Below are 43,846 nucleotides of genomic sequence, written 5' to 3'. Positions count from 1 at the left end.
GAAGGTGGCGCGGTTGCATCTGGATGCGTTGGGGGTGAAGTTGACCCGGTTGACCAAGGAGCAGGCGGCCTACATCGGGGTGGATGTGGACGGCCCGTACAAGCCCGACCACTACCGCTACTGACCGATCGCCGCCCGAGGCGGGACCTGCGGTCCAGGAGCCATCGACGTGGCCTCTTGGACCGCAGCGTGTCATGCGCCTCCGGGTGTGTGTTGCCTTCGCGTCGCCCGCGGCCAGGCTGAGGTCAGCCCTGCGGCAGCACCTGGTCTCCCGCGCCTCCGTCCACAGTTGACACATTGGGCGCGTCCCGCGCACCCGGCTCGCCTCCCGCGGGAACTTCCGGGTGGTTCTGGACGACTTCCTCGGTGACGTGTCCAGAACGAAAGGGACCGAGGGTGACGGCAACGGCCGAGACGACGCGCCGCGTCGAGCTGGTGGTGGAGGGCATGACCTGCGCCGCGTGCGCAGCGCGGGTGGAGCGCAAGCTCAACAAGCTCGACGGGGTGCGGGCGGGCGTCAACTTCGCCACCGGGCGGGCCAGCGTGCTCGTCCCGGCAGGCAGCGACGACTCGCTGCTGGTGCAGACCGTGCGGGACGCCGGCTACGAGGCGCAGGTCGTGGACCAGCGCACGCAGGTGGTGCGGGGCGACCGCGCGCGCGGGCTGTGGCGGCGGCTCGTCGTGGCACTGGTGCTCACGGTGCCGCTGTGCGATCTGTCGATCCTGTGCACCGCGATGCCGCAGGTGCGGTTCCCCGGTTGGCAGTGGCTGCTGCTCGCGCTGGCCGCGCCGGTGGTCGGGTGGGCGGCGTGGCCGTTGCACCGAGCCGCCTGGCGCGGCGCCCGGCGCGGATCGTCCTCCATGGACACCCTGGTGTCGCTGGGCATCACCGCATCCTCGGTGTGGTCGGTGCACGCGATGTTCTTCCAGGAACCGCCCGCCGGGGGTTCCCCGCTGGAGCTGCTGCTGCGGCCGGAAGGCGCGCTGTACCTGGAAGTCGCCGCCGGGGTGACCGCGTTCGTGCTGGCCGGGCGCTACTTCGAGGCCAAGGCGGAGCACCGGGCCGGGGACGCCCTGCGCGCGCTCGCCAAGCTGCGCGCGAAGACCGTGGTGGTGGTGTCCGACGACGGCTCGCGCACCGAGATCCCGGCCGAGGACCTGCGCGTCGGGCAGCGGTTCCTGGTGCGACCGGGCGGTGCGGTCGCCACCGACGGCCGCGTGGTCAGCGGGGCCAGCGCGCTCGACTGCAGCGCGATGACCGGGGAATCCGCCCCGGTCGAGGTTGCCGAGGGTGACGAGGTCATCGGCGGGACCACGGCGTTGAACGGCCGCCTCGTGGTCGAGGCGACCCGCGTCGGCGCGGACACCAGGCTCGCCGCGATGGTGCGGCTGGTCGAGGAGGCGCAGTCCGGCAAGGCCGCCGTGCAGCGGCTCGCCGACCGAATCTCGGGCTACTTCGTCCCCGCGGTGCTCGTGCTGGCCGCGCTGACGGCGTCGGTGTGGTGGCTCCTGGACGACGCTGACCGTGCGTTCACCGCGGGACTCGCGGTGCTGGTCATCGCCTGCCCCTGTGCGCTCGGCCTGGCCACCCCGACCGCATTGATGGTCGCCTCCGGCTGCGGTGCGCGGCTTGGCATCTTCATCAAGGGCTACCAGGCGCTGGAGACGACCCGCGCGATCGACACCGTGGTGCTGGACAAGACCGGCACGGTCACCGAGGGGCGGATGTCCGTTGTGGACATCCACTGCGGGCCCGGGGTGGCGCGCGCCGAGGTGCTGCGGTGGGCGGGTGCGGTCGAGAACGCCTCCGAACATGCCGTCGCCAAGGCGATCAGCGCCTTGGCGCAGAAAGAAACCGGGTCGTTGCCCGAGGCCGAGCGGTTCACCGCCGAACCGGGCAGGGGAGCGCGGGGCCGCGTGGACGGCCGCGAGATCGTGCTCGGTCGCCCGGCGCTGTTCCAGGCGGTTCCGCCCTGGCTGGACGAGCGGCGCCGGGAGTGGGAGCAGGCGGGCCGCACCACGGTGCTCGTCGGGTGCGACGGCGAGACCGTCGCGGTGCTGGCGCTCGCGGACCAGGTCAAACCCAGCGCTCGGGACGCGGTCGCCCGGCTGCACCGGCTCGGGCTGCGAACGCTGCTGGTCACCGGCGACAACGCCGCCACCGCCCGCGCCGTGGCCGACGAGGTCGGGATCGACGAGGTGGCCGCCGAGAGGCTGCCCGATGAGAAGGTCGACGTGGTGCGTGACCTGCAGGCCCGCGGCCGCGTCGTCGCCGTGGTCGGCGACGGCGTGAACGACGCTCCCGCGCTGGCCACCGCGGACCTCGGCATGGCCATCGGCAGCGGGACCGACGTGGCGATCAACGCGGCCGGTCTCATCCTCGTGCGCGACGACCTCGGCGCCGTGCCGGACGCCGTCCGGCTCGCCCGCGCCACGCTGCGCACCATCCGCGGCAACCTCGGGTGGGCCTTCGGCTACAACGTCGCCGCGATCCCGCTGGCGGCCGCGGGCTTGCTCACCCCACTGGTCGCGGCCGCGGCGATGGCCCTGTCGTCCTGCCTGGTGGTGTCGAACAGCCTGCGACTGCGCCGGTTCGCGCCCCAGGTGTATCGCCCAGGGAGGTCGTGAACGGGCCCGCGGTTTCCGTAGCGTCGTGTGAGCCGGGTGACACTGGCGGAACCGCGGTGGCGGGCCACCCGACTCCTGTACCGACGGCAACGACCAGGACGGGGGCTCATGACGATCAAGCAGACCGGCGCGGAAACCGCGTCACCGCAACGCGAATCCGAGCAGTGGTGGCCCGCGCTGCGGCCGCTGGTGCTGCGGCTGCACTTCTACGCCGGGATCTTCGTCGGGCCCTTCCTGGCGCTCGCGGCGCTGACCGGCCTGCTGTACGCGTTCACGCCGCAGCTGGAACAAGCTCTCTACGACCGCGAACTGCACGTGCCCGCCGGTCCGGTGTCGCACCCGCTTTCGGTCCAGGTGGATGCCGCCCGCGCTGCTCTTCCCGGCGCGGAAGTGAAATCCGTGCGCCCGGCCCCGAGCCCGACCGACACCACCCAGGTCGTCTTCACCGCTGCGGACCTGCCGGACAGCTACTACCGCACCGCGTTCGTCGACCCGCACACCGCGGAGGTCCGCGGCGTGCTGGAGACCTACGGCAGCAGCCAGGCGCTGCCGCTGCGCACCTGGATCGACCAGCTCCACAGAGGACTGCACCTCGGCGAGCCGGGCCGGATCTACAGCGAGCTCGCGGCCAGCTGGCTGTGGGTGGTCGTGCTCGGTGGGATCCTGCTGTGGATCCGGCGGCGACGTCCGAGCCGGCGCGCGCTGCTCGTCCCGCTCCTGCGCGGCAGCGGACGTCGCCGGGTCCTGTCCTGGCACGGAGCGGTGGGCCTGTGGGCGGCGCTGGGGTTCCTCTTCCTGTCCGCGACCGGTCTGACGTGGTCCGCCTACGCCGGTGAGCGGGTCGCCTCGCTGCGTTCGGCGCTGTCCTGGGAGACGCCGAGCGTGGCCACCGGGTTGCCGCACCCCGCCGCGGGCGACATCGGCATCGACCGGGTGCTCCGGATCGCGACCGCCCACGGCCTGACCGGGCCGGTCGAGATCACCCCGCCGGACGGCGGTGCGACGGCCTACCAGGTGCAGCAGATCCAGCGGCGGTGGCCGACGCAGCAGGACTCGATCGCCGTGGATCCCGGCACCGGGCAGGTCACCGACGTGGTGCGGTTCGCCGACTACCCGCTGGCGGCGAAGCTGACGCGGTGGGGGATCGACGCGCACATGGGCCTGCTCTTCGGCTGGGTCAACCAGCTCGTGCTGGCGGGTCTGGCGGTCGCGCTGCTCGCCCTCGTGCTGTGGGGCTACCGGATGTGGTGGCTGCGGCGGCCGACCCGGCGGTTCGGTGCGCCGCCCGAACGCGGTGCGTGGCGGCGGGTCCCGGGGAGGGTCCTCGCGCCGATCATCCTCGCGGCCGGGTTCGTCGGGGGCGCGCTGCCGCTGCTCGGCGCCTCGCTAGTGTTGTTCCTGCTCGTCGACGTCGCACTCGGCGCCCACGCCCGGCGCCGGACCTCCGGAGCCTGACATGGTCCAAGACACCCTGCTGCGCGCGGTCCTCACCATCCTGTTCCTCGGTACCGGGCTCGTCTCGCTGCACCGCGCGATGCTGCTGCGCGACCTGCCGGGCCGGGTCAGCGCCGCGAGCCACGTGGTCATGAGCGCGGCGATGGTCGCGATGGCGTGGCCGTGGGGGATGGTGCTTCCCGCCGCCCCGCAGATCGCGGTGTTCGCCCTGTCCGCGCTGTGGTTCCTGCTGCGTGCCGCGAACGGGCGGCTCTGCGGCGGCCACCGGCGCCGCGAACAGGCGCACCACGCCCTCATGGCGGTGGCGATGGCCTGGATGGTCGCCGTGATGCCGACGCTGATGACGTCCGGTGGGCCAGAGCCCGGGCACGGCCACCACGCGCTGGTCTCGGGAACGCCGGTGGCTGCGCCGTCCGCGTCAGGACCGCCGATCGCCGTCGTCGCGACCACCGCGGTGCTGGGCGTCTACTTCGTCCTGGCCTCACTGCCCTGGCTGTCGGCGGCGGTCGACCTCGGCCGCACCGCGGTGCTGAAACAACACCGCACAGCGGCCAGGGAAGCGGCGTGCCACGCCGCCATGAGTGCCGGCATGGGCGCGATGCTGCTGGCCGCCCTCTGACAATGGGGCACCCAAGTTCAGGCAAGGATGCCTGCCCAGGGGAGCGCACCTGGCGAGAAGACCCAGCGAAGGTGCCTGAGCACCTCGCCGCCTGCTACCGGTCGGTGTCCCTCGGCGGTTCTTCGGTCGTCCGCCCCGGTTCCGGCGGCGCGGTGCGGGCGGCGACCACGTGGCCGATGAACAGGTCGTAGACCACCGCGCCGATCACCCCGCCGACGAGCGGCCCGACGATCGGAATCCAGAAGTAGTTGCTGAACCACTGGTACGTGCCGGGCAACGCGATGTCGCCCCAACCCGCGACGAATGTCCACAAGCGTGGGCCGAAGTCCCGGGCCGGGTTGATCGCGTATCCCGCGTTCGGGCCGAACGTCACCCCGATCGTCAACACGACCATGCCGATCAGGAACGGTCCGAGGTTGGCCGCCGGGGCCGTGTTGCGGGTGTCGATCAGCGCGAAGATGAGCAGCACCAGCACGGCGGTGCCCACGATCTGGTCCAGCAGCGGACCCCACCACGACCCGTCGAAGTACTTGGCGGGAAACGTCGCGAAGATCGCGAACGTGTCCAGTGACTGGTCGCGGGCGAGCCCCGCCTTGACGTTGAACGCGTTGATCGCCCAGTTGTAGACGGCGTTCACCAGCGCCGCGGCCACGAACGCCCCCACCAGCTGCGCGAGCATGTACGGTCCGACCTTCGCCCACGGGAACGCGCGCCGCACCGCGAAGGCGAGCGTGACAGCGGGGTTGATGTGCGCACCGCTGATCCCGCCGGCCACGTACACGCCGAACACCACGGCGAAACCCCAGCCGAACGCGATGATGAGCCAGTTCGCCGGCCCGAAGGCGTCGGCCTGCCGCCCCGAGCCCGACAGGCCGACGATGGCCACCGCCACTGAGGCGCAGCCCAGCAGGATCAGCACGAATGTTCCGAGGAACTCGGCCAGCATCTCGCCGCCGAGCCCCTCCCGGTAGCCGCGGCGGCGTTGAAGTCGCTCAGCCATCGTTGCTCCACGAGAAAGTCGATGTCCCCCAGCGCGACCCGGTCGGCTCCGAGTCGCGGGTACCCGGAGTGTATGGCCGCAGGCGCCCCGGTGCAGCGTGCGAGACAAGCGGGTTCAACCCCGCGTTCCGCGGGTACCCGCAAGGGCGTTTTCCCCGGAACCGCAAGGGAAGTCGAGGTATTCACAACGAGGTCGGGACAACCAGGAGCAGCCACGCGAGCGGCGGACCGGTGGCGACGACGACGCCGCTGTAGGCACCGCCAGGGGGATGGTGATGCCGAGGATCGCCACCGAGGACGCCAGCGCGGACGTCAGGCCGGTCAGCCAGCACAGCAGCAGGGCCACCAGCACCGGCACGCGGAGGCGCCGGTGCTGGCGCCGCCAAGGTAGCGGGTGGTGCCCGCCTCCTCCAGGACGTGCACGTAGGTCAGCACCCCGCAGATGAGCAGGACCGTCGACCAGCTGACCCGGCCCACGGCATCGGTGTGACGCCCGGGCGCCAGCAGCACCAGCACCGCGCGCAGGCTCGGCGGGTGCCACCGTGGTGCTCCCGGACCGCCCGTGCGCGACGTGGGCGGCCCGGTCCACCCGGGCACCGACGAGGCGACGCCCGCCCGGCACAGTGAACACGACCGCGGCGACCACCGTGTTGAACAGCAGCGGCGCGAGGAACAGCACCATCGGGCTGCTCGGCAGGCCGGAACCGGCCAGAACCTGCTGGACGAAGCTGCCGTGGACGCTGATCGGCGAGAACGCACCGGCCAGTGCACCGTGGACGACCATCATCCCGGTCATCAGCAGGCTGACGCCGAAGCGCCGCGCGAACGGCATGGCGACGGGCGCGACGATCGCGACGGCGAACAGCGCCCCGACGGACACCAGCAGCCCGGACAGCAGAAAGAAGATCCACGGCATCGCGGCCACCCGGCCGCGCACCGCGCCCGCGCACCAGCGCACGACCAGCTCGACGGTCCCGTTCTGCTCGGCGATGCCGAACAGGTAGGTGAGCCCGACCAGGGTCAGGACCTGCCGCGCGCTGATCGTAGCCGGGGCAGCAGGCGGCCCGGCTTTGCCTGGAACGCCGGGAACATCCGCGGGACTGGCCGGAAACGTCTGCTGGCTGTCGGGCGGCTCCCAGGCATAATGGGTGCAGCTGATGATCTTGAACGGGCTGGGGGAGCGGACATGCCGGACATGGTGCGGGTCGATCCCGGTCGCTGGGATGTCGCTGAGGGCACACCGTGCCTGATCGAGCTGGTGACCACCGACGTCGGCGCGGCGTGCGAGTTCTACGCGGGACTGTTCGGCTGGGAGTACGAGGCACACGACGACCCGCGGGCCGGGACGCACCTGCTCGCGCACCAGGACGGCTTTCCGGTGGCCAGCATCCGCGAGTGCGACGACGGGAGGTCGCGGTGGCGGCTGTACCTCGCCACCATGGACAGCTCGGCCACCGCGGCCCGGGCGGGCGGGCTGGGCGGGCGGATCGTCGTCCCGCGCAGCCGCATCCCGGGCCTCGGCGTGAAGCTGGTGCTGACCAGTCCCGCCGACGACGAGTTCGGGCTGCTGGAACCGGACGATCGGTGGCGGTTCGACGTCGGCCTGCCAGGCACGCTGGTCTGGGCGGAGTTGGTGACGATCAAGGCGCAGACCGCGGACCACTTCTACGGCGAGCTGTTCGGCTACGCCGCCGAGCAGTTCGGCACCGAGCACCGCACCGGGTACGCGGTGTGGTACCTCGGCGAGGAGTCCGTGCTCGCCCGCGTCAGCATGATCCGCGAGCACCTCACCACCGGCACCCGGCCGCACTGGCTGGTGTATCTCGGCGTGGACGAGGAGGTGGGCACGGACGAACTGGTGCGCCAGGCGATCGCCCGCGGCGGGCGGGTGCGTGTCGACCCCTACGACTCCGGCCTCGGGCGCATCGCGGTGCTGCGCGACCCCACCGGAGCGCGGTTCGCCGTCGTCGACCCCACCCAGGCCGCCGAGTACGGCACGACCAACAACGACGACCCCTACGACGACTAGCGCGACCCCTCCGACGTGGCGGCCGGCGTGGCGGGCTTCGGCGCCGCCGGCCGACGGGTCGTGGCGGTCAGGAGTCGTCGAACAGCGGCACCGTTTCGCCTCGCGCAACGCAGGTCACGCGGTCGCGCAGGCCCCGGCGGTCGACCTCGGCCAGGAAGTCCTCCAGCGACGAGCGGAGAATCCGGTAGTCGTCGGTGTGCACCGGGATCGTCCGGGTCGCGGGGACCAGTTCCAGCAGGTCGGCGCCCTGCGCCGCGTCCATGGTGACCACCAGGCCACCGGGCAGCGTGGTGCCGCCCAGGTGCGCCACGACCACGTCGATCTCCGGAAACCGGCGGGCCACCTCGGCAACGCCGTCGAACAGCAGGGTGTCGCCGGTGACGTAGACCCGACGAGCCGGTCCGCTGCCGACCGTGGCGAATTCCAGGACGCTGCCCATCACCGGCGGCAGCAGGTGGCGGGCCAGACCTGGCGCGTGCCGACCGGGCACCGCGGTCACCACCACCACGTCGGTGCCGCTGAGGAGGGTGTGGGATTCCCAGGTGGCCAGTCCCGTCGCCCGGCGGAAGCGGTGCCAGCCCTGCAACCGCCGGGCCGCGTGCGGCGTCGTCACGATCGGCAGCCCGCGGTCCAGGCCCCGGCGCGACACCCGGTCCCAGTGGTCCCCGTGCAGGTGGGACAGCACCACGGCGTCGAGGTCGTCCGGCAGGTCGTCGAGCTGCAGGGCCGGCTCCAGCACCCGGCGCGAGCTCAGCCCGTGGCCGAGGTAGGCGCGCTGTCCGGCGTGCAGGAAGTTCGGGTCCGTCAGCAGTGAGAGAGAACGCCAGCGGAGCAACGTCGTCGCGTTCCCGATGAACGTCAGCGAACCCGCGTCGGTATGCGGCATGGCGACCTCCTCGTCGGCGGACGGCCCTCCGGGTACCCGTCGACGGGGTGCGCGCCCGATGTGCTGACCCGCGCGGGCGGGATCGCGCGGACCGACCGGTCGTTTCCGGCTGCGGAGGATGTTTTCGTGATACGAGTGCGTTACGGGGAATTCACACCACGATCGAGTGAATTCGGGGCTGCTCGGCATTTTCGGGCCGCCGGGCGAACGCGACACCGTTCCTCCTGACTCGCGGCGCCGCCGAAATGCGCGAGCTTTCCAGATTCTGCACCGGAATCGTCCGCCCCGTTCGTGGTGGCTGGGCGGGCTGCCGTGACCGTTGTGGTGCATGGGGTTTTACGGTGACGCGCGGTGTTCGGCGTCCTTGTCCAGTACGTCACCCGAGTCAGTCACGAGCGAATCTTTGACGCCTTGCCGCATTCGTTGTGTGACCGGTAGCGTCGGCTCCGTGAGCCGTTCGATTCGACAGCTGGAGGCTGGCACACCTGGCCGCAGTCCATTCCTGCTGGGCCGAGCGCGGACAGCTCTCCGACTGGGACGCAACCGCTGCTCCGGCAAAGGTTTGCTGCGCACCGGGCGGCGCGCTGGCGGAACGGAGGGACGGTGACCGCACGACATGAACGGCAGTCAAGGCCGACCACCGGCGATATCACGCAGGTCGACTTCGCACCCGGGGACATGCGCGAGTACGCGGTCTTCGCGTTGGACGCGCAGGGACACGTGACGACCTGGAGCACCCGCGCGGAGCACATCAAGGGCTACCGCAGCGACGAGATCATCGGTCGGCACCTGTCCGTGTTCTACCCCGAGGACCGAGCCAGCTCCGGATATCCGAACTGGGAACTGGAACAGGCGGCGGAGAACGGTGTGTTCGTCGACCGCGGCTGGCGCGTCCGCAAGGACGGGAGTCGCTTCTGGGCGCACGTCGTCATCACCGCGCAGCGGGACACCGATGGCACGCTCGACGGCTTCATCAAGATCACCCGCGACGAGAGCGAGGCGCAGCAGCAGCGCCAGCGGTCCAACCGCCGGTTCACCGACCTGTTCGAACTCGCCCCGGTCGGCCTCGCGCTGCTGGACAGCTCCGACCGCGTCCTCGACGCCAACAGCGCCCTGTGCGCGCTGGTCGGCAGGCGGCTGCACGGCGTGGTGGCCACGGAACTGTTGCACCCCTCCGACCCGGGTGGCGGTCTGGTCCCGCGCCACGGCCGGAAGGCTGATGCGGCGGAACGGCACCGCCGGGTGCTGACCGGCGCCGCCGGAGAACCGGTGCACTGCGACGTGCACTGCGCGGCTTCGGTGCATGACGACGGCGAGCCGTTCTGGCTGGCGATGTTCCAGGACGTCACCGAGCAGGTCCAGCGCGCGGAGGCCCTGCACCACCGGGCGACCCACGACGAGACGACCGGGCTGCTCAACCGGCAGGGCGCCACCGAGCTGTTGGAGCGTGAACTCCGCGACGGCGGGCGCGAGCTCGCCGTGCTGTTCTGCGACCTTGACAACTTCAAGCGCATCAACGACTCGCTCGGCCACGACGCGGGCGACGAGCTGCTTGCCGTACTGGCGCAGCGTCTCATCGCCGCGCTGCCGGCCAGTTGCGCGGCGGCCCGGCTGTACGGTGACGAGTTCCTGGTCGTCTGCCCGGACGTGCGGGCCTGCGGCGGGGTGGGGCAGCTGACCGCGAAGGTTGCGGAGGTGCTGCGCGCGGTCATTCCGCTGTACGGGCGGCTGGTCAGCGTCAACGCCTCGATCGGGGCGGCGACCGCGGAGGGACGCGCCACCGCGCGGGAGCTGATTCAGGCGGCGGACGCGGCGATGTTCGTGGCGAAGAAGGGCCACGGGCGCACCTCGCGGAACGGGCCACCGGTCCCGGCGGCCCAGCTGTCGCTGGAGGAGGAGCTGCGTGACGCGCTGGCGTGCGGCGGGCTGGAACTGCGCTACCAGCCGATCCTGGCCGAGGACCGGTCGATCACCATGGCCGAGGCGCTGGTGCGCTGGCCGCATCCGATCCGGGGGCTGTTGTCCCCGGCCACGATCCTGCCGGTGGCCGAGCGCGGCGGGCTGCTGCCCGAACTCGACCGCTGGGTGCTGCGCACCGCGCTGCGTGAGGCGACCGGTTGGCACGCCGCGGGCTGGCAGGTGGCCGTCACGGTGAACGTCGCCGGGCTGCGCCCGGACGACCCATGCTTCGCCGAGGAGATCAGCGCCGCCATCGCCGACAGCGGCATCGATCCCAGGCGCGTGGTGCTGGAGATGGTCGAGACCATGCTGGTGGACCTGCCGTCGAAGCCACGCGCCGTGATGCGCGACCTCGCGCGCACCGGCGTGCGGTTCGCCATGGACGACTTCGGCACCGGCTACTCCTCGCTGGCCCGGCTCCGGGACCTGCCCACCCAGATCGTCAAGCTCGACCGCCGGTTCGTCTCCGGGGTGGGGACCGACCCGGCCGACCTGGGCATCACCCGGGCCGTGGCGGAACTGGCCCGGTCGATGGGCCGCATCTGCGTGGCCGAGGGCGTCGAGAACACCACGCAGTTCAGCCTGCTGCACCACCTCGGCATCGACGCCTACCAAGGGTTTTTGTTCTCGAAACCGCTGCCCGCGGCGGAGTTCCGCGCGCTGCTTGGCGAATCCCCGCTGCCGGTGCCCGCGGCCTGATTACCCGAGCGCTGGGTGCGGCCATGGGCGGGAGGTGCGGGTGATGTCGCTGTTACCGGTGCCGGAGCCGCTGGCCGGCGGTGTGGCTGCCGGGGTGCGCGGTGCCGCTGACCTGGTGGGCATGCTGCTCGGGGTGCGGCGGCGGGGCGTGTGGTCCCGGCCCGGCCGCGCCTACATCGAGGTGCGTGGGGTGGAGGGCCCTCGTGGGGCGGTCGTGGCGCGCCTTGTCGAGCGCACCCTCGCGTCGCACCCGGGGGTGGTGTGGGCTCGGGTGAACGCGCCGTCCGAGCGGGTCGTCGTGCAGCTCGCCTCCCCGCCGCCTCCGCTTAGCTGATCCGGCTCATCGCCCGCGCCGAATCGCGGGCCGCAGCGGCAGAGCCCGAGTACGGCGAGTGGTGCCCCGAACCGCACCACCCCTGCGAGGAGCGGCGCCAGCGGCAGTCGCTCCCGGCGCTGGCCGCGGACGCGGTGGGGCTGCTGATCTCGGCGGTGACCCGCCTGGCGCCGTGGACGCCGCTGCCCGCCGAGGTCGGCGCGCTGGCCACGGCGGTCCAGCTCCACCCGAAGCTGCGGCGGCTCGTCGAGCAGGGCCTGCGCGGTCGGGAGCAGGCCGAGTCGGTGCTGCCGGTCGTCAGCGCCCTGGCGCAGGGCGTGGCCACGCGCGGCGGCGGTCTGGTCCTGGACGTCGCCGAGCGCTGGTCGCAGTGGCGCGAGGCCGACGCGGACCGCGCGGCGTGGGCGGCGGCCGAACCGCGGCTCGTGCGCGGCCCGGACGACGCGGCCGCCGACCCGATCGCGGTGCCGCGTCCCGGTCCGCCGCACCGGGACGTCCTCGCCCGATACACCGAGCGGGCCATGGCGGTGGCGGTGGCCTGTGGCGCCGCCGCGACCCCGTACGCCGGGCCGCGGCGCGGGCTGGCCGTGGCCCTGGCCGGTGAACCGAAGGCGCCGGACGCCGGGCGGGAGGGCTTCGCGACCACCCTCGGGCGGTACCTGGCCCGGCGCGGCGCGATCGCCATGGACCGAGGCGCGTTGCGGCGGCTCGGCCAGGTCGACACCGTGGTGCTGGACGAGGACGCGCTGCGCGGCGACCGGTACGAACCGGCGGACCTGGTGCTGGTCAACGGCACCGAGCTGGAGGCGGTCGCCGAGCGGCTCTACGAGCTCTTCCACCCGACCGAACCCGACCGGCCGCACCGCGACGCCGACGGTTGGGTCCTCGGGCCGCTGGAGGACCTGGACCTGACCGGCCGCACCGGGCGGCAGGCCGCCGCGCGGCTGCGGCGGAGCAGTGACCACGTGCTCGGGTTGGCCCGGGGCCGCCGGCTGCAGGCCGTGGCGGGCGTGGTCGCGCAGACGATGCCGGGCACGCAGGCCCTGACGGCGGCGGTCCGGCGGTCCGGCGCCCGCCTGGTGCTGGCCAGCGACCACACCGGGTCCGCGTTCGGCTTCGTGGACGCGGTGGTGCACACCGGTCGGCGCCTGCTGACCTCGGTCTGCGACCTGCAGGCCGACGGCGCGGTGGTGCTGCTGGTGTCCGGGAACCGCGCAGCCCTGGGCGCCTCCGACTGCGGCATCGGGGTGCACCGCGACGGCGACCGACCCGCCTGGGGCGCGGACGTCCTGGTCGGAACGGACCTGGAGGCGGTTACGGTGATCGTGGACGGTGTCGGGGTGGCGCGGTGCGTCGCGACCAGGACAGCGCCGTGCTCGCCGCGAGCGGCAGCGGTGTCGGTGCGGTCGCCGCGTTGCAGGCACCGCCCACCCGGGCGTGCGCACGGGGGCAGGCCGCGGGCAACACCGCCGGGGGCATCGCGTTCTGCCTCGGCGTGTGGCGGGCCCGGCACCTGCTGTCCCGCCCGGTCACCCCGCCCGTCGTGACGGCCCTGTGGCATCTCATGCCCGCCCCGCGGGTGTTGCGGGAGTTGGGTGTGATCAGTGACGAGAAGCCACCGGTGCCCGCCGGGCGAAGGTCACCGCGCGGCGGGGCGCGCCAGGCTGGCGGCGTACCGGCGCGTTGCCGTTCAAGCACGCCCGCCCCTACCACGCCACGTCCGGCAGCACGGAGCGCGGGGCGCTGCTGAGCGTGAAGGGCGTACCGGAGCACGTGCTGCCCCGCTGCGGGCAGCGGCGGTCGAACGGCAGTTTGGTCGGCCTGGATGCCGCCGGGCGGCGGGAACTCGCTGCCACCGCCGGGGAACTCGCCGCCTCCGGGCACCGAGTGCTTGCGGTGGCCGAACGGGCCATGCGCGCCGGCGAGGCGCTGAGTGACGAGGCCGTCAACGACCTGGTTTTCGTCGGCTTCGTCGCGCTGGCCGACCTGCTGCGCTTCGAAGCGGCCCCGGCCACCGCCCGCCTGCACCAGGCCGGGGTGCACACGGTGATGCTCACCGGGGACCACCCCGCCACCGCCGGGGCCGTGGCGAGCTCTGTCAGCGGCGGTGCGCACCTGACCGTGCACACCGGTTCCGAGCTGGACGACCTCGACGACACCGAGCTCGAGGGGCTGCTGTCCAAAGTGGACGTCATCGCCCGGTGCAGCCCGCACCACAAGGTCCGTACCGTGCAGGCGTTCCAGCGCTCCGGCCGGGTGGTCGCCATGACCGGCGACGGCGCCAACGACGCCCCGGCGATCCGCCTGGCCGACGTCGGGATCGCGTTGGGGCGGCGCGGCACCCCGGCCGCCACGGCGGCCGCCGACCTGGTCCTCGGCGACGACCGGCTGGAGACGATCGTCGCGGCGCTGACCGAGGGCCGGGCGATGTGGGCCTCGGTCCGGACCGCGTTGGCCGTCCTCATCGGCGGGAACCTCGGTGAGGTCGCGTTCGGGGTGCTGGGGTCCGCGCTGACCGGCAGCACCCCGCTGACGGCCCGCCAGATCATGCTGGTGAACCTCCTGACCGACCTCGCCCCGGCGGTCGCCATCGCGGTCCGCGCACCGGCCGAGGGCACCGACGAGGACCTGCTGCGGGAAGGCCCCGGGAGTTCCCTGGGGGCGGCGCTCACTGACGAGATGGTGCTGCGCGGCCTCACCACCGCGCTGGGCGCCGGGTTCGCCTGGGGCGCCGCGCGTCTCACCGGCACGCGACGCCGCGCGGGCACGGTCGGTCTCGTGTCGCTCGTCGGCACGCAGCTGGCACAGACCCTCGTCGCCGGCGGCCTCGACCGCACCGCGCTGCTGGCCGCCTTCGGCTCCGCCGCGGCGCTCGTCGGCGTCGTCCAAACCCCTGGGGTGAGCCAGTTTTTCGGTAGCACCCCGCTGGGCCCGCTGGCCTGGAGCATCGCGCTCTGGTCGGTCACCGCCGCCATGCTGGTCAACGCGGTGCTGCGTCCGCTGGCCACAACCCCTGACGACGGGTGAAGCGCGACAGACCGCCACCACCTGCCATGCCTACGATGCGGATTTCCCTTGGTGCGACTGGTGATTCGATGCGCGGAGCAGCGCGGACGGGCCGTTCGTCCCGGTGCGGTGCCGAACGGCCCGTCCGCGGTCACCCGGCTTCGCCGGTTCCGGTTGGCGGACTAGAAGATGTTGCCCCCGCCGTTGCCGCCGATGCCGCCGCCGCCGACGCCGTTGCCACCGACGCCGCTGCCGCCGTGACCACCGTCGCCGCCGTGCCCGGCGCGGCTGCAGGCGCCGTTGGCGTCGCCGCCGTCGCCACCGTCACCGCCGTCACCGCCACCCTGGCCGCCGCCGGTGCCGCCCCCGTCACCGCCGTCACCACCGTTGATCACGATCGGACTCCAGCCGCCGTGGAACGGCCACGTCGTCAGGACGGTGCGCGCCGGCAGGAACTCCACATGGTGGTCGTTGAGCTCCGCGGAGCTCAACGATCGAATTGTGTCGAACACTCAATCCTCCTCGGCCTCATGGGCTCGGAATGCAGCGAAGATCGATGCCCGCACGAGATGCAAGCCCCCAGATTCGCCTTCCGACGCCCCCAGTTCGTCGGCACCTGACGGAGAATAGGGGCAAATCCGCCGCCGCGCAGCCCGGTCCGTGTGGAGAAATCGCTTGGTGGAGCGGAAACCACGGATCGTGCTGAGACGAAAGTCCCTTTTACTCCTGTCGTGTACCTCTACGGTGGACGGTGCGGGACACGGCAGAGCAGTCGGCGACAAACCGCCGATCGCTGCTCTGTGCCAGGGGGACCGCTCTGGCCACGCCGCCGCGGCGGCGTTCGGAGAACGCCAGGTGCTGTTGCTCGAACAGTGCGGTCGAACAAGAAAAATCGCTACACCTGTCGCCACTTGGAGAGGAATCCCATGAAGATCAGCACCATTTTCAGCAACGGACGTCGCTGGGACGACAACAACCACTGGGGTCGCTGGGGCGGCCGGGGCCACTGGGGTCGCTGGGGCTGGGGTCACTGGGGACGCTGGGGTCACGGGGGACGTTGGGGCGGCCGGTGCTGAGTCCGCCTCCGTGAACCGCGGCTCGCGCCGCGCGATCGTACGTGTGGTTCCCGCCGGTGCGCACCGGCGGGAACCACACGCGTCCGTGTCCCGTATCCTCGCAAGATTTCAGTCTGTGCAAGGGTAAAACGCCATCGCGGGGGACAGTGACCGGCTGGTCTGACCCGAACCGCCTTCTCGGCGGATGCCCCGGACCTGGCCCGGGCGATCCTGTGGGGGAGCGACCCGCGTGTCGTGGGCAGCCGACGGGGAGGTGGCCGGTCATGGGGTTGATCAAGGCAGTCGGTCTCGTCCTGCACCCGCGCCGGTACTGCCCCGGGGTCGTTGGCGCGATCGCGGACTGGGCCGCCACCCGCGGCATCGAGGTCGTCGGCCTGACCGAGGAGATCGCCGCCTACCGCAACCCGATCACCGGGCTCGGCACCGCCGAGGTGGCCCGGCGCGCCGACCTGCTGGTCAGCCTCGGCGGCGACGGCACCATGCTCCGCGCGCTGCGTCTGGCCCACGACCACCGCACCCCGGTGCTCGGCGTGAACCTCGGGCGCCTGGGCTTCCTGCCGGAGGTCGACACGCCGGAGCTGGACACGGCGTTGTGCGCGATCGACGAGGACCACTTCACCGTCGAGACGAGGTCCGGGCTGTGCATCACCAGCGCGGGGGAGTCGGTGGTCGCGTTCAACGACATCGCCCTCATCCGCGAGCCCGGCCGCGGGATGGCCGCGGTCGAGGTCCACATCGAGGGACACCCGTTCGTCCGCTACGCCGCGGACGCCGTCGTCGTCGCCACCCCGACCGGGTCCACCGCCTACAGCTTCTCCGCGGGCGGGCCGATCGTCTCGCCCGTCGTCGAGGGGCTGCTGGTCACGCCCGTGGCGCCGCACTCGGCGTTCAACCGCGCCCTGTTCCTGTCGCAGCAGGAGAAGCTCGCGCTGCGCATCCTGCCCACCAGCGGCCAGGTCGGGGTGGAGGTGGACGGCCGGCTCGTCGCGCACCCGGCACCCGGCACGCTCATCGACATCGCCGTCCAGGCCGCCGCCGCGCGGGTCGTGCGGCTCGGGCGCACCACGTTCTACCAACGCGCGCAGCGCAAGCTCCAGCTCACCGGATCACCCGGGATCAGCTGAAACTCCAGCGCCGCCGGGTGCCGAGCGGCCACCAGATCCGTTCGGCACCGACGTCGCGCTGGCCCGTGTGGACCCGAAGAATGGGGACCGGCACCGGCAGACCCACCAGGAGGTTCTCGTGACGTACGACGTTGCCGCCGTCCGCGCCCAGGTCCCGGCTCTGGCGGCCGGAATCGCGCACTTCGACGGGCCGGGCGGCACCCAGACGCCGCTTGCCGTCATCGAGGCGATCGCGGACGCGCTGGCCCGGCCGCTGTCCAACCGCGGCAGCGCGGTGGCCGGGGAGCGCAACGCCGACGAGATCGTCGTCGAGTCCCGCCGGGCGGTCGCGGACCTGCTGGGCGCGGACACGTCCGGGATCGTGTTCGGGCGCAGCGCCACGCAACTCGCCTACGACTTCGCCCGGACGCTGGCCAAGACGTGGCGGTCCGGCGACGAGGTCGTGGTGACCCGGCTGGACCACGACTCCAACATCCGCCCGTGGGTGCAGGCCGCGGAGCAGGTCGGCGCGGTGGTGCGGTGGGCGGACTTCGACCCCGAAACGGGCGAGCTCACCCCGGACGACGTCCGCGCGGTGCTGTCCGAGCGGACCCGCCTGGTCGCGGTCACGGCCGCGTCGAACCTGATCGGCACGCGGCCGGCGATCGCCGAGATCTCCGCTGCCGCGCACGAGGCAGGCGCGTTGTGCTACGTCGACGGGGTGCACCACGCCGCGCACACCGCGGTCGACGTCGAGGCGTTGGGCGCGGACTTCTTCGCGTGCTCGCCGTACAAGTTCCTCGGCCCGCACCACGGCGTCGTGGCCGGGCGACCGGAGGTGCTGGCGGATCTGCGCCCGGACAAGCTGCTGCCGTCGACGAACGCGATCCCGGAGCGGTTCGAGTTCGGCACGCTGCCCTACGAACTGCTGGCGGGCACCCGCGCCGCGGTCGACTTTCTCGCCGGCCTGGGGCAGGCTGCCGGCAGCCGCCGCGACCGGCTCGTCTCGGCGTTCGCGGCGATCGAGGAGCACGAGGACGGCCTGCGCACGCGGATCGAGAAGGGGCTGGCGGACCTGCCGGGCGTGACGATCCACTCCCGGGCGGCGGAACGCACGCCCACCCTGCTGCTGACCTTCGCCGACCGCAGCACCACCGACGCATACCACTACCTGGCGGAACGCGGGGTCCACGCGCCGTCGGGATCGTTCTACGCGCTGGAAGCGTCCCGTCGGCTCGGGCTCGGCGACACCGGCGGACTCCGCATCGGCCTCACCCCCTACAACGACGAGGACGACGTCGAAAGGCTCCTCGTGGCCCTGACCGACTTCCTACGGTGACCCGAGCCCCTGGTCCATTGTGGACATGTCGGCGGTACCGGTGCGGCCGGCGGGCCACGGCCGGGTCAGCCCGTCGCGGACCCGGGAGTCAGGCTGAGCAGCACCGGGCCGGCGGGGGCGGCGACCAGGTCCTCGATCGTGATCGGGTCCAGCGCGGCGTAGAAGGCTTGCTGGGCGGCGGCGAGCGCGGACCGCAGTCGGCACGCGGCGCGCAGCGGGCAGGGCTGGGCGCCATCGCACGCGACCACGTCCCCGACTCCTTCGAGCTCGCGGACCAGCCAACCGACCGAGGTGCCGCGGCTGGCCGGGTTCAGGGCCAGCCCGCCGTGGCGGCCGCGCCGCGCCTCGATCACGCCGAGGTGGCGTAGCCGCGTGACCGCCTTGGCGGCATGGCTGTGCGGAACGCCGACGGCGTCGGCGACCTCGCGGGTCGTCACGGCTGCGTCCTCGCCCAGCACGGCCAGCCGCATGGTGATCCGCAACGCCACGTCGGTGCCCTGGGTCAATCGCACGACCGCGACCATAGGCAACGCGAATAACGAACTCCACTTTTCGGTGCATGGTCTGTGTCACGACGGCCTGCGAGCCGGGCATCAGGCGCGGGCCGCCCGGCACCGGGGACCCCGCAGGCAACAGGGCCTGATCGACGCGGTCACGGGGATCGTGCTGACCCGGCAACCCCGGCACGGAGTGGCGTGCTTCAGACGCTGCGCAGCACCGACACGACGATGCCCAGAATCACGGCGTGGTCGCCGTCGATGACCTCGTAGGCCGGGTTGCGCGGCTCGAGCAGGACGTGGCCGTTGCGGCAGCGGTACACCTTGACGGTGGCCTCGTCGTCGATCATCGCGGCGACGATCTGCCCCGAGTGGGCCTCGGACTGCTGGCGCACCACCACGATGTCGCCGTCGCAGATCGCGGCGTCGATCATCGAGTCGCCGCGCACCCGCAGCCCGAACACCCGACCGCGACCGGTGAGTTCGCGGGGCAGGTTGAGGACGTCGTCGACGTGCTCCTCGGCGGTGATGGGCGTTCCGGCGGCGATGTCGCCGATCACGGGCACGGTCACCGAGTACTCGGCGGGCTCCGGCCTGGTGGGCCGCAGGAACGGGCGCACGTCGATTGGCCGGGACACCGCGGTGCCGCGCCGCAGAAAGCCCTTCTCCTCCAGGCTCGCCAGGTGCTTCGACACCGACGACGACGATGTCAGACCGACCGCCTCGCCGATCTCGCGGGTGCTGGGCGAGTACCCGTACCGGTTCACCCAGTCCCGGATCGCGGCCAGGATGCGCTGCTGGCGCAGCGGCAGGGACGAGGGGTCCAGGTGCTCGAACCGGTCGAGCTCGTCGTAGGCGGTCACCCGCGGAATGGTAGCCGGACGTGAGTCCGTCCCGACCGGGGTAATCCGGGTGGGGTGATGCGCAAGGCGAGAACTCGGGAGGGCGCGCCATGACCAGCAGCCAGCAGGACCAGTCCGTGACCTGGCCCGGCCTTGCGGTGGAGGAATGGGCCGACACCCGCGACACGCTGCACATGTGGATGCAGCTCGTCGGCAAGATCCGGCTGGCGCAGGCTCCGATGGTCAACCACTGGTGGCAGGTGCCGCTGTACGTCACCCCGCGAGGGCTGTCCACCTCGGCGATCCCGCACGGCGCACGCCTGTTCGACATGGAATTCGACTTCCTCGACCACCGGCTCCACCTGCGCTCCAGCAACGGTGACCGGCGGCACGTGGACCTGGAACCGAAGTCGGTGGCCGCGTTCTACGGCGAAACCATGGCCGCGCTCGCCGAACTCGATCTCGACGTCTCCATCCACGCGCGCCCGGTGGAGGTCGAACGCGCGATCCCCTTCGCCGACGACACCGAGCACGCCTCCTACGACCCGGACAGCGTCCACCGGTTCTGGCGGCAGCTGGTGGCCGCGCACCGGGTGATAAGCCGGTTCCGGGGCCGGTTCATCGGCAAGGCCAGCCCCGTGCACTTCTTCTGGGGAGCGATGGACCTGGCCTGCACCAGGTTCTCCGGTCGCACCGCGCCACGGCACCCCGGGGGCGCGCCGAACTGCGGTGACTGGGTCATGGTCGAGGCGTATTCGCACGCGCTGTCCAGCTGCGGTTTCTGGCCCGGTGGCAGCAGCGAGGGCACCTTCTACTCGTACGCCTACCCCGAACCCGCTGGGTACGCCGAGCACCCCGTGCGACCGGCGGAGGCAAGGTACAGCACCGATCTCGGTGAGTTCGTGCTGCCCTACGCGGCCGTGCGCACCTCAGGCGATCCCGAGGGAACACTGCTGGAATTCCTGCAGACGACCTACGAGGCCGCCGCCGAGGCCGGTGGTTGGGACCGAGAGGCGCTCGAGGACCACACCCGACCGGTGCGCGGCTGAACGCGAAACCCCGCGGAAGCGTCGGATACCTGTGCCGCCACGACCATCTGGGGCCTCAGCCGTCGGGCCGCCGCAGGCGGGCCAGCGCGGGAGCGCTGGAGTGGGGGAGCACCGCGGACGGCTCCGCGCCCTGCTCCACGGTGACCTCCACGTCGTCGGCGAAGCGGTACGGGCGGTGGTCGATCACCCGGCCGATCTGCTTACGCAGCCGGGACATCTCGGCCCGCACCGTGATCGTGCGGCTCGGGTCGCCGAAGAGGTCCGCGGCAAGCTCGGCGGCCGTCCGGCCCGCCGGGTGCCGGGCCAGGACGAACAGGATCTCGGCGTGCCGGGGGCTCAGGGAGTGCGTCCACACACCGCTGTCCTGGTGCAGCGTCAGACGCGGGCGCGTCGGGTGCCGCACGTCGAGCACGGCGCGCACCGGCGACGGGCTCTCGCCTTCCGCCGGCCGCACCAGGAAACCACCCGGCAGCGGTTCAACCGCGCACAGGCCGAGCGTGGGCAGCCACACCTGGTGGTCGCCGGGCTCGTCGGGCAGCAGCACGCGCTCGACCGGGGACAGTCCGACCGACGCGGCGACCCACCCGTGCGGGTCGGTGACCAGCGCGCGCCCGTCGATCCGCGCCAGCAGCGGCGCGGCGATCCCGCGCAGCCGGTCCAGTTCGGCCAGGTGCTCCTGTCGCTGCTGGGACTCCGCCAGGCGTGCCACCGCGTCCACCAGCGCCAGCGTGCTGGGGTGCGCGGTGGCGGCCGGGCCGCTGACGTCGACCGCGCCGAGCACCCAGCCGGTGCGGACGTCGCGGATCGGAGCGGCCGAGCAGGTCCACGGGTGGTGCGTCTGGACGTAGTGCTCCGTGGAGTACACCTGCAGCGGACGGCGCGCGACCAGCGCGGTGCCGATCGCGTTCGTGCCGACCACGCTCTCGGCCCACGTCGCGCCCTCGGCGAAGCCGAGCCGGTCGGCCTGCCGGCGGACGGTGCGGCTGCCCTCGCGCCAGAGCACCCGCCCGTCCGCGTCGGTGATCACCATGATGTGGGCGGCCTTGTCGGCGATGCCCACCAGGCCGCGGCGCAGCGTCGCCAGCGCGCTTTCGGTGAGACCGCAGGTGGCCCTGCGGTGTTCCACCTCGTCCGGGCCGAGCGACGGCGCCGCCGCCCCGCGGTCCGGGTCGACGCCGTGGTCGCGGGCGCGCCACCAGGACTCCTCGATCACCCGCCGCGGCGCGGTGCCCGGCCGCCGACCGGCCAGGGCGGCCTCACGGGCACGGGCCAGCACCCTGGCGTACTCGCGCAGATCCGTGCCCGCAGGCAGCGCAACGTCGAGCTGATCGGTCCGCACACGGCACTCCCGGAGGTCATCGGCGTTGAAGACCGCGACCGCCCGCGGCGGCGGACGGCGGGATCCACGAGCACCCTCCATCTTGCGGCGGCGCGCACCGCGGCACAGCCACCGGCCGTGACTTGACCGATCGAGCTCACCCGCCCAGCACCGACTCGATGGCCTGCCTGGTGGCCGCCGGGTTCTCCATGTGCACCATGTGCCCGGCGTCCTCGACGACGCGGAAGGCCACGTCGTCGCCGAACACCTCGGGTGCCGCGACGGGGATGACCTGGTCCCGGCGGCCCCACACCACCGCCGTGGGGGCGGAGACCTCCGCCAGCAGCGGCCGGGCGTCGATGGCCTGCTCGTCCCCGGCCAGCAGCGTGCCCAGCAGGGTCTTCAGCGCTTCCTGGACACCGTCGATGCGCTTGAACTTCAGCAGGTCGTCCACCAGCTGCCGGGTCACCTGCGACTCGTCGGCGAACAGCTGCCGCAGGTGCGGCCGGAGCTCGCGACGCGTGCTGGCCTCGACGAAGCCCCGCAGGTACCCGGCGTTCACCTCCGGACCGAATCCCGCGGGCGCGACGAGCGTCAGCGACCGCACCCGATCCGGTGCCGCAGCCGCCGCGGCGGTGATCACCGCGCCACCCAGCGAGTGGCCGACCAGGTGCGCGCGTTCGATCCCGAGCGCGTCGAGGAAACCGGTGACCGCACCGGCGAGCGTGCGCAGGCTCCCGTCGCCGACGTCCTTGCTGGACGCGCCATGACCAGGCAGGTCGAGCGCGTGCACGGTGCGGCCGTCCGCGAGCGGCTCCTGGACGAACAGCCAGGAGTTCTTGTCCCCGCCGAACCCGTGCACCAGCACGACGACGTCCGCGCCGTCACCGAGCGTCGCGTAGGACAGCGTGCGCCCGCCGACCTCCGCTTCCGCGACCACCGGGCCCGCCGCGGTTTCCACCGCACCGGATTCCAGCTGCTCGCGCGCCTGCGCGACCGCCGCGTCGATCTCGGCGTCCGGGACCTCCGCCGGCGCGATGACCGCGATCGTCCCGCCCACCGGCGCGGCCGACCCGGCCGGGACGACGATCCCGCGCAGCACGCCCTGCTCCTCGGACTCCAGCGTCCCGGCGATCTTCTCGGTGTCGATCTCCGCCAGCTCGGTGCCGGGCGTGACGGGATCGCCCTCGGCGACCAGCCACTCGGTGATCGTCCCGCTGGTCATCGACAGCCCCCACTTGGGCATCGTGACGTGTCGGATCCGCTCGTCGGCCATGCTCAGCGCTCCCAACTCGTGACCTTCTTGACCGCGTTGACCACCCGCTGCGCGTCCGGGATGTAGAGGCTCTCCAGGGCGTCGCTGAACGGCACCGGGGTGTGCGGCGCGGTGACCATCTCGATCGGCGCGCGCAGCGACCCGAACGCCTCGCGCGCCACGAGCGCGGAGACGTCCGCGGCGAGGTTGCAGCGCGGGGTGGCCTCGTCCACGACCACCAGGCGGCCGGTGCTCTCGACGCTCTCCAGGATGCTGTCGGTGTCCAGGGGGCTGGTGGTGCGCGGGTCCACGATGTCGCACTCCACACCGGACCGGGCGAGCTCGTCGGCGGCCTCCTGCGCGACCGCCACCATCCGGCCGAACGCGACGAGCGTGACGTCCCCGCCCTCGCGCACGATGTTCGCCTCCCCGAACGGGATCGCGTACGGCTCCTCGGGAACGTCGCCGACCACGTCGTACATCGCCTTGTGCTCGCAGAAGATCACCGGGTCGTCATCCCGGATGGCCTGGATCATCAAACCCTTCGCCTCGTACGGCGAGGACGGCAGCACGACCTTCAGTCCGGGGATGTGGGTGAACAGCGGGTACAGGGCCTGGGAGTGCTGTGCGGCGGCGTTGAGCCCCGCGCCGTACATGGTGCGGATGACCACCGGGGTGACCGCCTTGCCGCCGAACATGTAGCGGAACTTCGCGGCCTGGTTGAAGATCTGGTCGAAGCATACGCCGAGGAAGTCGATGAACATCAGTTCCGCGACCGGCCGCATGCCGCGCGTCGCGGCCCCGATCGCCGCGCCGATGAACGCCGACTCGCTGATCGGCGTGTCCAGCACGCGTCCCGGGAACCGGTCGTAGAGCCCCTTGGTGACGCCGAGGACGCCGCCCCAGGCATCCCGTTCCCCGGGGGCGCCCTCGCCACCCGCGTTGTCCTCGCCGAGCACGATCACGCTGCTGTCGCGCTCCATCTCCTGCACGAGCGCCTCGTTGATCGCTTCCCGGTAGCTGATGCTGCGCGCCATGAGAACCTTCCCGTGTCAGTAGGAGATGTAGACGTCGGTTTCCAGGTCGTCCGGGCTCGGTTTCGGCGCGTCGAGCGCCTCGGCCACGGACTGCTCGATCAGCGCGGCGACCTCGCGGTCCACCTCGTCCAGCTGCGCGTCGGTGAGCTGTCCCGCGGCGGTGACCCGGGCGCGGAACGTCTTGAGGCAGTCCCGGTCCTGCTGCGCGCGGGCCACCTCGTCGCCCCGGTAGGTCTGCTGGTCGCCCTCGAAGTGCCCGTAGTAGCGGGTGAACTTGACCTCGATCAGCGTCGGGCCACCCCCGCTGCGGGCGCGTTCTACCGCCTCGCCGGCCACCTCGTGCACGGCGAAGAAGTCGAACCCGTCGACGATGACCCCCGGCATGCCGAACCCGGCCGCCCGGTCGGCGATGTTGTCCGCGGCGATTGACCAGCTGCTCGCGGTCGTCTCGGCGTAGCCGTTGTTCTCTGCGACGAAGATCGCCGGGAGGTTCCAGACGGAGGCCAGGTTCAGCGCCTCCAGCGTGGTGCCCTGGTTGCTGGCGCCGTCGCCGAAGAACGCGACGCCGACACCGCCGGTGCCCTGCAGCTTGGCGGCCAGCGCGGTGCCGCAGATCAGCGGCGGACCGCCGCCGACGATGCCGTTGGCACCGAGCATGCCCTTGCTGAGGTCGGCGATGTGCATCGAGCCGCCCTTGCCGCGGCAGGACCCGGTGCGGCGGCCGTAGATCTCGGCCATCATCTCGCGCACGTCGACGCCCTTGGCGATACAGTGCCCGTGCCCGCGGTGGGTGCTGGCGATCGAGTCGCGCTCGTCGAGGTGCAGGCACACGCCGGTGGCGGAGGCTTCCTCCCCGGCGTAGAGGTGGACGAACCCCGGGATGTCGCCTTTCGCGAACTCCTGGTGCACCCGGTCCTCGAAGGCACGGATCGTGCGCATGGTGCGGTAGGCCGCAAGCAGGCCGGTCTCGTCCAGTGCACCGACTGGTTTTTCGGAGACCGCTTCGGTCATGGCTTTCCTCCGTTGTGCGGTGCGACGCGCCACGAAGTGACCCCGGTGGCGCTTTCGGGGACAGTGGGGGAGCCGCGGAGCAGGCCGTCCCGCGCGGCGGTGGCGAGCACGGCCCGGACGTCGAGCACGCGGGGGCCGCGGTCGGACAGCGTCACGGTGACCGGGTCGCGGAACTCGAACTCGCGTTCCCCGTCGAGCGCGACCGTGCCGGCGGAAACGTCGCTGGTGTGCGGTTGTCCCGGCGGGAGCGTCTCGAAGGCCGCGACCTCGACGGCGGTGAGCTTGCCCGGTGCGAGGGGCGCGAGCACGGAATCCCGCGTGGGTTCCCCGGCGGCGAAGCGGACGGCGACCCCGTGCGGCTCGTCGCGGGCGGTCGGCAGGAGCTGGCCGGCGATGCTGGACAGGCCGATCGCGTGCGGTTCGGCGAACGTGCAGTAGAGCTCGCGGAGGCTGTCGGCCCGCCACAGCGCGCGTGCGCCGACGTGGTCGGTCACGGACACGCACACGTCGACCAGGGCGATCTCGCTGATCGGGCCGCAGTCGACCCGGAGCACCTTCGCGCGGCGCGTCGCGTCCCGGGCGTCGACCCGCCCTACGGCGACCAGCGCCGCGGCGGCCCCGGCGACCGTCGCCTCCCACATCTGCGGGAAGGCGTTGTTGGTGCCGGTGCTCAGCGGCAGCAGCGGAGTGTCGCCCAGCTCGCCCGCCGCGGCGCGAACGGTGCCGTCGCCGCCCAGCACGACGATCAGCGCGGCGCCGTCGGCCCGCATCCGCCGCACCAGGGCCCGGGTGTCCTCGGCGGTGCCGGTGACGGGGTCGAGCTCGCAGAACACGAGTTCGGGCAACGGGCCGGACCCGGCGGCCGCGTGCTGCCGGATCGCCCGCAGCACCCCGGCGGCCACCCCGAACTCGTCGGTGGACAGCAGCACCCGGTCGACGCCGAGCGCGCCCGCCGCGGCCACGATCCGCAGCACCATGTTCGCCTTCTCGGCGTTGGGGAAGACCGAGGCGTGCGCCACGAGCCGCCGGATGTCCCGGCCGGACATCGGATTGGCGATCACCCCGATCGCCGAGCCATCCGCCCGGGGTGGGCGGCCATTGCCCGAGAACTGCGCCACGCCTGCCTCCTACCCAGTGCCCGCGGTGCGTGAGCCAGGTCACGCCACGGCTACCCACAGCAGACGCCTGCGATCCCCGTCGAGCAAGAGTTGCACGAGGTTGCAACCCGGACCGGGCGACCCGATCGGCTCATCGGCTCCGCCGCGTCGATCCCGGTGCGTCCCTGGTCGCGCGGCCCGAACACCAGGGACGTGACCAGCGTCGATCGCGCCAAGGCCCGCTCCCTGCGTCCTGCGCAGGGAGCGGGCCTACGGGGGTGGTGGGTGTCAGAAGGTGATGCAGGGGTTGCCGATGATCTGCTGGTTGTCCATGCGCTTGACCCAGCCGCACACCCGGATGCCCTTGGCGTAGGTTGCCCCGATGCTGAACTGGTGGACGCAGTTGCTGCCGTCACCGGAGCCGCCGCAGATCTTCTCGTGCGTCTTGGTCGGTCCGGTCTCGGCGTAGTAGCCGAACTGGTACTCGGCGGGCCCCTGGACGCCACCGATTCCCTGGACCGTCGCCTTGTTCACCTTGTAGCCCGAGCCGAAGAGGATGAGACAGACGTTGTCGGCGCACTTCTGCTTGTCGAGGGCGTGCACCTCGTCTGCCGTCGCGGCGGGCGCGACGAGCCCGGTGAGGGCCGCGGCCGCGGCAATCGCCCCCAGCAGGTTCCTGACCCGTGCCATGGTGTGAGTCTCCTTGCGAATGCGGGAATCTCGTCGAACACGAACCGTCGGCCCGAGTCCGCGAGGTCTGGACCGGCGCAACGTACAGACGGGGTTGATCAGCGGTCATCGAACGAAAGTAGGAGTGCCGCGCCGGATGCTCGAACTCGCCAAAGTGGTGACCGCCGCCGTCCGATGTGGTATCGCGAAAAGCCGCCCGCGGTCGGGTGTCGCCGTCCTGTTCTTTGTGGAGACGAACGATCCGGGAGCCTGGTCGCTGTTCGCACGGTTTCGCGAGTGCCGCGACCGTGTCTCTCCTCTTCTCGCGCACCCCGGGAAGCCGCCCGTGGTTCGGCGTGCTCGGTGACCGGACCCGGCGGTGCGCCGTGCGCCGGTGCCCGGGTTCTCGACTGCCGCGCGACGTTCTGCCGCGCGGATTCCCGTGACTCGCCGTTCGCTTCGTCCGCGGGCCCCGGTTTGCGGGTCGCAGTGCTGTGGAACTGTTTTGGAATGCATATTCCGGGGCGATCCGCCGAGGTGGCTGACGCCTGGTCGGAAATGCTCCGGTGAAGCGCCGGGACGGTGGTGGCTGCATGGTTTTCCGCCAACCAGCGGGGCGCTCCATTTCGCTCGGATGAGTGGTGTGGGCAGAACACGTCGCCGGGCGGGACCCTCCTCGTCGTCCCATGCTGTCCCGGCAGCTCCACGGCAGCGGAACCCCCTGCGGAGCGCGGAAAGCAGCAGCTCGCCTCGTTGCTTCGGCAAAGAGCAGCAGGGTGTCGAAACTTGTGTCAATGCGGTGTCAACCGAATTTGAACGGAGCGAGAATTGCGTGCGACGCCGTTCTTTCTGAAAAACGTGGACGTGTGCCGAACATCACGTGTAACTGCTCCGTTCCGGTGCTGCGCGGGTTTTCTGGTTTACCGCCCGGCTCCGCCGGGTGTACGTTCCTGGTTGTCGCACTGGGGCGATGTTCACTGGGGACTGGAAATTCAGGCTTGCCCGCGGGACCCGGCCTTTTCGGGTTCGGTGCGGGTCGGCGTGCGCGCTGCGCGGGCCAGTCTCGCACAAACCGAGATTCAGGAGCGAAATGGTGAAGGATTCCGGGCACATGCCGGTGCTCAACCGAGCCGGTGGCGGACCGGTCATCGCCGCGCCGCCCGCGGTGGGGGAGTTGGAGAACGCCTTCCTGCAGCCGGTGATCGCATCGGGGCGGTGGGGTTTTGACAACCCGGGCGGCCTTCCCCTCGAAGCCGGCCTGGAGCTCGACCCCGCGGTCGCCGAGGCGCTGGGCGTCGAGCAGGCGCGTGCGGCCGCCGAGTTCGCCGCGTACCAGGGGCTCGACCACGCGGTGCCGGTCGCCAACGGCACCCGAGCACTCGTGGTCGCGCTGATGGCGGCGAGTGTCCTGGCGGCGGAGACCGGGAAGCGGGCGTTGGTGCCGGGCGGGAAGGTGCTCGTGGCCGGGCTGACCTGGCAGGCCACGGCGGCCGCGCCGCTGGACCGTCGCCTGGCGCCCGTCCTGGTTGATGTCGATCCCCGCAGCGGCGTCGTCGACGCCGAGACGATCGCGTCAATCCTGGCGGCCGACCACAATGCCGAGATCGTCGCCGTGGTGCTCCCGCACCTGTACTGCCGGATGGTCGACATGCCGCGGATCGCCGAGCTGTGCGAGGAGTTCGGGGTGGTGTCGATCGAGGACTGCGCCCACGCCCACGGAGGCCGGACCGGTGGCCGGGCCGCCGGTGCGATCGCCGACCTCGGCACCTGGTCCTTCCAAGGGTCCAAATCGGTCACCTGCGGTGAGGGCGGCATGGTCACCACGCGCCACGCGGAGCTGGTCGACCAGCTGGTGTCGATCGTGACGTGCGGCCGCGCGGTCGGCCGGTCGCGGCCGTTCCAGGCGGGCAACGAACGGCTCGGCGCGTTGCCGGCGGCGTTGCTGCGCGCCCAGTTGCGTCGCTTCTACCGGGACCAGCTGTCCACCAAGCAGCGGGTGCTGGCGGAGTTCGAAGCGCTGCTCGGCGAACTCGACGGCGTGCGCGCCATGGCGCCGCAACCGCACGTCGACCGGCAGATCACCTACAAGGCGCTCGCCAGCTTCGACCTGGCGAGCTTCGGCCGCCGCGCTCTGCCGGAGCTGGCCGCGGAGTACAGCCGCCTGCTGGGCTGCGAAGTGGCGACGCTGTACGACCCGCTGAACCACAGTGACCTGTACCTGCCGCACACCGATCCCGCGAACCACTGGTCGGCCCGGTTCGCCGCCGCCGTCGACCCGAGCCGGTTCGACCTCCCGGGAGCGCACGAGCTGCGCCGCGGCACCCTCGCCTTCGAGCACGCGGCACTGCTCGACGAGACGTTTCCCGCCCGCTTCCGGCAGGCCACCGAACGGCTGCGGTCCACCACCGCAGCGATGCGATGACGTTCTTTCCGCGCGGGCGCGCGACCGTCGCCGCCCCGATGCCGATGGCCCCACCACCGATGATGAGTGCCAACATGACTTCGAGCGCACTGCGTCCAGCACAGCCCGACACATCCGGGCTCCTGCCGACCGACCGGATCCGCGTGTGCGTCGTGGGCGGATTCTCCGCCGTCGCACCGCGCCACATTGAAGCCACCGTAGCCCACCCGGCGACGGAGCTCGCCGCGCTCGTCGAACCGGACGAGGCCAAGGCCGAGCGGCTGCGGCAGCAGCATCCGGCGATCCCGGTGACCGATCACGTGCCCGCCGCACCGCACGACGCGGGGCTTGCGATCGTGTCCGTCCCGGACAGCGCGCACGCCGAGGTCGTCATCCGGTGTCTCGACCTCGGATGGCACGTCCTGTGCGAAAAACCGCTGACCGACGACGCGGACGTGGCGGCGCAGCTGTTCGACCACGCCGAACGCGCGGGGCGCTACCTCGCGGTCGCCTACCAGCGGCGCTTCATGGTCGACGGCCTGCACCAGCGCATCGCCGACGGGGCCGTCGGGCGGCTGCACTGCATCAACGCCCGCTGGCTGCGCCGCGCCGGTCACCCGGATTCCCGCCGCGGCCTGGTCCGGCGCGGGCACGGCGTCCGCGGAGACCTCATCCCGCACCTGCTGTCGCAGACGCTGTCGTTGCTGGGCCCGGGGCCGCTCACCGTGCAGGCGCGGGACTGGCAGGTCGGCGACAGCTGGTCCACCGAGGACGTCGCGCGGTTGACCGCGCGCAGCGGCCACCAGGTGGAGCTGCAGATCGACGTGGCCTATGACGCGCCGCACCTGGACAAGTCGGACGACTGCTGGCTGGAGTTTCACGGCACGGGCGGGTCGATCCACGCCGAACTGCCCACGCACCAGGACGAGCAGTGGGCGCAGGCGCACCCCCCGATGCTCTACCCGCGCTCCGGCGCCCCGATCGCCCTGCCCGCGTTGCGCAGCACCGCGCAGTGCCACCTGCTGCAACTGGACCATGTCGTGCGGGCGATGGGCCGGGGACCGGCGCCCGCCGAGGAACGGCAGCGGGAACTGGCGCTGGTCCGCACCATGGCCGCCGCCCAGGTTTCGGCGCTGTGGCAGGGCCCGATCATCCCGGTCTGAACACCCCACATCGAGGAGGCGAATGGTGCACGGCCCCATCTGGCGCCAGCCCCCGGTCCTGGCGGCGGCGTCGCTGTTCTTCCTCAACGGGCTCGGGTACGCCGCGCTGGCGTCGCGACTGCCCGAGCTGCGGGCGGCGCTGGGACTGTCGGAACCGCAGCTCGGGCTCGCGCGGACCGGTTTCGTCGCTGGCATCGTCGCGACCATGCTGGTCGCCCCGCAGATCGTCCGGCGGTACCGCGCGCACCGCGTGGCCCCGCTGGCCGCCGGGCTCTACCTGGTGGCCGTCTGCCTCGCCGGAGCGGGAGCCGGGACCGCGTCCTTCGCGCTCTGGCTGCTCGCCGCGGGCGCGCTCAACGCGCTCGTCGACATCGGGCAGAACGTCATCGCCGTCCGGCTCGAGAAGCTCCGGATGAGCACGGTCGGCGGGGCCGCCAACGGCCTGCTGTCCCCGCTGGAGGGGTTGCAGGCGGTGGGAGTGGCCGCCGGGACGGGATTCGGCCTGCTCACCGCGGGGCGGGTCCCCCTCCCGCACAGCTTCGCCGTCCTCGGGGTGGTCGGCGTGCTGGTCGCGGCCATCACCTTCGCGTCCCTGCGCGGCGTCGACACCTCGAACGCAGGTCGCACGCGCCCGAGGCGGGGCGGGTCAGCCGCGCAGCGCGTGAAAGCGGCCTACCCGCCGCGACTGCGGTGGTTGGCGGCGATGAGCTTCTCCGCGCTCCTCCTGGAGGGCGCTCTGACGAACTGGATCGCCGTCCTCGTCGCCGACGCCGGCGTGTCCCTGTTCAGCGCGGGGCTCGGTCTCACGGCCTTCGCCACCGCGCTGTGCCTGGGGCGCCTCTGCTACGGCACCATCGCCCGTCACGTCGACCAGGTCGGGTTCGTCCGGGTCATGGGCGGGTCGGTGGTCGTCGGCACCACCGGCCTGGTGCTGTTCACCTCCGCACCGGAGGTCATGCTGATCTCCGCCGCGGCCGCCGGGTTCGGGTTGGCGAACCTGCACCCGTTCTGCACCGGTGCGGTCGGCCACAGCAGCGCACCCGGTGAGGAGGAGCACCAGCTCGGGCGACTGAACCGCATCGCCTACATCGGTATCGCCTTCGAAGGCGTGCTCGTCGCCGGGCTGACGGCGCTGCTCGGGCTCCCCACGGCGATCGCGGTCGTCGGGTCGCTCGCCGTGATCTTCGTCGTCAAAGCACCGATCTTCAGCACCGAGCACCACTGGGCCGCAATGGCCGCGCAGGCGCGGTGAATCCCGCGATCACGCGCCGGAGAGCTCGACGATCAGCCCTCCGTGGGCGGGCACGAGGACCTGCTGCCGCGGTTCCGCATCGGCATCGGCCGACGGGGCGTCGGCCGACAGCAGCACCCGACCGGGACGCGGCAGGTGCACCACCGCATCGGCCCCGCCGAAGTTGAGCAGCACGGCCACCTCCTGCGCCGCCGTGCTGCGCACATACCCCAGGCACTGGTCGGCGTCGAGGTCGAGGGCACGGAAGTCGCCGCACAGCAGGGCAGGGTTGGTCCGGCGCAACGCGAGCAGCCGCCGGTAGAGGTTGAGCACGGAATCGCCGTCGGCGAGCTGCCGCCGCACGCTGCGTTCCCGGTACTCGTCGGTGACGGGCAGCCACGGTGCCGCGTGGCCGGGGCCGGAGTCGAATCCGCCGTGGGTTTCCGAGGTCCACGGCATCGGCGCCCGCCCCTGGTCCCGGCCCAGCGGATCCAGCCACTTCTCCCGGGGGATCGGGACATCGGCCAGGCCCAGCTCGTCGCCGTAGTACAGCGTCGGCGTGCCGCGCAGGGTCAACAGCAGCATCGCCGCCACGCGCGTGCTCTCCGGACCGTTGCGCGTGGCCAGCCGCGGCCTGTCGTGGTTGGACAGCACGTAGTTCGGCCAGGCGCCAGCGGGCAACGCCGCTTCCTGCTCCTCGATGCTGGTGCGCAACGCCGCCGCGTCCCAGGGTGTCTCCAGGAAGTTGAAGTTGAAGTTGAAGTGTGTTCCGTCGAGGTCGCCGCCGAGGAAGCGGACCCACGAATCCCACGGCATGGCCTCGATCTCGCCGATGGCGATCCGCTCCCGACCGGTGCGGGCGCTGTAGTCGTCGAGCACCGACCGGATCTCGCGGATGTAATCGTGCAGGTCAGCGTGCATCCGGTCGTGCACGTGCCACTGGGTGTCGTAGTCCGGGGCCTGGCGGTCGGTGGGGTTGGGCGCCGCGTCCGCACGCGGCGGGTTGTCGGTGAAGCCGGGGTCCTTGGCGATCATGTGCAGCGCGTCCACCCGGAAGCCGTCCACCCCGCGGTCCAGCCAGAAGCGCAGCACGTCCAGCATCGCCGACCGCAGCTGCGGGCAGCGCCAGTTCAGGTCGGGCTGTGCCCGGTTGTACGAGTGCAGGTACCACTGCCCGGTGGTCTCGTCGAACTCCCACGTGGACCCGCCCTGCTCGCTGGTCCAGTTGCTCGGCGGCCCGCCGTCCGGGCCGGAGTCGGCCCACACGTACCAGTCCCGCTTGGAGTTGGTCCGGCTGGACCGCGATTCGAGGAACCACGGGTGCTGGTCCGAGGTGTGGTTCGGCACGAAGTCGACGATCACTTTCAGGCCGCGCGCGTGCGCCTCGGCGACCAGGACGTCGAAGTCGGCCAGGGTCCCGAAGCACGGGTCGATGTCGCTGTGGTCGCTGATGTCGTAGCCGAAGTCGACCTGTGGCGACCGGTAGAGCGGACCGCACCAGATCGCGTCGACGCCGAGCGTGGTCGCGAGGTAGTCGAGCCTGTCGATGATGCCGCGCAGGTCGCCGATGCCGTCGGAGTTGCCGTCAGCGAAGCTGCGCGGGTAGATCTGGTACACCACGGCGCGGCGCCACCAACCCGCGCTGCCGTCCACGTTGGACTCCCACCCGGTCAAGGTCGTCCCTCCTTCACACGCTGATCGAGGCTTTGGCGAGCACCCCTCCGTCGCAGACGAGGTGCGCGCCGGTGACATAGCTGGACTGCGGACCCAGCAGCCAGACGACGGCGTTCGCGGGTTCCGCAGGGTCGGCCAGGCGGCCGAGGGGGACCTCCGCGCACACCGTCTCCCGCATCGCCGCGCGGTCCTCCTCCGGCACCGCGGCCCACATGAGCGGGGTTTCGGTGGGGCCGGGGACGACGGCGTTGACCCGGATGCCGTGCCGGGCGTAGTCCACCGCGAGCGCGCGAACCAGCGCGGAGACACCGCCCTTGCTCGCGGCGTAGGCGCTGGTTCCGCCCGCCGCGAACCCGGCGAAGGCGGCGGGGGACGAGCACAGCACGACGGACCCGCCGTCGCCCGACTCCAGCATGCGGCCGATCACGGCGCGGGCGATCAGGAAGGATCCGGTGAGGTTGACCTCCAGCACCCGCCGCCAGTCGGCCACCGGCAGCACGTGGGCGAGTCCGCCGATGTCCACGCCTGCGGCGGCCACCAGCCCGGTGGGGGCCTGGTCGAGCTGCCCGACAGCGGCGGTCACCGACGCCTCGTCGGTGACGTCGCAGCGCACCGCGCGGGCGAACGCGGCTCCGGCCGCCCGCGCCTGGTCGGCCACCTCCCGCGCGGCCGGTTCGTCGGTGTCCAGGACCACCACGGATTCGCCCGCCGCCGCCAGCATCAGCGCGGTCTGCCGACCGATTCCCGAAGCGCCGCCGGTGATGACCGTCAATCGCGCAACCATGAACCGTCCTTTTGGTCAGGGCCGGAGCAGCTCCGCCGCGTCGGCGAAGCGGGCGAGCCGGTCCGGGTCGAGGTGGGCGCCGAGGCCGGGTTCGTCGGGGATCGGCAGCATCCCGTCGGCGTCGAGCCGGAACGGCCGCTCGGTGATGTCGTCGATGTAGGGCGAGCCGGTCTTGTACTCGACGAGGTCGGTGTCGGGCAGCGCCGACGCCAGGTGCAGGTCGGCGAGCAGCCCCACCGCGGTGTTCCAGCCGTGCGGAATCAACCGGATGCCGTGCTCGTGGGCCAGCCAGCCGATCCGCCGGCTTTCACTGAGCCCCCCCACCTTGGTCGTGTCGGGCTGGACGATGTCGAACGCGCGGCGCTCCAGGAAGGGGCGGAACGACTGCCGCCGGGTCAGGACCTCACCGCCGGAGATCGGCACGGGCGCCTGGTGTCGCAGCGTGGTGAAGTCCTCCTGCGCGTCGGGGCGCAGCGGTTCCTCGAACCACGCCACCTGGTGGTCGTGCAGCATCGCGGCGGTCCGCAGCGCCCACTTGAGGTCGCCGCGCCAGTAGGCGTCGCTCCCGCCGGCGTCGACCGCCAGCACCGCCTCCGGGCCCACGGCCTCCCGGGCGGCGCGCACGATGTCCTCGTCGAGCCGGGGGCTGACCCTGCCGAACGGTCCCCACCCGATCTTGAAGGCCCGGAAACCCTGCTCCGCCAGGTGCGCCAGGGACTCGGCGAGCCGGGCCGGCTCGTCTATGAGCACCGAGGCGTAGGGGCGTACCCGGTCCCGGTGGCGCCCGCCCAGCAGGCGTCCCACCGGCTGCCCGGTGGCCTGCCCCAGCAGATCCCACAGCGCGATGTCGATCGCGCTGATCGTGTGCGTGAGGGCGCCGCCGCGACCGAGCCAGAAGGTGTGCTGGTGCAGGCTCTCGGTCACCCGCTCGGGTTCCAGCGCGTTCTCCCCGAGGCACAGCGGGGCGAGCACGTCGAGCGCCGCACGGACCAGGTTCTCGCTGGTGAAGGCGCTGCCCACGCCGACCTCCCCGGAGTCGGTGTGCACGGCGACCAACGTGTGCACCACGTCGTCCGGTCGCAGCTCGGCGCTCCACCCTCCTTCGGGGGTGGCGCCCTTGAGCCCGGCCACTCGGATTTCCCTGATCTTCATCGCACCCCCTTGGGTCGATGGTCGATGGTCGACCATATTACAAATGGACGGCCGATCCGGCTATAGTTGTGCCCGTCCGCGCTCGACGAAGGAGCCCGCTGCACCAATGCCCCGGAGCCCCCTGCCCGCCCTACCGTCCACCTCGCGTCGCCACCAGGTCGCCGACGTGCTCCGCGCGGCCATCGTGGACGGCACCCTGCAACCGGGGGAGAAGCTGCGGGAGCGCGACCTCGCGGCGGAACTGAACATCAGCCGGGCGCCGATCCGCGAGGCGCTGCGTCAGCTGGAGCAGGAAGGGCTGGTCGTCTCCTACCCCTACCGCGGAACCGAGGTCCTGGGCATCTCGCAGGAGGAGGTCACCGAGGTCCTCGTGCCCATTCGCCTCACCCTGGAGCGCTTCGCCGTGCGCACGGTGCTGCCGCGGCTGACCGAGGACGACTTCACGCACCTGGCCGGGCTCGTCGACCGCATGGCGGAGCTGGCGGCCGCCGAGGATTATGCCGGGCTCGCCGACGCCGACGTCGAGTTCCACGCGTTCCTCATCACCAGGTCCGGTCACCCGCACTGCCTGCAGCTGTGGAACGTGATCCAGCCCCGGTTGGTCGCCCAGTTCCGCCGCGACGCCCCGGCGCACCCGTCGGTGAAGGCCGTCCCCGAGCAGCACGCGCGCCTGCTCGAGGCGCTGCGGTCGGGGAACGTGGAGCGGGCCTGCGAGGCGGTGGCCGCGCACATCCACGACATGCCGGCCCCCGCCGACCCGGTGTCAACCGTGGACTGATCGGCGCCAATCCGGGCGCGCCCGGCAGAACTTCCGCAATCCGCCGCGCCACGGCGGGTTTTCGCCCGCACAGCCCGATCGCTTCCTCTCGTCCGCGGGCCGCCGACCGAGTGTGCGAAGGGACGCTCTGGTGCTGCGGGGCGCCGTGGCTGCCTCGATGCTGGGCAGCACGAGGCGGTGGGGAGTCCAGGGCGGCCGCTGGGTTCCCCGTCGGCCTGCCGGCTTCCGCGCGGTGAGAGGAACTGACGCCATGGACTCGGTGTTCATCTTCATCTCCGGGGCGATGCTGCTCATCTACAGCGCCGAGAAGCTGATCGGGTACCTCGCGGGGGCGGCGATGAGCCTGCGGATCTCCGCGTTCCTCCTGGCGATCGTCTTCACCGGCATCGAGTTCGACGACATCGTGCTCGGCGTGGCGTTGAACATCGAGGACCTGCAGGACGTCGCGCTCGGCCTGGTGTTCGGGACCGCGATCTCGTTCACCGGCGTCGTGCTCGGGCTCGCCGCCATCCTCGCCCCGGTGGAGGTGCGGGTGCCGCGCGACTACATCGTCCTCTTCGTCGCTTCGCCGCTCGTGCTGACCGCGTTCGTGCTGACCGCTCCGCTGACCGTCGTCGACGGGCTGGTGCTGCTCGGACTCTTCGCGTGCTTCGTGGCCTACGTCGTGGCGCGGGAGTCGCGCCGCCAGACGCCGACGTTCCGCAACGCGGAGCTGTCCGAAGAGGCGATGGACTCGCGGACGGAGCGGTCCTTCCCCGCGGAGGTGCCGTTGGCCCGAGCGCGCGCGCTGCCCGGCTGGGCGAATCTGGGGATGGTGGTCGTGGCGCTCGCCGGCCTCGTCATCGGCGCGGCCACCGTGAGCGTTGGGACCCGGGGCATCCTCGAGGAGTACGGCATCGAGGGCACCATTTTCGGCGCGACCATCGTCACCGCCGTGCTGACCGTCGAGGACGTGTTCCTGACCGCGGAGCCGTTCCGCAAGGGAGTGCCGGCGATCGGGGTCGGCAACGTCATCGGGAGCCTCGTCTTCTCGGTCACCGGCAAGCTCGGTGTCATCCTCCTCGCGGGCGGCGCCATCGTGGTCGGTCCGGAGGTGCTGACGTGGCACCTGCCGGTGCTCATCGTCCTGACCGCACTCGCCGCGTACTTCTTCAGCACGGGGCGGCTGAAGCGGTGGCACGGCTGCGTGCTGCTGGCCCTCTACGCCGTCTACTGGGGCGTCAGCTTCGCCGTGTTCGGGGAAGCGCCGGTGGAGTTGTGACGGCTTCAGTCCGGGAAAGCCTGATCGATGGCGTCGAGGATGCTCCACAGCACCTCGCACTTGAACGACAGTGCCGCGACGGCGCGTTCCTGTTCGTCGGCCGACCGGCAGTGCTCGGTCACGACCTGCAGGGCGTGTTCGGCGTCGCGGGGCGCGCGGACCAGGCGGGTGCGGAAGTAGCGGAGCCCGTCGCGGTCGATCCAGGGGTAGCAGCGCTCGAACGCGGCGAGCCGCTCGGCCATCAGGTCCGGTGCGAACAGCTCGGTCAACGACGACGCCACCGCCTCGACCCAGGGCCGGGTGCGGGCGAACGTGACGTAGGCGTCGACGGCGAAGCGCACGCCGGGCACGAGGTGGCGCTCGTCGCAGACCTCCGCGCGGGTCAGTTCCACCGCCTCGGCCAGGCGCAACCACGCGTCGATGCCGCCCTCGCGATCGGCGGTGCCGTCGTGGTCGAGGATGCGACGCACCCATCGCCGCCGTACGCCGACGTCGGGGCAGTTGCTGAGGATGGCGGCGTCCTTGCGCGGGATGTTCTGCTGGTAGTAGAAGCGGTTGGCCACCCAGCCCTGGATCTGCCGGCGGCTCAGCTGCCCCGCGTTCATCCTGACGTGGAACGGGTGCTGGTCGTGGTAGCGCCGCGACTGGGCACGCAGCGCCGCGACGAAGCCGTCGGTGTCGAGGGGCGTCGTCGTCATGGGTCCAGCCGCACCTCCACCGCTTGTGCGCCCCAGGCGACCGCACGGGCACCGGGAAGCCCCGGCGCCCGTGGATCTGCTAGTCCTCCAACTGCGCGACGTACATCGTCACCTCGGCCGCGCACCCGATGTCCTCGAACTCCGGGGTCTCCCACTCGAGGAGCTCGGCGCGAGCGGTGACAGCGTCCATATCCGGCACCTCCTCTCCGGTTCCCGGGGCTACTCCGGCGCCAACGCGAACGCGAAGAGCGCGTCACCGTGCGGCGCCCCCAGCATCGAGGGCAGGAACCCCTCGACCCAGGCGCCCCACCCGACCGGCACGGCGAGGTACTGCCTGCCGTCGATGCTGTAGGTGGTCGGGCTGCTGTGGTGGCCGCATCCGGTCTGGAACTGCCACAGCAGCTCACCGGTCTCCGCGTCGAACGCGTCGAACTCGCCGGTGGGCTCGCCGGCGAACACCAGGTCACCGCCGGTGGCCAGCACGGAGGCACACATCGGCACGTCGTTGGGGTAGCTCCACACCTGCCGACCGGTCGACGGGTCGAACGCCGCCAGCGCCCCCCGCATGTCGTCGGAGTCCACGGTGACGCTCGCGCCCCAGTAGGGGATGCTCTCCCTGAACTCCCGGCGCCGCCGCGTGACCTTCGCGCCCACGTCCTGTACCGGGACGTAGAACAGCTGGGTCTTCGGGCTGTAGGCCGCGTGCGTCCACTCCTTGCCCCCGGCCGGGCCGGGCCAGAAGTGGACTTCCTTGCCCTCCTCGTCCGGGAACACCTTGGGCGTGATCTTGCCGTTGGGGTCGACCTCGCCCCACGTGATCCGTTCGACGAAGGGAGCCACCCGGACCAGCTCGCCGTTCGTGCGGTCGAGCACGTAGAAGTACCCGTTCTTGTCGAAGTGCGCGAGCAGCTTGCGCCCATCCTGATCGAACAGGATGTTCTCCATCGTGCTGTCGTAGTCCCACAGGTCGTGCGGGTTGTACTGGTAGTGCCAGCGGATCTCGCCGTTGTCCGGGTCCACGGCGATGACGCTGTCGGTGAAGAGGTTGTCGCCCTCGCGCACCCCTCCGTCGAAGTCCGGCGCCGGGTTGCCGGTACCCCAGAACATGAGGTTCAGCTCCGCGTCGTAGGTGCCCGTGACCCAGCAGTTCCCGCCGCCCCGCGTCCAGGCCGGGCCGTCCGGCCACGTCTCGGCCCCGGGCTCGCCGGGCTTCGGCACGGTGTACCGGCGCCAGACGTGCCGTCCGGTCTCCTGGTCGAAGGCGTCGAGGTGGCCGCGGACGCCGAACTCGCCGCCGGAGCTGCCCACCACGACCAGGTCCTTCACCACCAGCGGTGCGACCGTGGCGCTCTCCCCGGCCCGCACGTCACCGTACGTGGCGTCCCAGAGGCAGTTGCCGTTGGTCGCGTCCAGCGCGAGCACATGGGCGTTCAGCGTGACGACGAAGACCTTCCCGTTCGCCACCGCGACTCCGCGGTTGACGTTGCCGCAGCACAGTGTCGTGTCGTAGGGGATCGCGTGCTTGTACCGCCACAGCTCCTGGCCGGTCCGGCCGTCGACGGCCCACACGTAGCCGTCCCAGCCCGAGACGTACATGATGCCGTCCACGACGAGCGGGGCGGCTTCGAACGAGTACGTCGACGGGCCCGCGTGCAGTCCCGCCGCGCCGGACTGGAACACCCACGCGGGTGTGAGGCGCCGCACGGTGTCCCGGTTGATCTGGTCCAGCGAGCTGTACCGCTGCCCGTCATAGGTGCCGTAGTAGGTCAGCCAGTTCTGCGGTTCCTGACGGGCCTGGAGAATGCGGTCGTACGTGACGTCGCGGGCCACCGGCGGCGCGGTGCCGACCACACCACTCAAGGACGCCTGGTTGACGGCCTCCCCCGCATCCACGTATTCCGTCATCACCGGCTCCTTCCTAGGGTCGTGGCTGGTCCGGGCGGTCCAGGCGGGCCTCTTGCGGGGCGTCTCCCAGCACGGCGATCACACCGGTGAGACCCCGGCCTTCGTCGTTGCCAACGGGGGAGCTGTACCAGTAGCAGCCCGGGCCGTCGAGATCGAGCACGGCGCGTCCCCGAGAGTGGATCGGCAACCAGATGAACTTGCTGTCGCCGTTGCTCGGGAGGAGCGCGCAGTGCGTGTTCTGGTCATCGTTGATGATCTCAAGTTCGAGTTCGCCGCCGTGCGGCATGATCAGGATCGCGGGATCCCAGACCAGCTCGTCGGGCGGGATCCGGATCTGGGCGCGCATGCGGCCGCCGGACTCCTCCTGGGCGTACCCGAGGTTCCCATGGGTCACCAGGCGCCCCAGCATCGCCCCGTTCTGCCTGTCCAGGCCGATCTCGCTCACCAACGCCGACAGCTCCCGTTCCTTCGCGGTGGTCGCCATCGGATTCGCCTCCTCGTGTTACATTCATCCACCGGCAGTAATGCCGTCGTGATCGGCGGCGCGTGCGCGCCCGGGCCGCGATTGCCGTCCGTGACTGGCGTGCAGATCGTGCGGTGACTGCTGGGGACTTTCCCTGCGGGTGTAGCGGTGGTCCGCGGCGTGACCGGAGCGGGCGCGCATCCGGTCGGCAGAGACCGCTCGGCATACCAGCATTGTCCGGGCCACCCGACACCTCCCCCCGTCGCGTGGATCCCACCGCATGTGCAGGATAGCTCTGCCGCCGCACCCGGCGTAAGGCGCTGAGCAGCCCAGAAATGGCTGCTGACCAGCACGAACATCATGTTTTCGAGAAGGCTTCAGCTCGCTAAACACGCCTTCTTGCGGTGGAAGGGAACGAGCGTCTCGCTGATGTTTCCCATGTGTAAGTCGTCGAATCGCTGTTCGGCACCGCAATGCCGATGATCCGGTGGCCGCCGCCATCGAGGTCGGGTCCGGCGCGGTCTTCGACGGCAACGGTGATCGCTACCACGGCACCGGCGGTCTCGGCGACGGCGGCCAGGGCGAGGGGCAGCCCGCCACGGTCGTCCCGGACGACGTGGCCACAGTGTCCTCTGTGGTTATCGGAGTGTCCGCAGCGGACGGACGCACCGCCCGGGGCGGCTGCACCCTGTGGAACGTGGTGTGGGAGGACCTCGGTGAGGACGCGACCACCGGCACGGCCGGGGTTTTCGCCGCCGTTTCCGCGGCGCCGCGGTGCGCTGGGCGCCACGAGGCACCGGAAGCACTTAGGCCGAAAGTATGAGGTGTCGGGACCGCTTTCCCGGCCGATCGGTTGATCTCGGCTGCCACTTCGGCCGATCCCATCGACGCTCCGGGCCCATAGCGTGGATCGTGCCCGGGGAGTTCGAGAACCAGGAGAGAGGCCGATCATGACGAGGATGACAGTGATCGCGGACAGTGATCACGACGTGGTGATGAGTGCGAGCAGACGCGCTCGCGAGCTCACCGAACCGGTGCTGCGAGCCGCCGTCGGGCGGCTCGGCGGGGCGCTGGCGGGGATCGGCGCGTACCACTTCGGCTGGCAGTCGGGGGATTCCTTCGCCGCGGGCAAGGCCATTCGGCCGACCCTGGCGGTGCTTGCCGCGGAGGCGGTCGGCGGCGCCCCGTCGGACGCGGTGCCCGCCGCTGCCGCCGCCGAACTCGTCCACAACTTCAGCCTGATCCACGACGACATCGTCGACGGCGACGAACTGCGGCGCGGCCAGCCCGCGGTGTGGAAGGCGTACGGCGTCCCGGCGGCGATTCTGATCGGGGATGCACTGCACTCCGAAGCGTTCGGGGTTCTGCTCGGCGGGAGCGGCCCGAACACCGGTGCCGCCGCGGCGGAACGCCTCGCCGCTGCAATGCGGGAGATGGCTATCGGTCAGGTTGAGGACATCCGCTTCACCGAACGGCCCTGGGCGGGTGAGCACGCCGTGCGCATCGCCGAGTACGAGGTGATGGCGGTAGCGAAAACCGGTGCGCTGCTGGGCTTTTCGGCGTCCGCGGGAGCCCTGTTAGCCGGGGCGGACGACGCGGTCGCGGGGTGCTTCGACCGACTGGGACGCCACCTGGGACTGGCCTTCCAGTGCACCGACGACGTGCTGGGCATCTGGGGCGATCCGACGGCGACCGGCAAGCCGGTGTTCGGGGATCTGCGAGAGGGCAAAAAGACGCTGCCGATCATCGCCGCACTGGCCGCGGAAACCCCAGCGAGCTCGCGCCTGGTGGCGCTGCTCGACGCCGGGCTGCGGACCGACGCCGACCTGCGGCTCGCGGCGCAGCTCGTCGAGGACGCCGGTGGGCGGGAGTTCACCGAACGCGAGGCCGCGCGGCACCTGACGGGTGTTGCGGACTGCCTCGCCTCGGTGCCGATGCCCGCGGAGATCCGCGCCGGTTTCGAAGCGCTGGGCCGGTCACTGATCGGACGGATCCGGTGACGGAGCCGGTTCTGCCCGCTCTCGTACCCGCCGCAGGCATCGCCAGTCAGGCGTCGCCAGCCCGGAGGCGTGGCCGACGGATCGCACGCGGACATCGTCTGGTCAGCGGGGGACGGAGGTGCGCTTGAACTCGTTGAGGTCGGTCCACTCCGTCAGCAGGTCGACCACGCGTTCGATCGTCCGGACGGACTCGGCCGCGTCGGCGCCCACCGGTGCGCGTTTCATCAGCCGGACGAACACCGCCTGGTCGTCGGCGATGAAGGTCGGCACGCCCCACACGTTGTGCGAGGCCACGAACTGCTCGTGCTCGGTGCGCACCCGTTGCAAAGCCGATCCGTCGTCGATGCGGGCGAACACCGCGTCGGCGGGGACCCCACCCTCGGTGAGGACATGGTGGATCACGGATCGGTCCTCCAGGTGCAGCCCCTTGTCGTGGCGAGCCGCGAACAGGGCGCGGTGCACCCCGGAGAACTGCTCCGGGAACTCGTCCCGGACGACGACACCGGCCTGCAGGGCGATGATCCCGGTGTCCTGCGCGGGTTCGTCCCAGACGCTGGTCTCGCCCGGCTCGACGTGTGCCTGGCCGAGCGAGAACGGCAGGAAGCGGATTTGCCAGTCGGCGCCCGCGGCCAGACCGGTGAGCAGGTGCTCGTGCGCGTTGCGGGCGAACGGGCACCGGTAGTCCCAGGTGACGGAGAACGTGGCGGTCATGCCCGGGTCAACACGAGCCGGGGTGGCGTTGTTCCTGGCGATCATTCCGCTCCAGCCGGACGCGGACCCGGCACCCCGTGCGCTGCGCGGAGGAGCAGACGTGTCCCGGCCACACCATCTGCCGAGAGCATGGTCCACTGAGGACTGAAAATGGCTGGCCGTGCTCGGTGCGTGGTGCGCACGGAGGTGCCCGGTTCGAGTTCCGCACGCAGCGCAGCGGCGTGGCCGTCGAGCTGGGTGACCACTGTGGCCTCCTGTCGCTGGGGCCGGGTTCAGGCGCCGGTCGCGCCCGGGCCGGGTGCCGCGTCTTCGTTGACGAGCACTGCCGCACCGTCGAAGCGGCCCGCCTTGAGGTCCTGCAGCGCTTGCTGCGCTGCCCCCAGCGGGTAGGCGTGGGTCGTGGCCCGCACCCCGTGGCGGGCGGCCAGTTCGAGAAATTCCTGCCCGTCCTGGCGGGTGTTCGAGGTGACGCTGCGCAGCTGCTTTTCGTAGAACAGCTCCCTTTCGTAGTTCAGCGCGGGGATGTCGGTGAGGTGGATTCCGGCGATGGCGAGCACGCCGCCTCGGTCCAGCGCGCGCAGGGCGACCGGAACCAGGTCTCCCACCGGGGCGAACAGGATCGCGCTGTCCAGGAGTTCGGGCGGTGTGTCGTAGGCCTCGCGCGCGGAGGTCGCGCCGAGCTGGAGGGCGAGTCGCTGTGCCGCTTCGCCGCGGGTGA

The 43,846-nt window shown here is 71.8% G+C and carries 40 protein-coding genes and 1 pseudogene (1 of these 41 running past the window's edge); 20 read left to right on the top strand and 21 right to left on the bottom strand.

Going from position 1 to position 43,846, the window contains the following annotated elements:
• The 4 genes from IEY17_RS22035 to IEY17_RS22020 all read left to right on the top strand — a co-directional run.
• Nucleotides 1–124: adenosylhomocysteinase (locus IEY17_RS22035; protein WP_188987346.1), on the top strand; the 124-nt coding region annotated here is incomplete at its 5' end.
• Between the two features lie 323 nt (nt 125–447).
• A complete protein-coding gene (locus IEY17_RS22030; RefSeq protein WP_188990824.1) occupies nt 448–2,628 on the top strand; it encodes a heavy metal translocating P-type ATPase in 2,181 nt (726 codons plus the stop codon).
• A 108-nt stretch (nt 2,629–2,736) separates the two neighbouring features.
• Nucleotides 2,737–4,083, top strand: a complete 1,347-nt coding sequence (locus IEY17_RS22025; protein WP_188990785.1) for a PepSY-associated TM helix domain-containing protein — start codon at nt 2,737–2,739, stop codon at nt 4,081–4,083.
• 1 nt (nt 4,084) lies between these two features.
• Complete coding sequence (locus tag IEY17_RS22020; protein ID WP_188990783.1) at nt 4,085–4,702, top strand: DUF5134 domain-containing protein; 618 nt, start codon at nt 4,085–4,087, stop codon at nt 4,700–4,702.
• A 94-nt stretch (nt 4,703–4,796) separates the two neighbouring features.
• On the opposite strand, the gene IEY17_RS22015 is transcribed toward IEY17_RS22020, so the two are convergent.
• Together IEY17_RS22015 and IEY17_RS22010 are read right to left on the bottom strand one after the other, a co-directional pair.
• Nucleotides 4,797–5,702 (bottom strand): MIP/aquaporin family protein, encoded by a 906-nt coding sequence (locus tag IEY17_RS22015; RefSeq protein ID WP_188990781.1) that lies wholly within the window; start codon nt 5,700–5,702, stop codon nt 4,797–4,799.
• A gap of 114 nt (nt 5,703–5,816) precedes the next feature.
• On the bottom strand, nt 5,817–6,860 hold the full coding sequence (locus tag IEY17_RS22010; protein WP_268240382.1) for a transporter permease: 1,044 nt from the start codon (nt 6,858–6,860) through the stop codon (nt 5,817–5,819).
• A 27-nt stretch (nt 6,861–6,887) separates the two neighbouring features.
• Between IEY17_RS22010 and IEY17_RS22005 the strand changes: the two genes are divergently transcribed.
• The gene (locus tag IEY17_RS22005) at nt 6,888–7,730 is read left to right on the top strand and encodes a VOC family protein (RefSeq protein WP_229680438.1); all 843 of its coding nucleotides are present in this window, start codon (nt 6,888–6,890) and stop codon (nt 7,728–7,730) included.
• Nucleotides 7,731–7,797: 67 nt separating this feature from the next.
• Here IEY17_RS22005 and IEY17_RS22000 read toward each other — a convergent pair whose 3' ends face one another.
• Nucleotides 7,798–8,616: an MBL fold metallo-hydrolase gene (locus IEY17_RS22000; protein ID WP_188990779.1), complete on the bottom strand. Its 819-nt coding sequence runs from the start codon at nt 8,614–8,616 to the stop codon at nt 7,798–7,800.
• Between the two features lie 603 nt (nt 8,617–9,219).
• Here IEY17_RS22000 and IEY17_RS21995 point away from each other — a divergent pair.
• From IEY17_RS21995 to IEY17_RS26225, 5 genes and pseudogenes are all read left to right on the top strand, one after another.
• Nucleotides 9,220–11,274, top strand: coding sequence for an EAL domain-containing protein (locus IEY17_RS21995; protein ID WP_229680436.1), 2,055 nt, complete (start codon nt 9,220–9,222; stop codon nt 11,272–11,274).
• A gap of 43 nt (nt 11,275–11,317) precedes the next feature.
• Complete coding sequence (locus IEY17_RS25635; protein WP_229680434.1) at nt 11,318–11,608, top strand: hypothetical protein; 291 nt, start codon at nt 11,318–11,320, stop codon at nt 11,606–11,608.
• A gap of 134 nt (nt 11,609–11,742) precedes the next feature.
• Complete coding sequence (locus IEY17_RS25630) at nt 11,743–13,155, top strand: hypothetical protein (protein WP_229680432.1); 1,413 nt, start codon at nt 11,743–11,745, stop codon at nt 13,153–13,155.
• A gap of 130 nt (nt 13,156–13,285) precedes the next feature.
• Nucleotides 13,286–14,128: pseudogene (locus tag IEY17_RS26230) on the top strand (HAD-IC family P-type ATPase); the annotation flags it as partial.
• A complete protein-coding gene (locus IEY17_RS26225; RefSeq protein ID WP_483407262.1) occupies nt 14,105–14,635 on the top strand; it encodes a cation transporting ATPase C-terminal domain-containing protein in 531 nt (176 codons plus the stop codon). The pseudogene IEY17_RS26230 and the gene IEY17_RS26225, both read left to right, overlap by 24 nt.
• A 161-nt stretch (nt 14,636–14,796) precedes the next feature.
• On the opposite strand, the gene IEY17_RS25880 is transcribed toward IEY17_RS26225, so the two are convergent.
• On the bottom strand, nt 14,797–15,105 hold the full coding sequence (locus IEY17_RS25880) for a hypothetical protein (RefSeq protein WP_188990777.1): 309 nt from the start codon (nt 15,103–15,105) through the stop codon (nt 14,797–14,799).
• A gap of 848 nt (nt 15,106–15,953) precedes the next feature.
• On the opposite strand from IEY17_RS25880, the gene IEY17_RS21980 reads away from it, so the two are divergent.
• Nucleotides 15,954–16,814 (top strand): NAD(+)/NADH kinase, encoded by an 861-nt coding sequence (locus IEY17_RS21980; RefSeq protein ID WP_229680428.1) that lies wholly within the window; start codon nt 15,954–15,956, stop codon nt 16,812–16,814.
• 118 nt (nt 16,815–16,932) lie between these two features.
• Nucleotides 16,933–18,132: a cysteine desulfurase-like protein gene (locus IEY17_RS21975; protein ID WP_188990775.1), complete on the top strand. Its 1,200-nt coding sequence runs from the start codon at nt 16,933–16,935 to the stop codon at nt 18,130–18,132.
• Between the two features lie 65 nt (nt 18,133–18,197).
• On the opposite strand, the gene IEY17_RS21970 is transcribed toward IEY17_RS21975, so the two are convergent.
• Both IEY17_RS21970 and lexA read right to left on the bottom strand, forming a co-directional pair.
• A complete protein-coding gene (locus IEY17_RS21970) occupies nt 18,198–18,644 on the bottom strand; it encodes an RrF2 family transcriptional regulator (protein WP_188990773.1) in 447 nt (148 codons plus the stop codon).
• A 188-nt stretch (nt 18,645–18,832) separates the two neighbouring features.
• Nucleotides 18,833–19,492: a transcriptional repressor LexA gene (lexA, locus tag IEY17_RS21965; protein WP_188990771.1), complete on the bottom strand. Its 660-nt coding sequence runs from the start codon at nt 19,490–19,492 to the stop codon at nt 18,833–18,835.
• Between the two features lie 89 nt (nt 19,493–19,581).
• Here lexA and IEY17_RS21960 point away from each other — a divergent pair, with 89 nt between their 5' ends.
• The gene (locus IEY17_RS21960) at nt 19,582–20,520 is read left to right on the top strand and encodes a DUF5996 family protein (protein ID WP_188990769.1); all 939 of its coding nucleotides are present in this window, start codon (nt 19,582–19,584) and stop codon (nt 20,518–20,520) included.
• Nucleotides 20,521–20,575: 55 nt separating this feature from the next.
• On the opposite strand, the gene IEY17_RS21955 is transcribed toward IEY17_RS21960, so the two are convergent.
• The 6 genes from IEY17_RS21955 to IEY17_RS21930 form a co-directional block, all read right to left on the bottom strand.
• Nucleotides 20,576–21,859 carry a helix-turn-helix domain-containing protein gene (locus IEY17_RS21955; protein WP_229680426.1) on the bottom strand — a complete coding sequence of 428 codons (1,284 nt, stop codon included), beginning with the start codon at nt 21,857–21,859 and terminating at the stop codon, nt 20,576–20,578.
• A gap of 136 nt (nt 21,860–21,995) precedes the next feature.
• Nucleotides 21,996–23,129, bottom strand: a complete 1,134-nt coding sequence (locus IEY17_RS21950; protein WP_229680423.1) for an acetoin dehydrogenase dihydrolipoyllysine-residue acetyltransferase subunit — start codon at nt 23,127–23,129, stop codon at nt 21,996–21,998.
• The gene (locus IEY17_RS21945) at nt 23,117–24,130 is read right to left on the bottom strand and encodes an alpha-ketoacid dehydrogenase subunit beta (RefSeq protein ID WP_188990765.1); all 1,014 of its coding nucleotides are present in this window, start codon (nt 24,128–24,130) and stop codon (nt 23,117–23,119) included. Before IEY17_RS21945 ends, IEY17_RS21950 begins: the two co-directional genes overlap by 13 nt.
• 15 nt (nt 24,131–24,145) lie before the next feature.
• The gene (locus IEY17_RS21940; protein WP_188990763.1) at nt 24,146–25,141 is read right to left on the bottom strand and encodes a thiamine pyrophosphate-dependent dehydrogenase E1 component subunit alpha; all 996 of its coding nucleotides are present in this window, start codon (nt 25,139–25,141) and stop codon (nt 24,146–24,148) included.
• Entirely contained in the window at nt 25,138–26,259 is a 1,122-nt protein-coding gene (locus tag IEY17_RS21935) for an ATP-NAD kinase family protein (RefSeq protein ID WP_229680421.1), read from the bottom strand. The genes IEY17_RS21940 and IEY17_RS21935 overlap by 4 nt, the downstream gene beginning before the upstream one ends.
• A gap of 267 nt (nt 26,260–26,526) precedes the next feature.
• A complete protein-coding gene (locus IEY17_RS21930; RefSeq protein WP_188990761.1) occupies nt 26,527–26,928 on the bottom strand; it encodes a hypothetical protein in 402 nt (133 codons plus the stop codon).
• A gap of 1,069 nt (nt 26,929–27,997) precedes the next feature.
• Between IEY17_RS21930 and IEY17_RS21925 the strand changes: the two genes are divergently transcribed.
• The 3 genes from IEY17_RS21925 (at nt 27,998) to IEY17_RS21915 (ending at nt 31,723) form a co-directional block, all read left to right on the top strand.
• On the top strand, nt 27,998–29,329 hold the full coding sequence (locus IEY17_RS21925) for a DegT/DnrJ/EryC1/StrS family aminotransferase (protein ID WP_188990759.1): 1,332 nt from the start codon (nt 27,998–28,000) through the stop codon (nt 29,327–29,329).
• A gap of 74 nt (nt 29,330–29,403) precedes the next feature.
• A complete protein-coding gene (locus IEY17_RS21920; protein WP_188990756.1) occupies nt 29,404–30,471 on the top strand; it encodes a Gfo/Idh/MocA family protein in 1,068 nt (355 codons plus the stop codon).
• Between the two features lie 22 nt (nt 30,472–30,493).
• Nucleotides 30,494–31,723, top strand: coding sequence for an MFS transporter (locus IEY17_RS21915; RefSeq protein ID WP_188990754.1), 1,230 nt, complete (start codon nt 30,494–30,496; stop codon nt 31,721–31,723).
• Between the two features lie 9 nt (nt 31,724–31,732).
• Here IEY17_RS21915 and IEY17_RS21910 read toward each other — a convergent pair whose 3' ends face one another.
• The 3 genes from IEY17_RS21910 to IEY17_RS21900 are packed head-to-tail and all read right to left on the bottom strand — an operon-like array spanning nt 31,733 to nt 35,312.
• A complete protein-coding gene (locus tag IEY17_RS21910; RefSeq protein WP_229680419.1) occupies nt 31,733–33,376 on the bottom strand; it encodes an alpha-amylase family glycosyl hydrolase in 1,644 nt (547 codons plus the stop codon).
• A 13-nt stretch (nt 33,377–33,389) separates the two neighbouring features.
• Nucleotides 33,390–34,160 carry an SDR family NAD(P)-dependent oxidoreductase gene (locus tag IEY17_RS21905; RefSeq protein WP_188990750.1) on the bottom strand — a complete coding sequence of 257 codons (771 nt, stop codon included), beginning with the start codon at nt 34,158–34,160 and terminating at the stop codon, nt 33,390–33,392.
• A 15-nt stretch (nt 34,161–34,175) separates the two neighbouring features.
• A complete protein-coding gene (locus tag IEY17_RS21900) occupies nt 34,176–35,312 on the bottom strand; it encodes a mandelate racemase/muconate lactonizing enzyme family protein (protein WP_188990748.1) in 1,137 nt (378 codons plus the stop codon).
• A 106-nt stretch (nt 35,313–35,418) separates the two neighbouring features.
• Here IEY17_RS21900 and IEY17_RS21895 point away from each other — a divergent pair, with 106 nt between their 5' ends.
• Together IEY17_RS21895 and IEY17_RS21890 are read left to right on the top strand one after the other, a co-directional pair.
• On the top strand, nt 35,419–36,090 hold the full coding sequence (locus IEY17_RS21895; protein WP_188990746.1) for a GntR family transcriptional regulator: 672 nt from the start codon (nt 35,419–35,421) through the stop codon (nt 36,088–36,090).
• A gap of 250 nt (nt 36,091–36,340) precedes the next feature.
• Nucleotides 36,341–37,351, top strand: a complete 1,011-nt coding sequence (locus IEY17_RS21890; protein ID WP_188990744.1) for a sodium:calcium antiporter — start codon at nt 36,341–36,343, stop codon at nt 37,349–37,351.
• Nucleotides 37,352–37,356: 5 nt separating this feature from the next.
• On the opposite strand, the gene pqqC is transcribed toward IEY17_RS21890, so the two are convergent.
• The 4 genes from pqqC to IEY17_RS21870 form a co-directional block, all read right to left on the bottom strand.
• The gene (pqqC, locus tag IEY17_RS21885; protein ID WP_188990742.1) at nt 37,357–38,049 is read right to left on the bottom strand and encodes a pyrroloquinoline-quinone synthase PqqC; all 693 of its coding nucleotides are present in this window, start codon (nt 38,047–38,049) and stop codon (nt 37,357–37,359) included.
• Nucleotides 38,050–38,128: 79 nt separating this feature from the next.
• Nucleotides 38,129–38,239 (bottom strand): pyrroloquinoline quinone precursor peptide PqqA, encoded by a 111-nt coding sequence (pqqA, locus tag IEY17_RS21880; protein WP_188990740.1) that lies wholly within the window; start codon nt 38,237–38,239, stop codon nt 38,129–38,131.
• Nucleotides 38,240–38,268: 29 nt separating this feature from the next.
• Complete coding sequence (locus IEY17_RS21875) at nt 38,269–39,954, bottom strand: PQQ-dependent dehydrogenase, methanol/ethanol family (protein ID WP_188990738.1); 1,686 nt, start codon at nt 39,952–39,954, stop codon at nt 38,269–38,271.
• A gap of 13 nt (nt 39,955–39,967) precedes the next feature.
• Entirely contained in the window at nt 39,968–40,438 is a 471-nt protein-coding gene (locus IEY17_RS21870) for an MSMEG_3727 family PQQ-associated protein (RefSeq protein ID WP_188990736.1), read from the bottom strand.
• A gap of 433 nt (nt 40,439–40,871) precedes the next feature.
• Between IEY17_RS21870 and IEY17_RS21865 the strand changes: the two genes are divergently transcribed.
• The gene (locus tag IEY17_RS21865) at nt 40,872–41,240 is read left to right on the top strand and encodes a pectate lyase (protein ID WP_188990812.1); all 369 of its coding nucleotides are present in this window, start codon (nt 40,872–40,874) and stop codon (nt 41,238–41,240) included.
• Nucleotides 41,241–41,367: 127 nt separating this feature from the next.
• Complete coding sequence (locus IEY17_RS21860; protein ID WP_229680415.1) at nt 41,368–42,417, top strand: polyprenyl synthetase family protein; 1,050 nt, start codon at nt 41,368–41,370, stop codon at nt 42,415–42,417.
• Between the two features lie 102 nt (nt 42,418–42,519).
• Here IEY17_RS21860 and IEY17_RS21855 read toward each other — a convergent pair whose 3' ends face one another.
• Together IEY17_RS21855 and IEY17_RS21850 are read right to left on the bottom strand one after the other, a co-directional pair.
• Nucleotides 42,520–43,173, bottom strand: a complete 654-nt coding sequence (locus IEY17_RS21855) for a DsbA family protein (RefSeq protein WP_229680413.1) — start codon at nt 43,171–43,173, stop codon at nt 42,520–42,522.
• A 227-nt stretch (nt 43,174–43,400) separates the two neighbouring features.
• Nucleotides 43,401–43,846: the end of a zinc-binding alcohol dehydrogenase family protein gene (locus IEY17_RS21850; RefSeq protein ID WP_188990806.1), read on the bottom strand. It continues 589 nt past the right edge of the window; the window shows 446 of its 1,035 coding nt (coding positions 590–1,035); the start codon falls outside the window, past its right edge — the gene reads right to left on this strand; it ends in the stop codon at nt 43,401–43,403.

Origin of the sequence: Saccharopolyspora thermophila, assembly GCF_014646075.1 — a bacterium.
Lineage (GTDB): Bacteria > Actinomycetota > Actinomycetes > Mycobacteriales > Pseudonocardiaceae > Saccharopolyspora > Saccharopolyspora thermophila.
This window is presented reverse-complemented; position numbering and strand designations above follow the sequence as displayed.

Coding starts and splice junctions, on each gene's coding strand:
- IEY17_RS21930 (WP_188990761.1), bottom strand. CDS start 26,928: ATGGCACGGGTCAGGAACCTGCTGGGGGCGATTGCCGCGGCCGCGGCC.
- IEY17_RS21875 (WP_188990738.1), bottom strand. CDS start 39,954: ATGACGGAATACGTGGATGCGGGGGAGGCCGTCAACCAGGCGTCCTTG.
- IEY17_RS21895 (WP_188990746.1), top strand. CDS start 35,419: ATGCCCCGGAGCCCCCTGCCCGCCCTACCGTCCACCTCGCGTCGCCAC.
- IEY17_RS21915 (WP_188990754.1), top strand. CDS start 30,494: ATGGTGCACGGCCCCATCTGGCGCCAGCCCCCGGTCCTGGCGGCGGCG.
- IEY17_RS22025 (WP_188990785.1), top strand. CDS start 2,737: ATGACGATCAAGCAGACCGGCGCGGAAACCGCGTCACCGCAACGCGAA.
- pqqA (WP_188990740.1), bottom strand. CDS start 38,239: ATGGACGCTGTCACCGCTCGCGCCGAGCTCCTCGAGTGGGAGACCCCG.
- pqqC (WP_188990742.1), bottom strand. CDS start 38,049: ATGACGACGACGCCCCTCGACACCGACGGCTTCGTCGCGGCGCTGCGT.
- IEY17_RS21920 (WP_188990756.1), top strand. CDS start 29,404: ATGACTTCGAGCGCACTGCGTCCAGCACAGCCCGACACATCCGGGCTC.
- IEY17_RS21980 (WP_229680428.1), top strand. CDS start 15,954: ATGGGGTTGATCAAGGCAGTCGGTCTCGTCCTGCACCCGCGCCGGTAC.
- IEY17_RS22030 (WP_188990824.1), top strand. CDS start 448: ATGACCTGCGCCGCGTGCGCAGCGCGGGTGGAGCGCAAGCTCAACAAG.
- IEY17_RS22020 (WP_188990783.1), top strand. CDS start 4,085: ATGGTCCAAGACACCCTGCTGCGCGCGGTCCTCACCATCCTGTTCCTC.
- IEY17_RS21870 (WP_188990736.1), bottom strand. CDS start 40,438: ATGGCGACCACCGCGAAGGAACGGGAGCTGTCGGCGTTGGTGAGCGAG.
- IEY17_RS21890 (WP_188990744.1), top strand. CDS start 36,341: ATGGACTCGGTGTTCATCTTCATCTCCGGGGCGATGCTGCTCATCTAC.
- IEY17_RS22015 (WP_188990781.1), bottom strand. CDS start 5,702: ATGGCTGAGCGACTTCAACGCCGCCGCGGCTACCGGGAGGGGCTCGGC.
- IEY17_RS21960 (WP_188990769.1), top strand. CDS start 19,582: ATGACCAGCAGCCAGCAGGACCAGTCCGTGACCTGGCCCGGCCTTGCG.
- IEY17_RS21855 (WP_229680413.1), bottom strand. CDS start 43,173: ATGATCGCCAGGAACAACGCCACCCCGGCTCGTGTTGACCCGGGCATG.
- IEY17_RS21945 (WP_188990765.1), bottom strand. CDS start 24,130: ATGGCGCGCAGCATCAGCTACCGGGAAGCGATCAACGAGGCGCTCGTG.
- IEY17_RS22005 (WP_229680438.1), top strand. CDS start 6,888: ATGCCGGACATGGTGCGGGTCGATCCCGGTCGCTGGGATGTCGCTGAG.
- IEY17_RS21860 (WP_229680415.1), top strand. CDS start 41,368: ATGACGAGGATGACAGTGATCGCGGACAGTGATCACGACGTGGTGATG.
- IEY17_RS22000 (WP_188990779.1), bottom strand. CDS start 8,616: ATGCCGCATACCGACGCGGGTTCGCTGACGTTCATCGGGAACGCGACG.
- IEY17_RS21905 (WP_188990750.1), bottom strand. CDS start 34,160: ATGGTTGCGCGATTGACGGTCATCACCGGCGGCGCTTCGGGAATCGGT.
- IEY17_RS21940 (WP_188990763.1), bottom strand. CDS start 25,141: ATGACCGAAGCGGTCTCCGAAAAACCAGTCGGTGCACTGGACGAGACC.
- IEY17_RS21925 (WP_188990759.1), top strand. CDS start 27,998: ATGGTGAAGGATTCCGGGCACATGCCGGTGCTCAACCGAGCCGGTGGC.
- IEY17_RS25635 (WP_229680434.1), top strand. CDS start 11,318: ATGTCGCTGTTACCGGTGCCGGAGCCGCTGGCCGGCGGTGTGGCTGCC.
- IEY17_RS21900 (WP_188990748.1), bottom strand. CDS start 35,312: ATGAAGATCAGGGAAATCCGAGTGGCCGGGCTCAAGGGCGCCACCCCC.